Annotated in this window: 48 protein-coding genes (1 of these 48 only partly in view); 23 read left to right on the top strand and 25 right to left on the bottom strand. The window is 71.2% G+C overall.

Going from position 1 to position 57,671, the window contains the following annotated elements:
- A protein-coding gene (gyrB, locus tag AB0K07_RS01010; RefSeq protein ID WP_355242939.1) for a DNA topoisomerase (ATP-hydrolyzing) subunit B crosses the window boundary here: on the bottom strand, positions 1 to 1,711 show its 5' portion. It extends 236 nt beyond the left edge of the window; 1,711 of the gene's 1,947 nt are visible here — the first part of the coding sequence; the start codon lies at positions 1,709 to 1,711; its stop codon lies off the left edge, out of view.
- A gap of 522 nt (positions 1,712 to 2,233) precedes the next feature.
- Between gyrB and AB0K07_RS01005 the strand changes: the two genes are divergently transcribed.
- Positions 2,234 to 2,788 (top strand): hypothetical protein, encoded by a 555-nt coding sequence (locus AB0K07_RS01005; protein ID WP_363749977.1) that lies wholly within the window; start codon positions 2,234 to 2,236, stop codon positions 2,786 to 2,788.
- Here the strand turns inward: AB0K07_RS01005 and AB0K07_RS01000 are convergent.
- Complete coding sequence (locus AB0K07_RS01000; protein ID WP_363749975.1) at positions 2,773 to 3,276, bottom strand: MarR family transcriptional regulator; 504 nt, start codon at positions 3,274 to 3,276, stop codon at positions 2,773 to 2,775. The genes AB0K07_RS01005 and AB0K07_RS01000 overlap by 16 nt on opposite strands.
- A 121-nt stretch (positions 3,277 to 3,397) precedes the next feature.
- Between AB0K07_RS01000 and AB0K07_RS00995 the strand changes: the two genes are divergently transcribed.
- Positions 3,398 to 3,622, top strand: a complete 225-nt coding sequence (locus AB0K07_RS00995) for a hypothetical protein (protein ID WP_363749973.1) — start codon at positions 3,398 to 3,400, stop codon at positions 3,620 to 3,622.
- A 9-nt stretch (positions 3,623 to 3,631) separates the two neighbouring features.
- Here AB0K07_RS00995 and AB0K07_RS00990 read toward each other — a convergent pair whose 3' ends face one another.
- The 5 genes from AB0K07_RS00990 to dnaA form a co-directional block, all read right to left on the bottom strand.
- Entirely contained in the window at positions 3,632 to 4,240 is a 609-nt protein-coding gene (locus AB0K07_RS00990; protein WP_363749972.1) for a DciA family protein, read from the bottom strand.
- A complete protein-coding gene (gene recF, locus AB0K07_RS00985; protein WP_363749970.1) occupies positions 4,230 to 5,363 on the bottom strand; it encodes a DNA replication/repair protein RecF in 1,134 nt (377 codons plus the stop codon). The genes AB0K07_RS00990 and recF overlap by 11 nt, the downstream gene beginning before the upstream one ends.
- 16 nt (positions 5,364 to 5,379) lie before the next feature.
- Positions 5,380 to 6,252 carry a phosphogluconate dehydrogenase (NAD(+)-dependent, decarboxylating) gene (gene gnd, locus AB0K07_RS00980; protein WP_363749968.1) on the bottom strand — a complete coding sequence of 291 codons (873 nt, stop codon included), beginning with the start codon at positions 6,250 to 6,252 and terminating at the stop codon, positions 5,380 to 5,382.
- Positions 6,253 to 6,292: 40 nt separating this feature from the next.
- Positions 6,293 to 7,426 carry a DNA polymerase III subunit beta gene (dnaN, locus tag AB0K07_RS00975; RefSeq protein ID WP_363749967.1) on the bottom strand — a complete coding sequence of 378 codons (1,134 nt, stop codon included), beginning with the start codon at positions 7,424 to 7,426 and terminating at the stop codon, positions 6,293 to 6,295.
- A gap of 785 nt (positions 7,427 to 8,211) precedes the next feature.
- Positions 8,212 to 10,038: a chromosomal replication initiator protein DnaA gene (gene dnaA / locus AB0K07_RS00970; RefSeq protein WP_363749965.1), complete on the bottom strand. Its 1,827-nt coding sequence runs from the start codon at positions 10,036 to 10,038 to the stop codon at positions 8,212 to 8,214.
- A 630-nt stretch (positions 10,039 to 10,668) separates the two neighbouring features.
- Between dnaA and rpmH the strand changes: the two genes are divergently transcribed.
- From rpmH to AB0K07_RS00925, 9 genes are all read left to right on the top strand, one after another.
- On the top strand, positions 10,669 to 10,806 hold the full coding sequence (rpmH, locus tag AB0K07_RS00965; protein WP_007453904.1) for a 50S ribosomal protein L34: 138 nt from the start codon (positions 10,669 to 10,671) through the stop codon (positions 10,804 to 10,806).
- A gap of 33 nt (positions 10,807 to 10,839) precedes the next feature.
- The gene (rnpA, locus tag AB0K07_RS00960) at positions 10,840 to 11,256 is read left to right on the top strand and encodes a ribonuclease P protein component (protein WP_363749963.1); all 417 of its coding nucleotides are present in this window, start codon (positions 10,840 to 10,842) and stop codon (positions 11,254 to 11,256) included.
- Positions 11,253 to 11,543, top strand: a complete 291-nt coding sequence (gene yidD / locus AB0K07_RS00955; RefSeq protein ID WP_089018404.1) for a membrane protein insertion efficiency factor YidD — start codon at positions 11,253 to 11,255, stop codon at positions 11,541 to 11,543. The genes rnpA and yidD overlap by 4 nt, the downstream gene beginning before the upstream one ends.
- The gene (yidC, locus tag AB0K07_RS00950; RefSeq protein ID WP_363749961.1) at positions 11,540 to 12,523 is read left to right on the top strand and encodes a membrane protein insertase YidC; all 984 of its coding nucleotides are present in this window, start codon (positions 11,540 to 11,542) and stop codon (positions 12,521 to 12,523) included. Before yidD ends, yidC begins: the two co-directional genes overlap by 4 nt.
- A 224-nt stretch (positions 12,524 to 12,747) precedes the next feature.
- A complete protein-coding gene (locus AB0K07_RS00945; protein ID WP_363751362.1) occupies positions 12,748 to 13,398 on the top strand; it encodes a R3H domain-containing nucleic acid-binding protein in 651 nt (216 codons plus the stop codon).
- 157 nt (positions 13,399 to 13,555) lie between these two features.
- Complete coding sequence (rsmG, locus tag AB0K07_RS00940) at positions 13,556 to 14,266, top strand: 16S rRNA (guanine(527)-N(7))-methyltransferase RsmG (protein ID WP_363751360.1); 711 nt, start codon at positions 13,556 to 13,558, stop codon at positions 14,264 to 14,266.
- A gap of 257 nt (positions 14,267 to 14,523) precedes the next feature.
- Positions 14,524 to 15,828, top strand: a complete 1,305-nt coding sequence (locus tag AB0K07_RS00935) for a ParA family protein (RefSeq protein ID WP_363749959.1) — start codon at positions 14,524 to 14,526, stop codon at positions 15,826 to 15,828.
- A gap of 27 nt (positions 15,829 to 15,855) precedes the next feature.
- The gene (locus tag AB0K07_RS00930; RefSeq protein WP_363749957.1) at positions 15,856 to 16,869 is read left to right on the top strand and encodes a ParB/RepB/Spo0J family partition protein; all 1,014 of its coding nucleotides are present in this window, start codon (positions 15,856 to 15,858) and stop codon (positions 16,867 to 16,869) included.
- 1,909 nt (positions 16,870 to 18,778) lie between these two features.
- Complete coding sequence (locus AB0K07_RS00925) at positions 18,779 to 19,600, top strand: hypothetical protein (RefSeq protein WP_363751358.1); 822 nt, start codon at positions 18,779 to 18,781, stop codon at positions 19,598 to 19,600.
- Positions 19,601 to 19,834: 234 nt separating this feature from the next.
- Here AB0K07_RS00925 and AB0K07_RS00920 read toward each other — a convergent pair whose 3' ends face one another.
- On the bottom strand, positions 19,835 to 20,839 hold the full coding sequence (locus AB0K07_RS00920) for a D-alanine--D-alanine ligase (RefSeq protein WP_363749955.1): 1,005 nt from the start codon (positions 20,837 to 20,839) through the stop codon (positions 19,835 to 19,837).
- A gap of 7 nt (positions 20,840 to 20,846) precedes the next feature.
- A complete protein-coding gene (locus AB0K07_RS00915; RefSeq protein WP_363749953.1) occupies positions 20,847 to 22,160 on the bottom strand; it encodes a PLP-dependent aminotransferase family protein in 1,314 nt (437 codons plus the stop codon).
- Positions 22,161 to 22,456: 296 nt separating this feature from the next.
- Here AB0K07_RS00915 and AB0K07_RS00910 point away from each other — a divergent pair, with 296 nt between their 5' ends.
- Positions 22,457 to 23,122 (top strand): GNAT family N-acetyltransferase, encoded by a 666-nt coding sequence (locus tag AB0K07_RS00910; RefSeq protein ID WP_363749951.1) that lies wholly within the window; start codon positions 22,457 to 22,459, stop codon positions 23,120 to 23,122.
- Positions 23,123 to 23,154: 32 nt separating this feature from the next.
- On the opposite strand, the gene AB0K07_RS00905 is transcribed toward AB0K07_RS00910, so the two are convergent.
- The 7 genes from AB0K07_RS00905 to murJ form a co-directional block, all read right to left on the bottom strand.
- Entirely contained in the window at positions 23,155 to 24,321 is a 1,167-nt protein-coding gene (locus AB0K07_RS00905) for an N-acetylmuramoyl-L-alanine amidase (RefSeq protein ID WP_363749950.1), read from the bottom strand.
- Positions 24,322 to 24,491: 170 nt separating this feature from the next.
- Positions 24,492 to 24,815, bottom strand: coding sequence for a thioredoxin (trxA, locus tag AB0K07_RS00900; RefSeq protein WP_363749948.1), 324 nt, complete (start codon positions 24,813 to 24,815; stop codon positions 24,492 to 24,494).
- 31 nt (positions 24,816 to 24,846) lie between these two features.
- On the bottom strand, positions 24,847 to 25,797 hold the full coding sequence (gene trxB / locus AB0K07_RS00895; protein ID WP_363749946.1) for a thioredoxin-disulfide reductase: 951 nt from the start codon (positions 25,795 to 25,797) through the stop codon (positions 24,847 to 24,849).
- Between the two features lie 181 nt (positions 25,798 to 25,978).
- Positions 25,979 to 26,995 carry a hypothetical protein gene (locus AB0K07_RS00890; protein WP_363749944.1) on the bottom strand — a complete coding sequence of 339 codons (1,017 nt, stop codon included), beginning with the start codon at positions 26,993 to 26,995 and terminating at the stop codon, positions 25,979 to 25,981.
- The gene (gene sigM / locus AB0K07_RS00885) at positions 26,992 to 27,711 is read right to left on the bottom strand and encodes an RNA polymerase sigma factor SigM (RefSeq protein ID WP_363751357.1); all 720 of its coding nucleotides are present in this window, start codon (positions 27,709 to 27,711) and stop codon (positions 26,992 to 26,994) included. Before sigM ends, AB0K07_RS00890 begins: the two co-directional genes overlap by 4 nt.
- Before the next feature lie 43 nt (positions 27,712 to 27,754).
- The gene (locus tag AB0K07_RS00880) at positions 27,755 to 29,362 is read right to left on the bottom strand and encodes a protein kinase family protein (protein ID WP_363749942.1); all 1,608 of its coding nucleotides are present in this window, start codon (positions 29,360 to 29,362) and stop codon (positions 27,755 to 27,757) included.
- 442 nt (positions 29,363 to 29,804) lie between these two features.
- Positions 29,805 to 31,559, bottom strand: coding sequence for a murein biosynthesis integral membrane protein MurJ (murJ, locus tag AB0K07_RS00875; protein ID WP_363751356.1), 1,755 nt, complete (start codon positions 31,557 to 31,559; stop codon positions 29,805 to 29,807).
- 127 nt (positions 31,560 to 31,686) lie between these two features.
- On the opposite strand from murJ, the gene AB0K07_RS00870 reads away from it, so the two are divergent.
- Entirely contained in the window at positions 31,687 to 33,147 is a 1,461-nt protein-coding gene (locus tag AB0K07_RS00870) for a CCA tRNA nucleotidyltransferase (RefSeq protein WP_363749940.1), read from the top strand.
- Positions 33,148 to 33,498: 351 nt separating this feature from the next.
- A complete protein-coding gene (locus AB0K07_RS00865) occupies positions 33,499 to 35,412 on the top strand; it encodes a S8 family serine peptidase (RefSeq protein WP_363749938.1) in 1,914 nt (637 codons plus the stop codon).
- Positions 35,413 to 35,536: 124 nt separating this feature from the next.
- On the opposite strand, the gene AB0K07_RS00860 is transcribed toward AB0K07_RS00865, so the two are convergent.
- Genes AB0K07_RS00860 through AB0K07_RS00845 form a run of 4 tightly spaced genes read right to left on the bottom strand, consistent with a single transcriptional unit; the run spans position 35,537 to position 39,263 of the window.
- Positions 35,537 to 37,054 (bottom strand): SPFH domain-containing protein, encoded by a 1,518-nt coding sequence (locus tag AB0K07_RS00860; RefSeq protein WP_363749936.1) that lies wholly within the window; start codon positions 37,052 to 37,054, stop codon positions 35,537 to 35,539.
- A gap of 26 nt (positions 37,055 to 37,080) precedes the next feature.
- The gene (locus AB0K07_RS00855) at positions 37,081 to 37,602 is read right to left on the bottom strand and encodes a hypothetical protein (RefSeq protein ID WP_363749934.1); all 522 of its coding nucleotides are present in this window, start codon (positions 37,600 to 37,602) and stop codon (positions 37,081 to 37,083) included.
- 30 nt (positions 37,603 to 37,632) lie between these two features.
- Complete coding sequence (locus tag AB0K07_RS00850; RefSeq protein WP_363749933.1) at positions 37,633 to 38,745, bottom strand: hypothetical protein; 1,113 nt, start codon at positions 38,743 to 38,745, stop codon at positions 37,633 to 37,635.
- On the bottom strand, positions 38,742 to 39,263 hold the full coding sequence (locus AB0K07_RS00845; protein ID WP_363749931.1) for a SigE family RNA polymerase sigma factor: 522 nt from the start codon (positions 39,261 to 39,263) through the stop codon (positions 38,742 to 38,744). Before AB0K07_RS00845 ends, AB0K07_RS00850 begins: the two co-directional genes overlap by 4 nt.
- Before the next feature lie 101 nt (positions 39,264 to 39,364).
- Between AB0K07_RS00845 and AB0K07_RS00840 the strand changes: the two genes are divergently transcribed.
- Positions 39,365 to 39,844, top strand: coding sequence for a methylated-DNA--[protein]-cysteine S-methyltransferase (locus tag AB0K07_RS00840; RefSeq protein WP_363749929.1), 480 nt, complete (start codon positions 39,365 to 39,367; stop codon positions 39,842 to 39,844).
- A gap of 135 nt (positions 39,845 to 39,979) precedes the next feature.
- On the opposite strand, the gene AB0K07_RS00835 is transcribed toward AB0K07_RS00840, so the two are convergent.
- Together AB0K07_RS00835 and AB0K07_RS00830 are read right to left on the bottom strand one after the other, a co-directional pair.
- Positions 39,980 to 41,059 carry an inositol-3-phosphate synthase gene (locus AB0K07_RS00835; RefSeq protein ID WP_363749927.1) on the bottom strand — a complete coding sequence of 360 codons (1,080 nt, stop codon included), beginning with the start codon at positions 41,057 to 41,059 and terminating at the stop codon, positions 39,980 to 39,982.
- 23 nt (positions 41,060 to 41,082) lie between these two features.
- Positions 41,083 to 41,721, bottom strand: coding sequence for a PadR family transcriptional regulator (locus AB0K07_RS00830; protein WP_354967115.1), 639 nt, complete (start codon positions 41,719 to 41,721; stop codon positions 41,083 to 41,085).
- A gap of 175 nt (positions 41,722 to 41,896) precedes the next feature.
- On the opposite strand from AB0K07_RS00830, the gene AB0K07_RS00825 reads away from it, so the two are divergent.
- The 3 genes from AB0K07_RS00825 (at position 41,897) to AB0K07_RS00815 (ending at position 47,079) form a co-directional block, all read left to right on the top strand.
- Positions 41,897 to 42,346, top strand: a complete 450-nt coding sequence (locus tag AB0K07_RS00825) for a DUF5318 domain-containing protein (protein WP_363749925.1) — start codon at positions 41,897 to 41,899, stop codon at positions 42,344 to 42,346.
- 197 nt (positions 42,347 to 42,543) lie between these two features.
- Complete coding sequence (locus tag AB0K07_RS00820) at positions 42,544 to 45,456, top strand: transglycosylase domain-containing protein (protein WP_363749923.1); 2,913 nt, start codon at positions 42,544 to 42,546, stop codon at positions 45,454 to 45,456.
- A gap of 123 nt (positions 45,457 to 45,579) precedes the next feature.
- The gene (locus AB0K07_RS00815; RefSeq protein ID WP_363749921.1) at positions 45,580 to 47,079 is read left to right on the top strand and encodes a glycosyltransferase 87 family protein; all 1,500 of its coding nucleotides are present in this window, start codon (positions 45,580 to 45,582) and stop codon (positions 47,077 to 47,079) included.
- A 33-nt stretch (positions 47,080 to 47,112) separates the two neighbouring features.
- On the opposite strand, the gene AB0K07_RS00810 is transcribed toward AB0K07_RS00815, so the two are convergent.
- Positions 47,113 to 49,377 (bottom strand): hypothetical protein, encoded by a 2,265-nt coding sequence (locus tag AB0K07_RS00810; RefSeq protein ID WP_363749919.1) that lies wholly within the window; start codon positions 49,375 to 49,377, stop codon positions 47,113 to 47,115.
- Positions 49,374 to 50,165, bottom strand: a complete 792-nt coding sequence (locus tag AB0K07_RS00805) for a deoxyribonuclease IV (protein WP_363749917.1) — start codon at positions 50,163 to 50,165, stop codon at positions 49,374 to 49,376. Before AB0K07_RS00805 ends, AB0K07_RS00810 begins: the two co-directional genes overlap by 4 nt.
- 637 nt (positions 50,166 to 50,802) lie before the next feature.
- On the opposite strand from AB0K07_RS00805, the gene rpsF reads away from it, so the two are divergent.
- From rpsF to rplI, 4 genes are all read left to right on the top strand, one after another.
- Positions 50,803 to 51,093, top strand: a complete 291-nt coding sequence (gene rpsF, locus AB0K07_RS00800) for a 30S ribosomal protein S6 (RefSeq protein WP_007073791.1) — start codon at positions 50,803 to 50,805, stop codon at positions 51,091 to 51,093.
- Positions 51,094 to 51,171: 78 nt separating this feature from the next.
- Positions 51,172 to 51,711, top strand: coding sequence for a single-stranded DNA-binding protein (locus AB0K07_RS00795; RefSeq protein ID WP_172899022.1), 540 nt, complete (start codon positions 51,172 to 51,174; stop codon positions 51,709 to 51,711).
- A gap of 41 nt (positions 51,712 to 51,752) precedes the next feature.
- Complete coding sequence (gene rpsR / locus AB0K07_RS00790; RefSeq protein ID WP_013289355.1) at positions 51,753 to 51,992, top strand: 30S ribosomal protein S18; 240 nt, start codon at positions 51,753 to 51,755, stop codon at positions 51,990 to 51,992.
- 14 nt (positions 51,993 to 52,006) lie between these two features.
- Positions 52,007 to 52,453, top strand: coding sequence for a 50S ribosomal protein L9 (gene rplI / locus AB0K07_RS00785; RefSeq protein WP_089018430.1), 447 nt, complete (start codon positions 52,007 to 52,009; stop codon positions 52,451 to 52,453).
- A gap of 81 nt (positions 52,454 to 52,534) precedes the next feature.
- Here the strand turns inward: rplI and AB0K07_RS00780 are convergent, their stop codons facing one another.
- A complete protein-coding gene (locus AB0K07_RS00780; RefSeq protein ID WP_363749916.1) occupies positions 52,535 to 54,094 on the bottom strand; it encodes a hypothetical protein in 1,560 nt (519 codons plus the stop codon).
- Between the two features lie 383 nt (positions 54,095 to 54,477).
- On the opposite strand from AB0K07_RS00780, the gene AB0K07_RS00775 reads away from it, so the two are divergent.
- Complete coding sequence (locus AB0K07_RS00775) at positions 54,478 to 57,171, top strand: replicative DNA helicase (RefSeq protein ID WP_363749914.1); 2,694 nt, start codon at positions 54,478 to 54,480, stop codon at positions 57,169 to 57,171.
- The last annotated feature ends 500 nt before the right edge of the window (positions 57,172 to 57,671 follow it).

Below are 57,671 nucleotides of genomic sequence, written 5' to 3'. Positions count from 1 at the left end.
TCTGCTGGCGCAGCGCGATCAGCCCGTCCCGCTCACGGTCGGAGTAGGCGTACTGCGCGTCGTCGCCCTTCTTGTTCCACTTGATCTTGTACAGCGGTGGCGCGGCCAGGTAGACGTGGCCCAGCTCGACCAGCGGACGCATGAAGCGGAACAGCAGGGTGAGCAGCAGCGTCTGGATGTGCTGGCCGTCGACGTCCGCGTCGGCCATCAGCACCACCTTGTGGTACCGCAGCTTCTCCATGTCGAAATCGTCGTGGATGCCGGTGCCCAGCGCGGTGATCAGCGCCTGGACCTCGTTGTTCTTCAGCACCCGGTCGATCCGGGCCTTCTCCACGTTGAGGATCTTGCCGCGGATCGGCAGGATCGCCTGGGTCCGCGGGTCCCGGCCCTGCTTGGCCGAACCACCGGCCGAGTCGCCCTCGACGATGAACACCTCGGACTCGCGCGGGTCGGTGGACTGGCAGTCGGCCAGCTTGCCCGGCATCGAACCGGACTCCAGCAGCGACTTGCGCCGGGCCAGCTTGCGCGCCTGCTGCGCGGCGATCCGGGCCCGGGCCGCCTGGGACGCCTTCTGGATGATCGTCTTGGCCTCGGCCGGGTTGCGGTCGAACCAGTCGACAAGCCGGTCGTTGCAGACCCGCTGCACGAAGCTCTTCACCGGGGTGTTGCCCAGCTTGGTCTTGGTCTGGCCCTCGAACTGCGGGTTGGTCAGCTTGACCGAGATGATCGCGGCCAAGCCCTCGCGGATGTCCTCGCCGGAGAGCTTCTCGTCGCCCTTGAGTAGCTTCTTGTCGGTGCCGTACCGGTTGACCACGCTGGTCAGCGCGGACCGGAAGCCCTCCTCGTGGGTGCCGCCCTCGTGCGTGTTGATGTTGTTGGCGAAGGTGTAGACCGACTCGCCGTACGACTCGTTCCACTGCATGGCGATCTCGAGGGACATGCCCTCCTCCTCGGCCTCGAACTCGACCACCGTCTTGTGCATCGGGTTCTTGGAGGCGTTGAGGTGTCGGACGAAGTCGGCGATACCGCCGTCGTAGCGGAAGGTGACCTCGCGGGTCTTGCCGTCCTCGTCCTCAGGGACCCGCTCGTCGAGCAGGTGGATGGTGATGCCCCGGTTGAGGAAGGCCATCTCCTGCAGGCGTCGGTAGATGGTCTGGAAGTCGAAGTCGATCGTCTCGAAGACGTCCGGGTCGGGCCAGAAGGAGACCGCAGAGCCGGTGCGGTCGGTGGTCTCGCCCTTCTCCAGCGTGGATGGCTTGGAGTGGGTGTACTGCTGCCGCCAGACGAAGCCAGACTTGTGGATCACCACTGCCATCTTCGTCGACAGCGCGTTCACCACGGAGACGCCGACGCCATGCAGGCCGCCGGAGACCGCGTACGCCTTGCCGTCGAACTTGCCACCCGCGTGCAGCACGGTCAGCGCGACCTCGACGCCCGGCTTCTTGAGCTTCGGGTGGAGGTCGACCGGGAAGCCACGGCCGTTGTCGGTGACCTGGACCCCACCGTCGGCGAGCAGTACCACGTCGATGGTGTCGCAGTAGCCGGCCATCGCCTCGTCCACCGCGTTGTCGACGACCTCCCAGACGAGGTGGTGCAGACCGCGCTCGCCGGTGGACCCGATGTACATACCGGGCCGCTTGCGAACCGCCTCCAGCCCCTCGAGAACGGTGATCGACTCTGCGCCGTACTCCTGCTTGTCCTGCGCTGCCACCCTCGGCCACTTTCTCGCGTCGTTCGCGCCGCAGGGGCGCGTCGGGCGCGGGTTCGGCGGACAGGACGCGACGTCGGCGCGCGGACCGGTGCCGGAGACCTCCGGACAGCGGGTCGAACGCGCCGGTCGCCGCGGTTGCCCGCGGATCGCGATCGGCTCGACCCGAAGTGGAGAATGATCCTGGGGCCACCGGCCCCGTCCCTCGCTCCGCACCGGGTCTTCGTCTCACCGTCAATCCTACTGTGCGTGGAGGACAGAACCACCACTCGGCACCCTCAACGAGGCGGCTGAGATGTCCGTAGCCGGCAGAACCCCATTACCCGCGACTCCCCCCACACGCCAGGCTCCGATCGGACGCGCCGCCCCCGAACGGGTTGACCCGCGCCCGGGCGGGTCGGGGGTCGCGGCCGGACCGCCCGTGCCGTACGTTTGCGGCGCCCCGGAAGCGGCCTTGATCTTTACCGGCCAGAACCGGGACGATCGACCCGATCGACCCGACACGTGCTCTTTAAGAGGTGACAGATGGGGCTGGACAACGTCGCGGTGCACTGGCCGCGGACCGGCCGCTTCTACGATCCGGTCGCGCCGGCCGAGTTCGTCGACTTCGGCGAGATCGTCGACGTGCCGCGGATCTCCGCGCCGACGGCGGCGCTCGCCGAGCTGATCGCGAAGACCGGCACCGTCCGGGCGACCGCGTACACCGAACTGGTGGATCTCCTGCTCGGCCTGCAAGGTGTGTTGTACGCCACAGACGCCGCGGCCGAGGACGAGGACCCGGTGATCGACCCGGACGGCTGTGCGTGGATCGCCGGTGGCATCGAACGGTTCGTCGCCGGCCACCGCGCACACGGCGAGGCGGTCACGTTCGAGTCGGTGAGCACCGTGCTGCGCTCGCTGCTCGGTGACGGACGGCTGGCCGAGCAGCAGCTGCGCTGGCTGGAGAGCCGGCTGGACGCGCTGCGCGACGAGAGCGGCGACCCGCCGCAGTGGAACTTCACCTGCGCCGAGCTGGGCGTGCTGGCGGCGTTCTACCGGCGCTGCGCCGAGCGCGGCTTCGCCGTCTACGCCGACGCCTGACCGGCCGGCCCGGGGTCGGCGACGATCTGCTCGCCGCCCCCGGGGCGGTTGGCCGCGGCGATCACCTGGGTCAGCACCGCGTGCAGGTGTTGCAGGTCCTCGACCGGCAACCCGAGCCGCTGCACGATCGCGGCCGGAATCTGCTCGGCCCGGCTGCGCAGCGCCGCCCCGCTGGCGGTGAGGGTGACCGCGAGGCTGCGCTCGTCGGCCGTGTCGCGCTCGCGGCGCAGGTAGCCGGCGGCTTCGAGCCGCTTCAGCAGGGGCGACAGCGTGCCCGGGTCGAGCTGCAACAGCCGGCTGAGGTCACGGCCGGACAGCGGCGCGTGCTGCCAGAGCGCCAGCATGACCAGATACTGCGGATGGGTCAGCCCCATCGGCTCCAGCAACGGCCGGTAGACGGCCACCACGCTGCGCGCCGCCACGGACAGGGCGAAGCAGACCTGTTGCTCCAGCGCCAACGGGTCGACGCCCTCCGGTCGTTCGCTCATCGGTTGCCCTCCCCAGACACAGTGGCTATCGTACCGATCATTGGTACACCAACTGTTGGTGCACCAATGCTCTGTTCGGGGTGATCGGGCGGAGCGACGGCGCGCAGGAAGAGGCGGGCAGATGAGCGACGACGGCTCGGCCACCAGGTCCCCCGGCGAGGGCGGCCGCTTCATGCGTTGGGCGTTCCGGCACCTGGCCGGCCCGCCAGAGGTCGAGGGCGCGGTGCAGGGCGGCTCGGCCGAGGCCCGCGAGCTGTGGAAGCGCGACCTGGCCGAGCGCAAGCGCTACACCCGCGAACAGCGCGAACGGAAGCGGGCCGCCAAGGAGGCCGACCGCCGGAGCTGAGGCGCCCGCTCAGCCGTAGGTGTCCCGCGGCCCCCGACCGCGCACCCGGCGCGGCCCCTTCTGCCAGGACGGCGCGGCCGGGCCGTGGATGTGCAGCTTCCGCACCACGTTGTGGCCGACCTCCTGGGCGATCTGCTTGAGCAGCGAGCCGGCCAGCAGCCGCAGCTGGGTCGCCCAGGCAGTCGAGCGGGCCTCCACGGTCAGCTCACCGTTCTCCAGCTTGACCGGCCGGCTGTGCTGGGCGACCTCCGCGCCCACCACCCGCTCCCAGGCGCCGAAGACCGTGGCCTCGGCCGCCGGCTGCTGCCAGCCACGCGCCTTGACCAACCGGTTCAGCACGGCGCTGAGCGGCTGCGGATCGCGCGGGTCGGGGCCCGGGCCGGAGTAGCCGCGCAGCCGCCGCCCCGAGCCGCCGTCGCCACTCCCGCCACCGCCGGGGGTACGCCGGGCGCGGGCCGCCGCCTGCCGCCGGGACAGCGCCGCGTCGAGCACCGCCCGCGCCAGCTCCGGTCCGCTGGCGGCGGCCGGCTGTCCGCCGCCGGCCGCTTCCGACCCCGGGGTACGCGGCGTCGCGGCATCGCCGGCGTCGGGTTGGTTGGGTCGTGGCTCATCCGACACGGCGTACCGTCCCCTCGCCGACCTGGTAGCGGGTGCCCCGCAGAGCGGCCGGCACGTCGTCGTCCACCGCGCAGGTGACCAGCAGTTGGCTCGCGCCGCCCACCAGCTCCGCCAGCCGCTCCCGGCGCCCGGTGTCCAGCTCGGCGAAGACGTCGTCGAGCACCAGCACCGGCTCGATGCCGTCGGCGCGCAGCAGGTCGTACCCGGCCAGGCGCAGCGCGAGCGCGAACGACCAGGACTCGCCGTGGCTCGCGTACCCCTTGGCGGGCAGCGGACCGAGCGTCAACGCCAGCTCGTCGCGGTGCGGGCCGACCAGGGTGGTGCCCCGTTCGATCTCGGCGGAGCGGGACGCCGCGAGCGCGGCGGTGAGCGCGGCGGCCAGCACGGCACGGTCGGTGGTCGGCTCGGCCAGCTCGATCGAGGGCCGGTAGGCGATGCCCGCGGCGCCACGCCCGGCCGCCACCGCGTCGTACGCCTTGGAGACGTGCGGGGTGAGCGCGGCGACCAGCTCCAGCCGGCCGGCGAGCAGCTCCGCGCCGTGCTGGGCCAGGTGGGTGTCCCAGACGGCGAGCGTGCCGAGGTCGCTACCCCGCGACCCACCGGTCTTGCGGGCCAGGTACGCGGTACGCAGCAGGGCGTTGCGCTGCTTGACCACCCGCTCGTAGTCGGCACGCACGCCGGCGTACCGGGGCTGCCGGTTGACGAGCAGGTCGTCCAGGTAGCGACGGCGCTCGGCCGGGTCGCCCCGGACCAGCTCCAGATCCTCCGGGGCGAAGAGCACCAGCCGCAGGGCGCCCAGCACGTCCCGGGCCCGACGCGCCGGGGAACGGCCCAGCCGGGCCCGGTTGGCCTTGCCGGGCACGATCTCCAACTCGACCAGGAGTTCACGGCCGTCGTGCACGACCGCGCAGCGGATCACCGCCGAGGTCGCACCCATCCGGACCAGTGGCGCGTCCGTGGCGACCCGGTGCGAGTCCAGGGTCGCCACGTAGCCCAGCGCCTCGACGAGGTTCGTCTTGCCGACGCCGTTGGCGCCGGTCAGGACGTTCGCCCCCGGCTGGAGGTCGACGGCCACCCGCTCGTACGAGCGGAAGTCGACCAGTTCCAGCCGGTGGACGTACACAGGGTGTGGATACCGCTCAGCGCTTGTGGACGGCGTGGCCGCCGAACTGCTGACGCAGCGCGGCGACGGCCTTCATGGCGGGCGAGTCGTCCTGCCGGGACGCGAACCGGGCGAACAGCGAGGCGGTGATGACGTTCAGCGGCACGGCCAGCCGGACCGCCTCGTCGACCGTCCACCGGCCCTCGCCGGTGTCCTCGGTGTAGCCGCTCAGCTCGGCCAGCTCCGGGTCCTCGTCGAGCGCGCGGTCCAGCAGGTCGAGCAACCAGGAGCGGACCACGGTGCCCTCACGCCAGGACTTGAACACCCCCGGCACGTTGGTCACCAGCTCGGAGGCCGCCAGCAGCTCGTAGCCCTCGGCGTAGGCGTGCATCAGGCCGTACTCGATGCCGTTGTGCACCATCTTCGAGTAGTGCCCGGCGCCGACCGGCCCGGCGTGCACGAAGCCGAACTCGCCCTCGGGCTTGAGCGCCTCGAAGATCGGCATCAGCCGGTCGACGTGCTCCTGAGCGCCGCCGACCATCAGCGCGTAGCCGTTCTGCCGGCCCCAGACGCCGCCGGAGACGCCGACGTCCAGGTAGCCGATGCCGCGCTCGTTCAGACGCTCGGCCCGCGGGGCGTCGTCGCTGAACCGGGAGTTGCCGCCGTCGATGATGATGTCGCCCTCACCCAGCACCGCGGCGAGCTCGTCGATGGTCGCGTCGGTGACACCGGCGGGCACCATGACCCAGACCGCCCGCGGCGACTCGAGCTTCTCCGCCAGCCCCGCGAGGGTCGCGACGTCACTCAACTGCGCGTTGTGATCGAAGCCGACCACCTCGTGGCCGGCTGCCCGCAACCGCTCCCGCATGTTGCCGCCCATACGGCCGAGTCCTACCAGGCCGAGCTGCATGTGTTCCTACCTCCGTGGATCTGGGTATCGGTGCGCGCGATCAGCGGGACACGCGGATCGGCATGATGAGGTACCGGTACCCCGGAATGACCTCGCCATCCTCGCCGGCGGGCGAGATGACCGCAGGCTTGAAGGCGTCGACGAACGAGAGCATGGCGGTTTGGGAGCCCAGGTTGGCCAAGCCGTCGATGAGGTACTGCGGGTTGAACCCGATGGTCAGCGCGTCGCCGGTGAAGGTGGCCTCCATCGCCTCGCTGGCCCGCGCCTCCTCGGAGCCGCCGGCCTCGACCACCAGCCCGTCGGCGCTGAAGCTGAGCAGCACCGGGGTGGTCCGCTCGGCGACCAGCGCGACCCGCTTGACCACCTCGATCAGGGTGCTGACCGACACCCGGGCCTCGGCGTTGTGGGTGGCCGGGAAGAGCGAGCGCACCGGCGGGTAGTTGGCCCCGTCGAGCAGCCGGCTGGTGGTGCGCCGGGTGCCGCCGGCGAGGCCGACCATGCCCTCGCCCGCCGCGCCCTGGGCGAGGGCGAGGGTGACCTCGCCGCCCAGTGGGCCGAGCGCCTTGGCGGTGTCGTTCAGGGTGCGGGCCGGCACCAGAGCGTTGATGCTCACGTCGGGGTCGTCCGGCCGCCACTGGATCTCGCGCAGCGCCAGCCGGTAGCGGTCGGTGGCGAGCATCGACAGGGTGCTGCCGGAGAGCTCGACGCGGACGCCGGTCATCATCGGCAGCGTCTCGTCGCGGCCCGCGGCGATGGCCACCTGGGAAACGGCGGTGGCGAACGCGGCGGCGTCGACCGTGCCGGCGCTCTGCGGCATCTCGGGCAGCGCGGGGTAGTCCTCCACCGGCATGGTGGGCAGGGTGAACCGGGCGCTGCCGCAGACCAGCTCGAGGTGGGCGCCGACCGCGGCGATGTCCACCGGCTTGGCCGGCAGTGCCTTGGTGATCTCGGCGAGCAGGCGGCCGGAGACCAGCGCGGCGCCGTCGGCGTCGCCCTGCACCTCGACGGTGACCTGGCTGGAGACCTCGTAGTCGAACCCGGAAACCCGCAGGTTGCCGTCGGTGACGCGGAGCATCACCCCGGCCAGCACCGGTACGGACGGCCGGCTCGGCAGGCTCTTCGCGGTCCAGGCCACGGCCTCAGCGAGCGCGTCGCGCTCCACTCGGAACTTCATCAATGCCTCCGCGTCGACGTCAGCGACAACTCTCTCATGCCGACCGCTGCCTACCGTCCCGCCCAACCGTGCGGGTACCCATCGCACTTTAGGGCGCGGGGGCATCGGCTGTGCGCCCGGCCCCGTGGATCGTGTCGATGCTGACCGGCTGGTCCGGCAGCGTTCGGCCCGATCCACAGAAAGTCCAACGGTGATGATTGGTTTTTGTTCTCTTAGAAGAGATAACCCATCGTCTTCATCGCACCTGTGCAAACTGTGGAGAACTTGGGTCCGCGCAGCTCAGACAGGTTATCCACCGGTGATTTGGCTGTGGAGAACCGGGGGTACAACTTCCTTGTGTGTCCACAGCCCGGCGACGGCGGTCGGTTGTCCACCGTTGTCCACCGGTTGTCCACCGGTAATCCACCGACTTTCTCCCCAAGCCTGTGGATCGCCAAGAAGATCACCATTGGCGTCATCCCCAGAACCTTCAACAGGTCGTACACAGGGCGATGATCACCGGTGGACAACCACACCGTTGTCCCCAGGCATCCACAGCGTCGTACACAGGGTTTCTCCACAGCCTGTGGGTAACTGGCGGAGGACGGACCGTAGTTATCCACCGACGGTGGATAGCGAGCTGTGGACAACGAGTGAGGATCGAAGCGGTCACGGCGTCGATGCTGTGGTCTGCACCATGTCGAGGGTCAAGCCACAGACCCTCCGGGGCCGAAAAAGAACGCCCGACCGGATGTCCGGTCGGGCGTGTCCCGTCGCTGTGCGCCGTGGCGATGGCGTCGTACGCCTCAGGTGTTCTGCTTGATCCGGTTGGTCAGCTCGGCGATCTGGTTGTAGAGCGAGCGCCGCTCGGCCATCTGCTGGCGGATCTTGCGGTCGGCGTGCATGACAGTGGTGTGGTCCCGGCCACCGAAGGCCTGCCCGATCCGGGGCAGCGACAACTCGGTCAACTCCCGGCACAGGTACATGGCCACCTGGCGGGCGTTGACCAGCACCCGGGAACGGGACTGACCCCGCAGGTCCTCCAGGCTCACCCCGAAGTAGTCAGCCGTGGAGACCATGATCTGGTCCGCCGTGATCTCCGGGCCCGCGCCGTCCGGGATGAAGTCCCGCAGGACCTCCTCGGCCAGCGACAGCTCGACGGTCGACCGGGTCAGGCTCGCGAACGCGGTCACCCGGATCAGCGCGCCCTCCAGCTCCCGGATCGAGTTCGACACCCGGGAGGCGATGAACTCCAGGACGTCCGGTGGGGCGTAGAGCCGCTCCTGCGCCGCCTTCTTCTGCAGGATCGCGATCCGCGTCTCCAGATCCGGCGGCTGGATGTCGGCGAGCAGGCCCCACTCGAACCGGGTCCGCAGTCGGTCCTCCAGCGTGGCCAGCTGCTTCGGCGACCGGTCCGACGTGATCACGATCTGCTTGTTGGCGTTGTGCAGCGTGTTGAAGGTGTGGAAGAACTCCTCCTGGGTGCGCTCGCGGTTCTCCAGGAACTGGATGTCGTCGATCAGCAGGATGTCGACGTCGCGGTAGCGCCGCTGGAACGCGCTGGTCTTGTCGTCCCGGAGCGAGTTGATGAAGTCGTTGGTGAACTCCTCGGTCGATACGTACCGCACCGAGCGGGCGTTGCCGAGCGTCGTGGCGTAGTGGCCGATGGCATGCAGCAGGTGCGTCTTGCCCAGCCCCGAGCTGCCGTAGATGAACAGCGGGTTGTACGCCTTCGCCGGTGACTCGGCCACCGCCACGCTCGCCGCATGGGCGAACCGGTTGGACGAGCCGATGACGAACGTCTCGAACATGTACTTCGGGTTGAGCCGGTTGCCGCCGGTGTCGGCGCCGGGCAGCCGGCGGTCGTCGCGGCCCCCGGTCCGATGGTCCACACCACTGCGTCCCGGCCCGCTGTCCGTTCCGCTGTCCCGGGGCAGCGCACGGATCACGTGCTGGTCCCGTGGCGACGCCGCGTCCTCTCGGTAGCGGGGCTCGTAGGGCCGGGTGTCCGGGCCCGGGTCCAGGCGGGCGGCCTGCTCGTCGTAGCCGCGCCGGTCCGGCGCCGGCCGGGGCGTCCGCAGCGGCTCCACGAACGCGGCGCTGAACAACGCCTCCTGCCCGTCGCGGCTGGCCGGAATCAGCCCCGAGCGGTGCCCGTCGGCGGTCGGGGCGAGCGGCGGACCGGACGGGGCCGGTGGCGCGGCCGGCTCGGGCGCGCGCGCCGGGTGCTGCTGTTCGGGGATGAGCGCGTCGGCCGCCGGCCGGGTGGAATGTTCGTCGTCGAGCGAGCCGGCGGGCGGGCCGTCGGCGTCGATCGAGCCCGGCTCCGGGGTGCTGCGGTAGACGGTGCCCGCCGGGCGGCCCGTGGTGTCCTCGGCCACCCGCACGGTGACCGCGACCTGGATCGGCCGGCCGAGCCGCCGGGTGAGCGCCTCGGTGATCGCCGGGCGTAGCCGTGACTCGATCACGTCGCGGGTGAACGCGTCCGGGACGGAGAGCAACGCGGTGTCCTCGACGATCGCCCGCAACCGGGTCAGTCGGAGGTATGCCCGCTGCTGGGCGGAGATGATCTCGTCGGCGAGCTCGTCGGTCGCCGCTAACCACACCGCGGCAAGGTCGGTCGTACCGGCCACCGTCGTGCCACCCCCTCGCCTCTGCTCCCGGCCGCCGCTGTGTGCCAGCCGGCCGTCCCGGGCCCGCCGCGTTCGCGGGTGGAACATCACCCACCCGGACGGTTGACCAGTGGTCTTCCACAGGTTATCCACAGCCTGTGTACCGACCGAATCTGGCCGCCCGCCGGACGCGGGTGGGACCTGCCCCTGCCTGAACGGGCGCTGAAGCGGGTTCACCGTGCCGAACGATTCACTACCGTGTCCGGTCTTGCTGCGCGCGACGACCGGAGCCCGAAGACGCTCACCGCAATCGGGCACGGTAACAGCGTTGTCCCTGCGCCATCAACCGGCGACGCGGCGGGCTCGTTGTCGGCATCAGCGAAAACCGCCCCTTCGGTCCCGGGCGCGCCCCGATCTCCGCCGCCGCGAGGTGTTTGACGGTCATTGCACCCCTGCGTAGGCTGGAGCGGCTGCTCTCTCGCCCTCTGCTAGGGTGATGGGTGCTTGCTGTCCGCGGTCGCATCCCCGCATCGCCGAGGTCCCGCTCCGCCGGGCAGCACCGATCGGTGGCCACCGTCGCGGTGGCCTGGACCACCCCACGACCCCGGCGATCCCGTCGCCCGGGGCGCGTACGAAAACGGAGAGCCTGACGTGAGCAAGCGCACCTACCAGCCGAACAACCGCCGGCGCGCGAAGACCCACGGCTTCCGGCTGCGCATGCGCACCCGTGCCGGCCGTGCCATCCTCTCGAGCCGCCGCGCCAAGGGTCGCACCACCCTGTCGGCCTGAGCCGTCGGGCCGGTCCGGGGGACGTGGGCAGTCGTGCTGGCCGCCGCACAGCGACTGCGGCGTAGCACTGACTTCGCCGCAGCGGTCCGCGGTGGCCGACGCGCCGGACGAGGCGCCGTCGTGGTCCACCTGACCGTGCCGGCGACCGCCGACCCCAGCACACCGACCTCGCCGGAGCCGGCGCGGGACGCCGGTGCGGAGCAGCCCTCCGCGCCGACCCGCGCCGGCTTCGTCGTGTCCAAGGCCGTCGGCAACGCGGTGGTCCGCAACCGGGTCCGGCGTCGGCTTCGGGCCCTGGTCCGGGAGCGGCTGGCGGCGCTGCCCGCCGGCAGCACCGTCGTCGTCCGAGCGCTCCCCGCCGCGGCCGAGGCGTCCTACCCCCGGCTGGCCGCCGACCTGGACGCCGCCCTCGCGGCCGCCCGGTCGCCCCGTGCGCGGAGGGCCCGATGAGTACGGAGCCCACCGCCCCCCGGCCCACAACCGGTGCCAGGGTGCTGATCGCGCCCATCATCGCGTACCGTCGGTGGATAAGTCCGGCACTGCCGGCCCGCTGTCGGTTCTACCCGTCGTGCAGTGCGTACGCCCAGGAGGCGGTAGCCCGGCACGGCGCGCTCCGGGGAGCCGCGCTGGCGGTCCGGCGGCTGTTGCGCTGCCACCCCTTCCACCCTGGTGGACATGACCCGGTGCCGGAGCCGGGCGGTCGCCGTCGTGCCGATGTGACTGGAGCACCGAATTGAGTCTCGACTGGATCTACTTCGCGATTTCGTGGATCCTGCTGACCTGGCACTCTGCCTGGGACGCCATCGGGGTGCCCGTCAACGCGGTGATCGGCACCAACTTCGCCTGGATCCTGGCCATCGTCTTCCTGGTTGTCACGGTCCGGGTGATTCTGTTCCCGGTCTTCGTCAAGCAGATCAAGTCGCAGCGGGCGATGCAGGCGCTCCAGCCCAAGGTCAAGGAGCTGCAGGAGAAGCACAAGGGTGACCGGGAGACGCTCCAGAAAGAGATGATGGAGCTCTACCGGAAGGAAAAGGCCAACCCGCTGATGGGCTGCCTTCCGATGTTCCTCCAGATCCCCGTCTTCCTCGGCCTCTTCCACGTGCTGCGCCGGCTCGACCCGGCCAAGCAGAGCAAGACCCTCTACGGCTGGACGGCCGACCAGTTCGAGAGCGCCTCGCAGGCGAAGCTCTTCACCGCCCCGATCGCCGGCAAGTTCGGCTCCACGGCCGACGAGCTGGCCCGCCTCGGCGCCAACGGCACCACCGTCAAGATCATCGCCGGCATCCTGGTCCTGGTGATGATCGCCACCACCTACCTGACCAGCCGTCAGATGATCCTCAAGACCGGCTGGGCCGAGGACCCGCAGCAGCGGATGATCCAGCGGCTGATGCTCTACGGCATCCCCGCGTCGCTCTTGATCTCCGGCGCGATCTTCCCCATCGGCGTGATCATCTACTGGGTCACCAACAACCTCTTCACCCTCGGCCAGCAGCAGTGGGTGCTGCGCAAGTTCCCGCCGCCGGTGACCGCCACCAAGGCCGCCACCCCCGCCACCCGTAACCCGGTGCAGCCCGCCAAGTCGGGTGGCCTGTTCGGGCGCGGCAAGTCGGCCCCGCCGGCGCCGGTCAAGGCGACCGCGCCCAAGGTGGCCGGGCCGAAGCCGGGTGCCAAGCCGGTGAACCCGAAGAAGAGCCGTCCCGCCAAGCGGCAGGGCTGACCCCTGGGCCGTCGTCGGGTGACCGGCGACGGCCCGTTCCGCACCGCGCAGCCGCCGTACGGCCGGCGCCGGACGGAACCGACCGCGCGTGACGCGGCCACGGGCGACACTGCCCGTACAGACGTGCCCGTGGGCACCGGCGACCTCCCGCCGGCCCCGGGAAACCAGCGGACCCGACGGTCCGGCCGAGCGAGTACGGAGATGAGACCGTGACCGAGACCAGCATCCCCCGCGCCGAGCAGTCCCTGGACGAGGAGGAGACCGCGCCGCTCGCGGTGGACGACAGCACCGAGGCCGACGACACGGAGGCCGACGACACCGAGGCCGGCGACGACACCGAGGCCGGCGACGACACGGAGGCCGGCGACGACACCGAGGCCACCGCCGGCGGCCGGGAGAAGAAGGCCGCAGGCGAGGGCGAACTGTTCCGGCAGAGCGAGATCGCGGCGGACTACGTCGAAGGGCTGCTCGACATCCTCGACTACGACGGCGACATCGACGAGCTGGTCGCCGGTGGTCGTCCGGTGGTCGAGGTGGTCGGTGCCCGGCTGCAGAACCTCGTCGGCCAGCGCGGCGCCACCCTGGAGGCCCTCCAGGAGCTGACCCGGCTCGCCGTCTTCCGGCAGACCGGCACGCCGAGCCGCCTGCTGCTCGACGTCGGCGGCTACCGGGCGAACCGCCGCAAGGAGCTCGCCGCGGTCGCCAAGAACGCCGTCGAGACGGTCAAGGAGTACGGCGAGGCCGTCCGGCTGGAGCCGATGTCCGCGTTCGAGCGCAAGTGCGTCCACGACGTGGTCAACGCCATGTCCGGTGTGGTGAGCGAGTCCGAGGGCGTCGAGCCGAGTCGGCGCATCGTCGTACGGCCGGCGGACTGACCGGGTGACCCACGACGACACCACGGCTGACGCCGTGACCGGCCCGGGCGGCACGCCGCCCGGGCCGTCCGCTGTCCGGCCCGACACCCCGGGCGCCGACACCGATCCGGCGCGGGACGGCGCGGACGACGGTGCGCCGTCCCCGGCCGACGCGGCGTTGCCGCCGGAACTGGCTCCGGCCGCCCTGACCCTCCTCGGCGACCGGCTGGACGTGGCCGCCGCGTACGCCGAGCTGCTGGCCACCGACGGGGTGATCCGCGGTCTGATCGGCCCCCGGGAGGCGCCCCGGATCTGGGACCGGCACCTGCTTAACTGCGCCGCGGTCGCCGAGCGGATCCCCGCTGACGCGACCGTGCTCGACGTCGGCTCCGGCGCCGGTCTGCCCGGTCTGGTTCTCGCCATCGCGCGTCCCGACCTGACGGTGACCCTGATCGAGCCGCTCGCCCGCCGGACGTCGTTCCTGATCGAGGTGGTCGAGCGACTCGGCCTGACCAGATCGGTCCGGGTGTTCCGGGGTCGAGCCGATGAGGCGGCCAGCGGATCCAGTGGCCGGGAACCGATCAGCGGGGATGTGGTGACGGCTCGCGCCGTCGCGCCCCTGGACCGACTGGCGGCGTGGAGCCTGCCACTGGCGGTGCGCGGCGGGCGGCTGCTGGCGCTCAAGGGTGCGTCCGCCGCCGAGGAGATCAACGAGCACGCCGAGGTGGTGGCGCGGCTCGGCGGCGGGGAGCCGACCGTGCATTTCTGCGGCGTCGGGGTGATCGATCCACCCACCACGGTGGTGGAGATCGTCCGCGAGCGGATGGTCGGCCAGCCCCGTCCGGCTGCCAGCAAACGCTCCCGGGCCGGGCGGCCACGCCGCCGTTGACGCTTGGCGCCATCGGGCGTCCGGCCGGTGGGTTGTCTCGTTGTACCCGTACGGATGGAACGAGGGGATGAGAACCCGACGTGGACCGGCCACGCCCGTCCGCCGTAGGCTGACCGCGCGTCGATAGTGTGGAGCGGGCGACGGACGTCGCGGGCCTCCGACCGCTCCCGAGGAGCCGTACGCTCCGAGGTGCGGGCGTGGGTGCGGCAAGTTGACCGGGGCGCGGACCGACCATCCGAAGCGGGTAGGGATGACAGGTGCATGACGACGGCAGGTACGACGATCCACGCGTGACCGGGTCAACCAGCGACCCCGTTTCACGTGAAACCGACTACCCGAGCTGGTCGCCCGGCGCCTCGGGGCCGGCAGACAGCGATCCGCTGGTGTTGCGCGACGAGCCCGCCGGCCAGCCGGCCGGCCCGGACACCACGGAACCGGCGGTTGTTCGCCGGGCACCGGATGCGGCGACCCGACCGGTCAACGCGGCCGACGTACGGGCGACCTCGGGTCGACGGAACACGGTCGCGGCGGTCCGCTTCGAGTCGGCGGTGCCGCACCAACCAACCGCGGCGGCGGCTCCGGACGCCGCACCGGTCGCCGATGCACCGGTCGCTTCGGCCGAGTCACTGGCAGCCGTCGCGGCAGACCCCACGTACGTTTCACGTGAAACCCCGACGCGCGAAGAGGATGACCCACCCTTGGCTATGGAGGCGATGCGCGCCGTGCAGATCCTGAATCCCAGTGGCGAGGTGACCATGCCTCGGCCGCACCGGACCCGGGTCATGTGCGTCGCGAACCAGAAGGGCGGCGTGGGTAAGACCACGACCACGGTCAACCTTGCGGTGGCGCTCGCGCTGCACGGCAACCGGGTGCTCGTGGTGGACCTCGACCCGCAGGGCAACGCCTCGACCGGCCTCAACGTCCCGCACCACACCGGCATACCCGACGTGTACGACTGCCTGATCAACAGCGTGCCGCTCGCCGAGGTGGCGCAGGCGGTCGAGGGCATCCCCAACCTGTGGTGCGTACCCGCGACGATCGACCTGGCCGGCGCGGAGATCGAGCTGGTGTCCGTGGTGGCGCGGGAGTCGCGCCTCGACCGGGCCATCGCCGCCTACCCGGGGCAGTTCGACTACGTCTTCATCGACTGCCCGCCCTCCCTCGGTCTGCTCACGGTCAACGCCCTGGTCGCCGCGCAGGAGGTGCTGATCCCGATCCAGTGCGAGTACTACGCCCTGGAGGGGCTCAACCAGCTGATCAACAACATCAACCTGGTGCGGCAACACCTCAACCCCAAGCTCGACGTCTCGACCATCCTGCTGACCATGTACGACCGCCGTACCCGTCTGGCGGACGCGGTCGAGCAGGACGTCCGGAACCACTTCGGCGACAAGGTTCTCCAGGCGGTCATCCCCCGCAACGTCCGGGTCTCCGAGGCACCCAGCTACGGCCAGTCGGTGATGACCTACGATCCCGGTTCGCGGGGCGCCACGAGCTACTTCGAGGCCGCCCAGGAGATCGCCGAGCGGGGCGTCAAGGAGCCGGTGGGCCGGAATGCGTAGTGCGGACGATTCGCTGGGAGGCGTGGCATGAAGAACCGTCCTCGGGGCGGTCTGGGTCGGGGCCTGGGCGCGCTCATCCCGACCGGGCCGGTGCCGGGTGCAGCTGGCACCCTGACGGCCGAGCCGGAGAACGGGCACGTGGAGGATGAGTCGGTCCCGGCCGTTGCGGCGGTGCCCGCCAGCGCGCCGACCCACGAGCCGGAGCCAACGCTCAGCCCGGTGCCGGGAGCCCGGTTCGCCGAGATCCCGGTCGACGCGATCGTGCCGAACCCCAAGCAGCCCCGGCAGGTCTTCGACGAGGAGGCGCTGGAGGAGCTGAAAATCTCCATCCAGGAGGTCGGCTTCCTCCAGCCCATCGTCGTCCGGCAGCTCGACGACGAGAAGTACGAGCTGGTGATGGGCGAGCGGCGGTGGCGGGCCGCCCAGGCGGTCGGGCGGGAGAACATCCCGGCGATCGTCCGCGACACCCGCGACGACGCCATGCTCCGGGACGCGCTGCTGGAGAACATCCACCGGGCCAACCTGAACCCGCTGGAAGAGGCCGCCGCGTACCAGCAGTTGCTGGAGGAGTTCGGTGCCACCCACGAGGAGTTGGCCCGCCGGATCGGCCGCAGCCGACCGCAGATCTCCAACACCATTCGGCTGCTGAACCTGCCGGCGCAGGTGCAGCGCCGGGTGGCCGCCGGCATCCTGTCCGCGGGCCACGCCCGTGCCCTGCTGAGCCTCGACGAGTCGGAGGCGCAGGAGCAGTTGGCGCTGCGAATCGTGGCGGAGGGGCTGTCGGTCCGCGCGACCGAGGAGATCGTGGCCCTGACGCTGAACGACGGGCCGGCGAAGGGTCAGGCCGCGAAGCGGCGACCGAAGCCACACGCGCCCGCCCTGACCGACCTCGCCGATCGGCTGTCCGATCGGTTCGACACCCGGGTGAAGGTCGACATCGGCCGGAGCAAGGGCAAGATCACTATCGAGTTCGCGACGGTGGACGACCTGGAGCGGATCGTCGGCATCATCGGAGTGCAGCAGGAGGAGTCCGGGGACTGATCGCCCCTTCGCCTGCGGCCGCGCTTCCCCTCGGGGTGCGCGGCCGCTCTGCATCCGGGCACACCGGTTTCACGTGAAACAAGCGCGGCGCTGTGCGATGCGGGGTGCGGGTCCGGAGGGGTCTGATGCCGGCCGAGGTCGCCGGGCTCCCGGCCGGCGTTCTGACCTCCGCCCGTGAACGGCGCCCCGTCTGGCTGGCCGCCGGGCGAGTCCGCCGTTTCACGTGAAACGGCGGTGGAGTCGGTGGCGATAGTCGACGACTGGGCCGGTGCGCTGGATCAGCCGACGATGACAAGAGAACGCCTCTTGCGCCCGCCCAGGGGCCCGCTGCGGCCTCGCGCGCCTCGCCGGGTGGTCGTGGCTGGCTGGCCCGCTTCACGGCCGGTTTGGGGCTCCTGCTGGCGGCCTACTCCTCGGTCGACTGCGGAAGTGGGCTTCTTGACACTCGGTGGGGTCGACGAATCGTGTGCGCTGTGTCTGCGCGCGTTTCTCGGACGGCCCATACCCACGGGTGGGTCGGACTCCGGGAGCCCTGAACCGGCGGCTTGGCGGGTTGCCCGGCGCGGATGGCGGTACCTCGGGCGCCGTGCCCGTGGGCCCCGCTTCCATGCGTCCCGCGCCTGTGCGGCCCGCGCGCCTGTGCGGCCCGCGCGCCCGCGCGCCCGTGCACCCGTTCGTTGGTCCGTGCGCTCCGCGTCCGTGCGGCCCCGTTCGTCCGTGCATCCGGTGCGCCCCGCGCCAGTGCCTCCGTGCGTCCCCGCGCCCTTGTGTCCGTCGCGCGTACCCGCGCCTAAAGTCCTGACTGCGTCCGCGCGCCCCGCGTCCCTGCGCCCCGCGTTCGTGCGCTCGTTCGTGCGCCCGCCCTCCTGGCCCATGCGTGCCTGGCGCCTGTGTCACGCCGTCTGCCCACACCGCGCCCTGCTCCCGCCGGCGCCTCACGCTGGCCTCTGCGCCGTGACTCGGTCGTCGCGTCGTCGTCGTCATCGCGCGGGCCGGTCCGCGCTGCGGTGTCGAGCGCTGTGCCTGGCACCGCCGACCGGGCTGGGCTCCGCTAGGCCGTGCGCCGCAGGGCTCCCGCCGACTAGGCCCACCTTGCGCGTTCGTGCGGCCCCCGGCTCAGCGCCTCCGTCTCGCGCCCGTGCGTCGTCCCGGCGTCCCGCTGGCCTGTGGCCAACCGGTCCCGCCCGCCACGCGCCCAGGCCCTGCACGGCGAACCCTTGCCCTGCTGCGTGCCATGCCACCCAGGCAGCCACGGAAGAGCCAAGATCCGAGCAACTTCAGGGATGTTGCGGCCTCAGGCTCTGGGGAGACACCAATATCCCGGAAACTGCTGCCTTCCCGGTCGGCGGAGCCGGCGAGCACGCCCTCGGCACCGTCCCGAGCCGCAGCGTCGGCGCGGTCCCGGCCGGGGCTGGCGGACCATGCGCGTGCAACGAACGACCTGTCAAAAAGTTATCCACACCGGTTGTCCACAGGTACCCCCGGTTTCACGTGAAACACCGCGTGAAAGCGGGTGCCAGCCTGTGGATGACGGCCCGTGTTCACGATCTCGGCAGCCTGTGGATATCCCTCCGGCCGCGCCTCGATGACCCCGATAAGGATCGACGATCAGCGCTGATCGGTCAGGTCTGGAGGGATCAAACTGGTAGGGACAGCGGTGCCAGACTCGGTTAGGGTCAGCGTCGTGCACGACACCCCTCCCTCAGTCCCGGACTTCACCCAGTGGCCCTCGTTTCCCTTCGAGGGTGACCTCCGCGTGAAACAGCTCGACGATCCGGTCCCGGTCGAACCGCCACGCAAGGGCGAGGGCCTCCGGGAATGCACCGCCTGCAACGCACCCGACGACGCCTACATCTGGGTGGGAGAGCGGTGGCGGGTACGCGCCATGGATCGGCCAACCGGCCTGCCCATGGTGCTGATCCTGGAGTCGCGGACCCACCTCGACCTGGGTGACCTGCCGAACCTGCTCGCCGCCGAGCTGGGCGTGATGACCGTACGTCTGGAGCGGGCCATCCGGTCGCTCGACGGCGTCGCACGGGTGCACGTCAACCGGTGGGGCGATGGCTCCGCTCATCTGCACATGTGGTTCCTCGCCCGGCCGTACGGACGGCTTCAGCTGCGGGGCACCTTCCTGTCGCTGTGGGACTCGATCCTGCCGCCGATCTCCGAGGCGCAGTGGCGGGAGAACCTGGCGCTCGTCGCCGCCTGGCTCGCCGAGTTCGGCGGCCGGCCGCTCGCCGAGCCGCCCCGCATCCAGTGGCAGGCGCCGTCCAGCCTGCTGGCCCAGTCCGCCGCTGCGGACGCCGCCGCGGCTGCGGCTGAGGCCGTCTCGGTCATCGAGGCTGCGGAGGAAATTCCGGAGCCAGCGCCCGACGCCGACCACGACGCCGACGCCGACCACGACGCCGACGCCGACCACGACGCCGACGCCGACCACGACGCCGACGCCAACGGCGACGGCGGCGCGGACACGGACAGCGGCGCGGACACCGTGACGGGGCCTTCTGCCGCCCCCACCGGTCCGGCAACCGGAACCACCACCTCCGCGGGCACCAGCCCAGCCACCGAGATCACCAACTCAGCCACCAAGCCCGCTGCCGAGCCAGCGCCCGATCCGGCGGACGCCACCACCGGTCCGGCGGGCGCCGCTGGCGGTACCACCACGGTGGCTACGGCCGGCACCGCACCCACCGGCAGCAGCACATCCGAGGACACCCCCAGCGCCCGCTGACAGTCGACACGATCATGAGGTTGGCAGCGGCCCGACGCCCGCCAACCTCATGATCGACCGACCGGCAGCAGCGCACGGAGAGCCGGCTAGCGGCATCGAATGGAAGCCGGGCCGGCCGGCAGTAGCGCACGGAAGCCGGCGTAGCGGCACGGAATGAAAGCTAGGCCGATCGGCAGCAGCGCACGGAAGCCGGCCCACCGGCACGGCACTGAAGCCGGGCCGGTGGTGCGGAGATCAGGACGTGGCGTGGCGGGCGGCGGCCCGGGTGACCAGGGAGCCGAGGAGTCGACCGAAGTCCAGGCCGGCCGCCTGGACGGCGAGCGGGAGCAGGGACGTCTCGGTCATGCCGGGTGAGACGTTGACCTCCAGCACGTGCGGCTGGCCGGCGGCGTCGACGATCACGTCGACGCGGGAGAGGTCACGCAGGCCGAGCGCGGTGTGGGCGGCGAGGGCCACGTCAGCCACCCTGGCGGCCACCTCCGGCTCGAGCCGGGCCGGGGCGTGCCACGTGGTCCGTCCGGCGGTGTAGCGGGCGGCGTAGTCGTAGACACCGTTGCGCGGCACGATCTCCACCGGTGGCAGCGCCTGCGGGCCGTCGCCGAGGTCGACGACGGAGACCGCCACGTCCATGCCGGGTACGTACCGCTCGACGAGCGCCGTGGAGTCGTACGCGAAACAACCGACCATCGCGGCCGGCAGCGACGCGGCGTCCCGGACCACGGCTGCGCCCAGCCCCGAGCCGCCCTGGGCCGGCTTGACCATCAGAGGAAGGCCGAGCCGCTCGGCGATCCGGTCGAGCACGGCCACCGCACCCAGCTCGGAGAAGCGGTCGTGGGGCAGCGCCACCCAGTCCGGTGTCGGGATGCCGGCCTCGCGGAGCACCGCCTTGGCCGAGGGCTTGTCCCAGGCGAGCCGGGAGGCGCGGGCGTCGCAGCCGACGTATGGGATGTCGCACAGGTCCAGGACCCCGCGCAGCGAGCCGTCCTCGCCGGTGGCGCCGTGCAGTGCGATCACCACGGCGTCCGGCGGGTCGACGGTCAGCGCCGGCAGCAGGGCCACGTCGGCGTCGCGCAGCTCGGCTTCCACCCCGACGGCGCGCAGTGCGTCGAGGACCCGGCGACCGGAGCGCAGCGACACGTCCCGCTCGTAGGAGAGCCCGCCGGCGAGTACCAGCACGCGCAGGTCGGCCGCGACGGCGGAATTGGTCACGTGGAAGCGCTCGGCAGCGGTCGTACCCATGCCGGCATCATGCCAAGTCGGGTCCCGGCACGTCGGAGCCGGCCCGGCCGCGTCGCCCGGCGGCGCCTCCCGCAGTGCCGAAGACCCGGCGCATCGCGATCTCCTGCTCCATCACGCCGGCCAGCCGACGGACGCCCTCGCGGATCCGCTCCGGCGGCGGGAAGCTGAAGTTCAGTCGCATCGTGTCGGTGCCGGTGCCGTCGGCGTAGAAGCCGGTGCCGGGCACGTAGGCGACCCGTGCGGCGACGGCGCGCGGCATCATGGCCTTCGAGTCGAGCCCGTCGGGCAGGGTGGCCCAGACGAAGAGGCCGCCGGCCGGGGTGGTCCAGCTGGTGCCCTCGGGCATCAGGTCGGCCAGCGCGTCGAGCATGGCGTCGCGGCGCTCCCGGTAGACCTCGCGGTAGACCTTGAGCTGCTGGCGCCACGGCATGGTGCCCAGGTAGGTGGCGACCGCGGCCTGGGCGTAGCCACTGGGGCAGAGGATCTGCGCCTCGCTGGCGATGACCAGCTTGTCGCGGACCGCGTGCGGCGCCAGGATCCAGCCGACCCGCAGGCCGGGGGCGAAGGTCTTGGAGAACGTGCTGAGGTAGAAGACCCCCTCGCGGCGGCGGGCCCGCAACGGCGCCGGCGCCTCGCCCTCGAACCCCAACTGGCCGTACGGGTCGTCCTCGACCACGAGCAGGCCGGCGCGCTCGCAGATGTCGAGCACCCGCTCCCGGCGCTCCTCGCTGAGCGTCACGCCGGTCGGGTTCTGGTAGGTGGGGATGGTGTAGAGGAACTTGACCCGACGACCGGCCCGGGCCAGGTCGTCGATGGCCGTCTCCAGCGCCTCCGGGATCAGCCCGTCGGCGTCCATCGGTACGTGCACCACCTGCGCCTGGGCGGCCTGAAACACCCCGAGCGCGCCGACGTACGTCGGCCCCTCGGCGAGCACCACGTCACCCGGGTCGAGGAAGAGCCGGGCCACCAGGTCGAGCGCCTGCTGCCCGCCCACGGTGACCACCACGTCCTCCGGGGAGGCCCCACAGCTGGCGTCGATCCCGGAGAGGGTCATCACCTCGCAGATCCGCTCGCGCAGTTCGAGGGTGCCCTGACCGATGCCGTACTGGAGGGTGGTCACGCCGTGCTCGGAGCCGAGCCGGCCGAGCATCTCGCCGACCGCGTCGAGCGGCAGGGCGGCGATGTACGGGGCTCCGCCGGCGAGCGAGACGACCTCCGGTCGACTGGCCACCGCGAAGAGTGCTCGGATCTCGGAGGCGGTCATCCCGCGTACCCGCCGGGCGTACCGGTCGGTGTAGTCGTCGAGTGTCGTGCCGGTCATGACCTCACCTCGATCGCTGCTCGGGTGGCTCCCGCCCCGGGTACCCCGCACGCTGGCGACCATGGCGGCGGGGACACCGATTGTCGATCCTAGTCCGCCGGAGCCACGGCGCTGGCCTGTGGCGGCGGACCGTCCACATCCCGGACCCGGCCGCCGGCGTCCCCCGGTGTGGTGGTGATCTGCGCGTCCCCTCCCGTACGGTCGATCGGCGGCGTACGATCGCTCGTCGGGGGCAGGAAGGCGGCGCTGTCGTTCCGTGCCGGTCTCACCACCGAGCCTATTGTGGGGATGCGCCAATGTCGCGACGTCTGGTCAGCCTGACCCTCGACACGTTGGAAGACCTTCCTCGCCCGTGCCGGCAGTGCGTCTACTGGGAGCTGGACCCGGTCTCCGCCGACCGCGCCTGCGCCGCTGGCGACCCGGGCCTGGAGAAGGAGGCGTGGGTCTCGCAGACGCTGCTGGAGTGGGGCTCGTGCGGCAAGCTCGCGTACGTCGACGGGATGCCGGCGGGCTTCGTGATGTACGCGCCGCCCGCGTACGTGCCGCGCTCCATGGCGTTCCCCACCTCGCCGGTCTCCGCCGACGCGGCGCTGTTGATGACCGCCAACGTGGTCGCCGCGTTCTCCGGCGGTGGGCTGGGCCGGATGCTCGTGCAGGGCGTCGCCCGGGATCTGACCAAGCGGGGGATCAAGGCGATCGAGGCATTCGGCGACGCGAAGTTCGGCGATGCCGACGACCCGGCGGGCGGCTGCGTGGCACCGGCCGATTTCTTCCTCTCCGTCGGGTTCAAGACGGTCCGTCCGCATCCGCGGTTCCCCCGCCTGCGGCTGGAGCTGCGCACCGCGCTGAGCTGGAAGTCCGACGTCGAGTACGCGCTGGAGAAGCTGCTCGGCTCGATGAGCCCGGAGACGCTGCTCCGTCCGGTCCGCCCCGCCCCGGCCACCCGCTCCACCAGCGGCTGAGCGGAAGACGCGCGGAGCGCCCCAGAGATGGCTCAGTCGACCACCGTCCCTGCCGTCACCACCGCCCGCAGTTCGCTGACGTCGATCGAGCCGGTCGGCACGTCCCGCTCGATCGGGAAGTACATCCGCTGCACCGCGGCCACGATCGCCTCCACCACCCGGTCCCGGAACCGGGGGTCGATCAGCCGGGCACGGTCCGCCGGCGAGGTGAGGTAGCCGACCTCCACCCGGACCGCCGGCATCCGGGTCAGCCGCAGCAGGTCCCACGCCTTGGCGTGGGTACGGCAGTCCCGCAACCCGGTGCGGGCGACGATCTCCCGCTGCACCAGCCCGGCCAGCCGCTCACCGGTCGCCGAGGTCACGCCGTTGTTGGTGCCGTAGTGGTACGTCGCCACGCCCTCGGCCTCCGGGTTGGCGTGCCCGTCCACGTGCAGCGAAATGAACACGTCGGCGCCGAGTGAGTTGGCCAGCAGCGCGCGGTCGGTGTCCGGCAGGCAACTGTCGGGTGCCGGGCCTCGGGTGAGCTGCACCCGCACCCCGGACGCGGCGAGGCGCCCCTCCAGCCGGCTGGCCAGGTCGTGCATCAGGTCCGCCTCCGTCCAGCGCAGCGACCCTTCCGGCACCACCACCCCCGGGTCGGTCCCTCCGTGGCCCGGGTCGATGACCACCGTCTTACCGACCAACGCCGGCCCGGACTGCCGGATCGCGTCGGACTCGCGCAGCCACTGCGGGCGGCCACCGACGACCTTGCGGCCGATCCGGCGCAGCGCGTTCATGGTGTGCGGGCCGCAGGAGCCGTCCGGGGTCAGCCCGACCTCGCGCTGGAACTGGGCCACCGCCCGGGAGGTCCGGATGCCGTAGATGGCGTCCGCCCGGCCCACGTCGTACCCCATCTCCAGCAGTCGCTCCTGGAGCGACCGGACGTCCTCGCCGGTGAGCGGATCCGGTACCGCGTGGTAGAGGGTGCGGGCGCCGAGCCGCCAGCGGGCGGCGTCCAGGGCCCCCCAGGTCTCCCTCCCGACCCGGCCGTCCACGCTGAGCCCGCGGGACTGCTGGAACGCGCGGACCGCTCGCTCGGTGTCGAGATCGAACTCGTCGAGGTGTGGGTCGGCGGCGGAGGCGAGCAGGTCGAGGCCGGTGAGGATGGTACGGATCTCCGTGACTGCGGGTCCCCGGTCACCGGGTCGGATCGGACGCACGCACGACCCCCTCTGCACGACGCTGGCTGGCCGGGCGGCCCCGGCTTGAGGCTATGCGTTCCGGGGCTGCGAGGTGGCTCGGGCCGGAAAAACGGGCGGGGTGGGGGCCCGGAAGACACCGAACCCCGCACCCGGCGACCGGGTACGGGGTTCGGTGGTGTTGCTACTGGTCAGAGTGCCGATTCGATGAGCCGGACCAGCTCACCCTTCGGCTTGGCGCCAGCGATCGACTGCACCGGCTGGCCGTTCTTGAAGACGGTGAGCGTCGGCACGGACATCACCCGGTAGGCCCGGGCGGTCTCCGGGTTCTCGTCGATGTTGAGCTTGACGATGCTGACCTGGTCACCCATCTCGCGGGCGATCTCCTCGAGCAGCGGCGACACCTTGCGGCAGGGCCCGCACCACTCGGCCCAGAAGTCCACCAGCACCGGCTTGTCGGCCTGCAGCACGTCAGCGACGAAGCTCTTGTCGGTGACCGCCTTGGTTGTTCCCACTATGCCCCTCCTCCGGGATGTGTTCGGTATGTCAGCTGAGCGTCGCGATGAACCGCTCGGCGTCGAGCGCGGCGGCACAGCCCGTGCCGGCCGCGGTGATCGCCTGACGGTAGGTGTGGTCGACCACGTCACCGGCGGCGAAGACGCCGGGCAGGCTGGTGCGGGTGCTGGGGGCCTGGACCTTCACGTAGCCCTCGTCGTCCAGCTCGACCTGGTCGCGGAAGAGTTCGCTGCGGGGGTCGTGACCGATGGCCACGAAAACACCGGTCACGTCCATCACCTTGGTCTCGCCGGTGTGCACGTTGCGGACCCGTACGCCGGTGACCTTGCCGTCGGCGCCCAGGACCTCCTCGACGGTGCTGTTCCACTCGACCTTGATCTTCTCGTTGTTCATCGCCCGGTCAGCCATGATCTTGCTGGCCCGGAACGAGTCGCGTCGGTGGATGATCGTGACCGAGTCGGCGAAGCGGGTGAGGAAGCTGGCCTCCTCCATCGCCGAGTCGCCGCCGCCGACGACCACGATGTGCTGGTTGCGGAAGAAGAACCCGTCACAGGTGGCGCACGAGGAGACGCCGTGGCCGAGGTACTCCTGCTCGCCGGGCACACCCAGCGGGCGCCAGGCCGAACCGGTGGACAGGATGACGGCGCGGGCCCGGTAGGCGGTCTCGCCGACCCAGACGGTGCTCACCGCGCCGGAGCCCGCGTCGCCGGTGTCGACCAGCTCGACCCGGGTCACGTCGTCGGTGAGGAACTCGGCGCCGAACCGCTCGGCCTGCTTGCGCATGTTGTCCATCAGCTCGGGGCCGAGGATGCCGTCGGCGAAGCCGGGGAAGTTTTCCACCTCGGTCGTGGTCATCAACGCGCCGCCCGACTGCACGCCCTCAATGATCAGCGGCTTCAGGTTGGCGCGTGCCGCGTAGACGGCCGCGGTGTAACCGGCCGGCCCGGAGCCGATGATGATCAGGTTGCGGACCTCGTCCACTGCCGTCTCCCGAGTTGTGTGTGTCGGCGTCGGCGCGCGCACCGATGCCGATCCGAGTGCCGACGCCTGGAGGGTGCCGGCAGGTGACTTCCAGAACGTCATCGTACGAACCGGGGATTCCCGAGCCGGACATCCGGTGGGTCAGGTCACGCCGATGCTCAGCGCGCCGGTGACCGCAGATTCACCCTACCCGCGCCGAATACCGGCTGTCCGAGCCGGACCCGGGGACACCGCACTCCGGGCCGCTCACCCAGGCATAGCGCGCCCCGGTCGCGTCGGTGAACCGGATGACCAGCGCCTGCTCGCCCCGGAACTCCGCGTAGTCGATCACCTCGACGACCAGCGGGGCCGATCCATGCTCCGCCGCCACCTCTGCCAGGCAGGTGGTCAGCGCGGCCTCGTCGCTCAGCCGGGCCAGCTGGTCCTGCCCGTCCGGCGACGGTCGCCGGTGGCTCTCGGCGTCCACGCCGGGCTGCCCTGCGGGGCCGCTGCTGTCCTCCTCCCGAAGGGGGGACGGCCCGCCCGCCGCCTTGCCGAGGCTCTGGGGTGTGTAGTCCGTACCGCTGCGGAGGGACGGCCCGGTGGTGCGGACCGCCCCGGCTGCCGCCGCGCCCTCAGGGGCGCTGGCCGGCTGGTCCATGGCGCTGGTGCCGGCGGTGTCCGAGGCGTTCATGGAGAGCTGATTGAGGCCGAGGCCGACCGCGACGACGGCGACCGCCGCGACGGCCACCGGAGCGGCACGCCGGGTCCACCTGCGCCGGCGGCGACCCGGACCGGTCCGGGTGCCGTGCCCCGGCTCGGCCGGGGACGAGCCGGTGGGCCGCCGACCGGGGCCACTTCCGCCCTGGGCCGGCACGACCGGCGTCGCGATGCCGGCTTCCGGCTCGACGCCCGGCGTGCTGTCGGTGGTGTCCGCGTCGGTCGGGGTGTCGCTCGGCACCGGATCCGCGGCGGCCAGCGCGGCGGCGAGTCGGTCGAAGACCGCCGACGGCAGCTCCGGGGAGGGCTCGGCCCACCGGGCCAGGTCGGCGCGGACCTCCGTCACCGCGGCGGCCAGCAGCGCGTACGCCTCGCCCCAGGCCGGGTCCGTGTCGACCAGCCGAGCGACCTGCGCCTGCTGCGGTGTGCCGTCCAACGCCCCGCCGAGGTAGTCAGCGAGCAGGTCGTCGTCGACCTCCCTGAACCCCTCGGTTGTCACGTGTCCTCCTGATTGGCGTCCCGCCGGTACCGGCCCGACCCCGATCCGACGCCCTCGGCCGGGCGTGGGTTCCCCGGCGTGACGTCGGGCACGTCCGCGACCGGTCCGGATGGCTCCGGGCGGACCGGCGGTGCCGCCGCACCGGTTGCCGGCCGCAGATGCCCGAGCAGCACCGCCAGCCGGGCCCGACCCCGGGCGCACCGGCTCTTCACGGTCCCCTCGGCGACACCGAGGATGCGCGCCACCTCGGCGACCGGGTAGCCCTGCACGTCCACCAGCACCAGGGCGGCGCGTTGCTCGACGGGCAGCGCGGCGAGCGCCTCGCGGACCACCAGTGCGGTGTCGTGGTCCTGCGCCGGTGCGGCCGGCTCCACCCCTCCGATGCCCGAGCCGTGCCCGGCGCGGTTGCCGTCGGGCAGCGGAACGGTGGGGTGTGCCTGCCGGCGTCGGATCCGGTCCAGGCAGGCGTTCACCACGATGCGGTGCAGCCAGGTGGTGACGGCGGAGTCGCCCCGGAACCGGCCGGCCGCCCGGTGCGCCGACAACAGCGCGTCCTGGAGGGCGTCGGCGGCCTCCTCGCGGTCACCGAGCGTCCGCAGAGCGACCGCCCAGAGCCGGTCCCGGTGCCTGTGGAACAGCACCGCGAAGGCGTCCCGGTCCCCGGAGACGTGGGCGCGCAGCAGCTCCAGGTCGGTTGCGGCGTCGCGCCCGTCCATCACCACGTCCAGGGGATGCGGTGCCTGCTGTCTGGTGACCGGCTCACGACCCCTGGACCGTGATCTCCTGCACCCCCAGCTTGAAGCCACCCTCGGCCGGAGGCAGTTCGGTGATCCAGAACAGCAGGTACTGGTATTTCCGGTCCGCGTCGAAGCCGTTGAACGTCATCGTGGTGCCGTCATGGTCCTCGAACGGCTGCCCGATGGCGGTCTTGTAGTTCGCGACCACCTGCTTGTCGCCGTTGGAGGTCGACGGCGGGTTGACGGTGCCGGCGAGAAGTTGGGCGGACGCGTTGGTTGCGGAGAGCACCGCCTGCACCGACTTGACGTTGTGCGGCTCGCCGAGATCGAGCCAGACGCCCATGCCCTTCTTGAGGTTGCCGAAGTTGGGACGGTCCTTGTAGGTGTCCGTCTCCCAGCCCTTGTCCTCGTCACCATCAATGATCTTGTCGGCGTCGCCGAGCTCGTTACGCTGCCTGCTGTCCGGGTCGATGATCCGGACGTCCTTCACGGCCAGCTTGCGCGCCGTGGCGGCGGCCGGGGTGGCCTCGCCTGCCGGGGCGCTGGAGGTGGGAGCGGCCCCCGCGTTGTTCTGCGGATCCTTGTCGTTGTCACCGAGCGCGCTGATCCCGATCAGCAGGCCGACCAGCGCCACCGCCAGCAGACCGGCGATGCCCACGGCGACCTTCCGACCGCCGGCCGCGGCCAGCGGGGACGGCTCGTCCTCGGTGTCGGCGGTGAACCGCAGCGGCCCGCTGTTGTCCAGGTAGTGCTCCTCCTCCGCCGGCACGTCGAGCCGTGCCAGTTCGGCGGCGAGCACGTCCGAGGAGGGTGGTGCGATCTCGGCGTCGAGCAGGTCCATGGTCAGGTCGTCCAGGTACGCGGGCACACCGGCCCGCACCTGGCGGGGCGCCGCGATGCCGCCGCTGGCGTCCCGGACCGCGTCCGGGATGGCGGCCCGGCCGTGGCCGGCGGTGGCGCCGTGCAGCGGTGCCTCGGCGTGCGGCCAGTAGCCGGTCAGGGCGAAGTAGAGGATCCCGCCGACCGCCCGGATGTCGTTCTCCTGGCTGTCCGCGCCGTCGGTGCGCGCGTCTGCCAGGACCACCCGGCCCTCGTCACTGATCATCACGGTGCCGGGGTGCACGTTGCCGTGCACCATCCCGGTGGCGTGGACCGCGGCGAGCGCGCTGGCGACGGCGTTGCCGATCGCGGTGGCCCGGGCCGGGTCCAGGGGGCCCTCGGTCGCCAGGTCGCGCAGCGACTGCCCGTCCACCCACTCGCGCACCACGTACGCCCGCTCGGCCTCGTCGATCGCGTCGTAGACGCCGACCAGGTTGGGGTGGATGACCCGGCTGGCCGCGACGGCCGCCTGAAGCATCTCGGTGGCGGAGTCGCCACCCGGGTAGCGCAGCACCACCGCGACGGGGCGGCGCAGGATGACGTCAACCCCGCGCCAGACCAGCCGACCCGCGCTGTCGTTGTTGATGTGCTCGACCAGCTCGTATCGCTCGGCGAGAATTTCACCGGCCGTGGGAGCACCGAAGGTCATGACCGGAGGAGCGCTCTCGTCCGCCTCCTGACCCTCGCCGACCTGGGTCACCCGTCCTCCCTCGGTGATCGTGTCGATCGATGGACCCGAACTGCTGGGCATGTGGCTTCCCGCTCTGCCGTCGAAGGAACCGGCCGACCGGTGTCGACGCGCAGCGTCGGCGCCTGCCGTACCCGTCGAGAGCGACCTTACCCGGGTTGCCCGTCTCCCCGACATGTCATCTTCCCGCCGTACCCGGCGGGGTGCCGGGTGTCGGGGAACTCGTCCGGTTACGACCGTTGTCAGCCACGTTGCTGGCACATGTACTAGCCAATCTACGGCTTCACCGCAAGTGACTGACGCCGGGGCCGGGCCGTTCTGGCGCTCCCGCCAGCGGCCGTGTTCCCGCCGATCGGACCGGCACGCTCAGCCGTACGGTTGGTTATCCACAGGAGATTCGGTCGCTGACCGGCGAATCGCTGAGTTATCCACAGGTGCGTCCCCAGCCTGGTGATCCCCGGTCACAGTCCGTGCAGGTACGACTTTCGTGCGCGGATGCTGGCGTTCAGCGACCGAGGCGGCGGCGGACCATGCCCACCACCTCGGTGATCTCACCGATCCGCAGCACCATGGCCAGCCCCAGGTAGGTCCCGCCGATCACCACACCGCCGATCACCAGTTGGACGACGGCCTGCGTCCAACTCGGCGTGTCGCCGCCGGGCAGCAGGTTGACCACCAGCAGACCGACCAGCGCGGCGCCGAGCGCGGCCACCAGGACCCGGCCCAGGGTGCGCATGATGCCGCCCAGCCCGATCCGGCCGACCCGCGGACGGAGCAGCCAGGCGGAGCCGATCGCCGCGGCCAGGTACGAGACGGCGTTGCCGATCATCATCCCGGCCGCCGCGAAGTGGGCGGCGAACGCGGCGAAGAGCACGATCTGCACGCCGATCCGCAGCGCCACCACCGGAATGTTGATCAGCGCCGGGGTGCGGGTGTCCGGCAGGGCGTAGAAGGCGAAGGTGAAGAGCTGGCTGATCGCGAACGGCACCAGGGCGAGCGCGGCCAGCAGCAGCACGAGCGAGGTGTCGGCGGCGTTCTCGTCGCTGAACGCGCCGTAGCGGAACAGCACCACCGCCAGCGGGGTGGCCAACACGGCGTAGCAGACGGCGATCGGAGCGAGCACCGCGGAGACCGTCCGGGTGCCCCGGGACAGGTCGGCGGCGACGTCGGCGTAGCGGCCGTCGGCGGCGGCGGCGCTCATCCGCGGCATCAGCGCCGTGATGATCGAGACGGCGATGATGCCGTGCGCCATCATCAGCAGCAGGAAGACGTTGTTGTAGATCAGGGCGCCGGCGTCCCCGTCGCCCGCCCGGTTGAGCAGGTTGAACAGCACGATCAGACCGACCTGGCTGACCGCCACGTAGCAGAACATCCAGCCGCCGAGCCGGCCCAGCTCACGCAGGCCGAGCGCGCGGAAGTCGAACCGGAGCTTCCACTGGAAGCCCACCCTGCGCAGCGCCGGCAGCAGGCCGGCGGCCTGGATCGCGACACCGAGCAGGGTGCCACCGCTGATCAGGAGGATCCGGCCGGGGGTCATCTGGTCCGGCCGGACGATCTCCGCACCGAAGATCGCGATGTAGAGGCCGGCGGTGGCGATCACCACGATGTTGTTGAGGATCGGCGCCCACATCGGGGCGGCGAAGTGCCCCCGGGTGTTGAGCACCGCGCTGATCAGCGCGCTGAGGCCGGTGAAGAAGATCATCGGCAACATCAGGTACGACAGGCTGGTGACCAGCTCCTGGTAGTCCGTCCCGCGGTTGTCACTGGTGTAGAGACTGGTCAGGAGCGACGCGGCGGCCACCGCGACCAGCGCGGCCGCGGCGAGGGTGACCACCGCCAGGGTGAGCAGCCGCTGGGCGTACGCCTGACCACCGTCGGCGTCGGCCTTGCGCCGGCGCACCAGCACCGGGATCAGCACGCTGGTGAGGATGCCGCCGAGCAGGAACTCATAGACCATCCCCGGCAGGATCTGCGCGGTCGTGTACGCGTCACCGACCAGCGCGCCACCCAGCGCGGCGGTCAGCACCAGCGTCCGCAGAAAGCCCGTACCCCGGCTGACCAGGCTGCCGATCGCCATCACCGCGCTGTTGGTCGCGGCGCTCGCCTCCGCCACCTGCTCCTGAGGCGGCGCGGTCGACTCCATGGCCGGCTGGTTCAGCGGCTCGGCGGAGATGAAGGTGGCACCGTCCCCCGGCGGCACGCCGGCTCCCGCACCGCCGCCCTGCGCGGCGTTCGCGCTGCGGTAGAGCCCGCCGCTCATCTCCAGCCTCCCAGGGGGTACGTCGAGCCGGGCGCCGACCCGCACGTCACAGACCATAGTCAACCGGTACCCGTTACCCGCGCCCGGCGGCGGGGATGCGAAGGAGGCCCGATAGGCTGGCGATCCCATGTCCGAAGCTTCCGCTCCCCACGCCGCCGACCGCCGCGAACTCACCGCAGCGCAGCGCAACGCCGTCGCCGAACTGCTCCGGGTCTCCCCGGTCGCCGACGAGTTGGGCCGCCGGTTCGTGCGCGCCGGTCACGAGTTGCACCTGGTGGGCGGTTCGGTACGGGACGCGCTGCTCGGCCGTCTCGGGGACGACCTGGACTTCTGCACCGACGCGCATCCCGACGAGACGCTGCGGATCATCAAGGGCTGGGCCGAGTCGATCTGGGAGACCGGCCGGGAGTTCGGCACCATCGGTGCCCAGCGCGACGGCCTCCGGCTGGAGATCACCACCTTCCGCGCCGAGTCGTACGACCAGGTCACCCGCAACCCGGTGGTCGTCTACGGCACCAACCTGACCGAGGACCTGAGGCGGCGCGACTTCACCATCAACGCGATGGCGGTCAGCCTGCCGGAGCACCGGTTCACCGACCCGCACGGCGGGCTGGACGACCTCTCGGCCAAGGTCATCCGTACTCCCGCGGATCCCCGCGAGTCGTTCGGCGACGACCCGCTGCGGATGCTGCGGGCCGCCCGGTTCGCCGCCCAGCTGCGCTTCGCCGTGCACCCGGACGTGCACGCGGCGATGAGCCGGATGGCCGCCGACCTGGACCGGATCACCGCCGAGCGGATCCGCGACGAGTTCACCAAGCTGCTCTGCGGCGCAGACCCGATCACCGGTCTGCGGCTGCTGGTCGACACGGGCCTGGCCGAACGGTTCCTGCCGGAGCTGACCGGGCTCAAGCTGGAGATCGACGAGCACGCCCAGCACAAGGACGTCTACGAGCACACGCTGACGGTCGTCGAGAACGCGGTCTCCTTTGAGGAGGACGGCTGCGACTTCATCCTGCGGATGGCCGCCCTCATGCACGACGTGGGCAAGCCGGCGACCAAGGCGGTCGGCCCCGACGGTCGGGTCAGCTTCCACCACCACGAGGTGGTCGGCGCCCGGCTGACCAAGGCCCGGATGAAGGCGCTGCGCTACCCCAAGGAGATCACCGCGAAGGTGACCGCGCTGGTCGCGCTGCACCTGCGCTTCTACGGGTACGGCCGGGGCGAGTGGACCGACTCGGCGGTACGCCGCTACGTCGCCGACGCCGGTGACCTGCTACCTCGCCTGCACAAGCTGACCCGCTCGGACTGCACCACCCGCAACCGCCGTAAGGCCGCCCAGCTCGGGGCGGACTACGACGCCCTGGAGGACCGGATCGCCCGGATCGCGGCCGAGGAGGACCTGGCCCGGGTCCGCCCCGATCTGGACGGCAACGCGATCATGGAGCTGCTCGGCGTACCGCCGGGGCCGGTCGTGGGGCGGGCCTGGAAGCACCTCAAGGAGCAGCGCCTCGAGCACGGCCCGCTGGACCGCGACGCCGCCGAGGCGGAGCTGCTGCGCTGGGCGCGCGCCGAGGGCATCCTCGACTGAGATCGGTTGGCCCGTCGACCCGCCGTCGACGCGGCGCCGAAAGCTGTCTGGTCGACGACGAAACGCGCTCGGATCGACCGAATGGCTGAGGTGTACTGCTTCGATCGTCGTCCATGATGTCTTGGCGTCCGTCGGCTGCCGGTGCACTGACACCGCCGCCGACCCCACCGCCCGTCCGGCCGTCCGGATCGGACGGGCGACGACCAACGGGGAGATCACCTAGTGAAACGCCGTGGCGTGATACGCCGCTCGGCGGTGGCGGGCCTTGCTCTCGTCTCCGCAACTGTCATCGTCAGCGTCGGCACCGGTGGTGCCGCATCGGCTGACCCGACCCCCAGCCAGCGACCCCAGGTGCGGGGCGCGGGCACCCACGACGCGGTACCGGACCGGTACATCGTGGTCCTCAAAGACAAGAAGGCCACCCCGAAGGAGGTCAAGGCGAAGGCGTCCGCGCTCGCTGCGGCCAACGGTGGCACGGTCCGTCGGGTCTTCTCCAGCGCTCTGCACGGCTATTCGGCTGCCATGAACCGGCGGCAGGCGGAGCGGCTGGCCGCCGACCCTGCGGTGGCCTATGTGGAGCAGGTCCAGGTCGCCTCGGCCAGCGGCACCCAGACCAACCCTCCGTCCTGGGGCCTCGACCGGATCGACCAGAGCGGTGCGAAGCGCGACAACAGCTACACGTACCCGTCGACGGCCCAGAATGTCACCGCGTACGTCCTGGACACCGGCATCGACATCGCACACCAGGACTTCGGTGGACGGGCCAGGTACGGCTGGGACGCCGTCGACCAGGACGACGTGGCCCAGGACTGCGAGGGGCACGGCACCCACGTCGCCGGCACGATCGGCGGCACCACCTTCGGTGTGGCGAAGGGTGTCCAGCTCGTCGGCGTCCGTGTCCTGGACTGTGAGGGCAGCGGCACCTCCGAGCAGATCATCTCGGGCATCGACTGGGTCACCGCCAACGCGGTGAAGCCGGCGGTGGCCAACATGAGCCTCGGGTTCGGTGGCACCAACCAGGCGGTCAACGACGCCGTCAGCCGCTCGATCGGCACCGGCATCAGCTACGCGGTGGCCGCGGGCAACAGCATGCAGGACGCCTGTGGCGTCTCGCCGGCCAACGTACCGGCGGCGATCACGGTGGGGGCCACCGACAAGATCGACTTCCGGGCCTGGTTCTCGAACTACGGCAGCTGCGTCGACACCTTCGCCCCCGGCGTGAGCATCGTCTCCGCTGCCGCTGGCAGCACCAACGGCACGCTGTCGATCAGCGGCACGTCCATGGCCTCGCCCCACGTGGCGGGTGCCGCGGCGCTGCTGCTCCAGGCCAACCCGACCTGGACCCCGCAGCGGGTCCGCGACCAGATCGTCACCACTGGTGTCGCTGGCGCGGTGCACGACCCGGCGGGGGCGACCGACCGACTGCTCAACGTGCGCAGCACCTCGCCGGCGCGCAGCTCGCACGGCCTGCGGGCTCGCTCCAACGGCAAGTTCGTCTCCGCCGACGGCGCGGGCAGCAAGCCGTTGGTCGCCATCGGGCCGGCGTTCGGTGCCTGGGAGAAGTACGACATCGTCGACGCCGGCAGCGGACTGGTCGGGCTCCGGGCCAAGGTCAACGGCAAGTTCGTCTCCGCCACTGGCGCGGGCAGCAAGCCGCTGGTGGCCGAGGGTCCGGCGGTCGGCCTGTGGGAGCAGTTCCAGCTCATCAACAACACCGACGGCACGGTGAGCCTCAAGGCGAAGGTCAACGGAAAGTACGTCTCCGCCCCGAGCAACGGTGCGGCGCTGGTCGCGAGCGCGGCGGCCATCGGCACCTGGGAGAAGTTCGGCGTCGAGGCGCCGGCCCCGGTGGTCAGCATCAAGTCGGTGGCGAGCGGCAAGTACGCCTCCGCAGAAGGTGCCGGCAGCCAGCCGCTGAGGCCGGTGTCGAGCTCGGTCAGCACCTGGGAGAAGTTCGAGGTCGTCAACCTGTCGGACGGGTTCTACGGCATCCGGGCGCTGGTCAACGGCAAGTACGTCTCCGCGGAAGGTGCCGGCAGCAAGCCGTTGCGGGCCAGCGGCCCGGCGATCGGCGACTGGGAGGTCTTCGACTTCCTCGACTACAACGCTGACGGGTCGATCTACCTGCGCGCCTACATCGACGGGCAGGCGGTCAGCGCCGGCAGCGCCGGCACCGGCCAGCTCATCTCCAACCGGACCATCGACTGGTTCGACCCGAACCTGGGTCTCGGCATCGGCGAGAAGTTCGTCCTCGAGGTCGCCTGATCCAGCCCGCTCCACCCGGCGCCCGCCGGCACCCCTCCCTCGGGAGACGGTGCCGGCGGGCGCCGGCCGTTGCGGGTCATCCGGTGCCGGCCGGACCCCTGACGGTCCGGCCGGTCCCTCGGGCTCAGCGGGAGACGGCGCTACCGTCCACCGTGCCGGCGGCCGGCACGGCGGCGTCGGTCCGTCCGGCGCCGAGTCGGGAGAGCAGGCCGGCCAGGTCGATCCCGGTCAGGTCGCTGCCGAGTTGCAGCCCCTGGGCCACGTTGCCGGCCACGGACCTGGTCAGCGACGACGCGCCGTCGGTGGAGATGACGGTCATCTTGTCGATCGCCCCGATGGGTGCGCTGGCGGCCTCCACGACCTGCGGGAGCACCTTGACCAGCAGGTCCAGCACCGCAGCCTCCCCGTACGCGGCGAACGCCTCGGCCTTGCGCGCCATCGCGTCGGCCTCGGCCTGACCCTTCGCCAGGATGGCCGCCGCCTCGGCCTGACCCTCCCGCTCGACCGCCTCGGCGATCGCGGAGCGCCGGCGCTGCTCGGCCTCACCCTCCTTGGCACCCTCGATGGCGTTCGCCTCGGCGAGCGCGGCGCGGCGGGCCCGCTCGCCCTCACCGGTGAGCCGGGCCTGCTCGGCGGAGGCCTGCGCGGCGGCGATGACCGACTGCCGCTGCGCGTCCGCGTGCAGCACCGCCGCGTTGCGGGCCGCCTCGGCCTCCTGCTCCACCTTGTACCGGGCGGCGTCGGCCGGCTTGCGGACCTCGGTGTCCAGCTGGCGCTGCTTGAGTTCGGCGTTGCGCTCGGCCACCTTCTGCTGCTCGGAGAGGATCGCCTGGTCCCGCTCGGCCTGGGCGAGCGGCCCTGCCGCCGCGGACTTCGCCTTCGCCGCGTCGATCTCCGCCTGGATGCCGGCCTGCTTGAGGGCGAGGTTCCGGTTCGCCTCGGCGATGGCCTCCTCGGCGAGCAGCCGCTCCTGCTCGGCCTGCTGCCGGGCCCGCGCCTCGGCGATCGCCGCGTCCTTGAGCACCCGGGCGGCCTCGGGCCGACCCAGGTCCTGGAGGTAGGAGCCCTCGGCCAGGATGTCCTGGAGCTGGAACGTGTCCAGCACCAGACCCTGGTTGGTCATCGAGTGCTCGGCCTCCTCCGCCACGGCGCTGGCGAACGCCGCCCGGTCCCGGATCACCTCCTCGACGGTGAGCCGACCGACGATCGAACGCAGCGCGCCGGCCAGCACCTCCCGGGTGAAGTTGTCGATCTCGTCCTGCTGGTGCAGGAACCGCTGGGCGGCGGCCCGGATCGCGTCCTCGGTGCCGCCGACCTTCACGATCGCCACGCCGTGCAGGTCGGTGCGGATGCCCTGCTTGCTCACCGCGCCCCGGATGCCGACGTCGATCCGCCGGCTGGACAGGTCGAGCGACTGGAGCTTCTGCACCACCGGCAGCACGAAGACCGAGGCGCCCAGCACCACCTTCTGGCCGGACATGTCGGTCGACCGACCACCGTCGGCCGTCTGCGTGGTGCGGCCCTTGCGGCCGGTCACGATGAACGCCTCGTTCGGCCCGGCCACCTTGATCCGGGAGAGCACGAAGAACACCAGGACGAGCACGAGGAGAACCGCGCCGCCGATGGCGATTAACAGGGGCATGGAGGAGTCCTGTCTGCGAGGAGGATTCAGTAGGTCTCGACGTGCACGCTGGTCTCGCTGAGCGCCTGCACGACGAAGACCTGGGCGCCGACCGGGATCGGCTGGTCGGCGCGGGCGTTGAGCTTGACCGGCTGGCCGGCGACTCGCACCCGGACCTCGCCGTAGCCGTCGACCGGCACCGGGGTGACCACCAAGCCGAGCGCGCCGACCAGGTCGTCCCGGGTGGGGGTGGGGTCGGTGCGCATGTTCCGCGCCGCCCGGCTCAGCCGGGACGCCAACCAGCCGGTGGGCACGGCGGCGAGCAGGCCGCCGGCCGCCGCGCCCGCGATCATGCCGGGGGTACGCGCACCGAGCAGCTCGTTGACGATGGCTCCGCCGAACCCGAACGCCCCGGCGAACCCGGCGACCGTCTCGATCGAGATCGGCCCGTCCACGTCGGCGTGCCCGAACTGGAGCAGCTCGGTGCCGAGCAGGGCGAGCGCCAGCACCCCGACGCCCGCCCCCCCGATGATCAGAAAGATGAGCGTCCCCGTGGCCACGACCTGCACGGTATCGATGTCACGCAACGTCTCGGCGGGTCAGCGTGGGGCGATGACGATCTCCCGGTCCACCAGCTCGGTGGGGAGCGGCTGGCGCTCCAGCTCCCGCCCGGCCGGGTCGGCGAGGACGAAGTCGCGGTCCCCGGCCGAGCGCCGGTAGAGCAGCAGGTCGGCCGAGACCCAGACGGCGTCCTCGCTCGGCAGGGCCCGGACCACCCGGCCGGTGCCTACCTCGACCAGCAGCGGACCTGTCTGCCCCCGCACCACCACCAGCCCGCCGTCCGGCGACCAGGACCACGGCCCGGCGGGGTCGCCCGGCATCGCCAGGAACCGGGTGGGGCGACCGTCGTCGGCGGAGAAGAGCTGCACCCCGCGGCGGGCGTGCCGCACCGACTCCGAGCGCGGGGCGCCGGGGTCGGTCTGCTGGAGCACCACCTCCCGGCCGCCCCGGATCCAGGTGAAGAAGCAGTAGTCGGTGCAGAAGTATCGGTCGGTGTCCACCGGGAAGATCCGGAAGTCACCGCCGACGTTCAGGACGCCGAAATGCATCCCGCCCTCGTCCTTGTCGGTGATGGTCAGCACCAGCCGGCGTCCGTCCGGCGACCACTGCGGAGTCATGATTGGGCGGCCGGTCCGGAACCAGCGGGTCCGACCGGTCGCCATGTCGATCAGGCCGGTCTGCTGCGGTCGGGCCTCATCACCCACCGCCGTGACCGTGCCGGTCGGCGATGGCCAGAACTGGTCGTACTGCACTGCCGACACGTACCGGTTGCGACTGCGGTCCAGCACGTCGCCGGTCTGGAACTCGCGCTGGCCGAGCACCGCGGTGACCACCCATCCGCCAGGCAGACTCAGCGGCGCCGCCCGCCAGTCGCCAGCCGGCGTGGGCCGCACGGGCACCGGTGCGGTCGGCGTCGGGGGCGCGGGCTCCGGCGCGCCGATCGGGGACGGCGCGGTGGCGCGCAGCCACAGGTACGGCCCGGTCAGCGCCGCGACGGCGAACAGCGCCACCGCCGCGGTGGCAGCCCGCCGCCGGCCCCGCAGCCGGCGGCCCCGACGCAGCGCCGGACCGGCCAGGTCGGGCACCGCCCGGGCCTCGCCGGCGAGCTGGCGTACGGCGGCCCGCAGCTCGTCTTCGGCGACTTCGCTCATCGGTGCACCTCCGGTCGGCTGGCGAGATCGTCGAACGGCGGCACGAGTTGCCGCAGCTTGGCCAGCGCCTTGGACGCCTGGCTGCCGACCGTGCCGGACCGGCAGCCGAGCACGGCGGCGGTTTGCTCGACGCTGAGATCCTCCAGGTAGCGCAGGGTCAGTACGGCCCGCTGTCGGGGCGGCAGCATCAGCAGGGCGTCGCGCAACAGCAGCCGCAGGTCCGTCTCCTGCCCGCTGTCCCGGTCCGCGGCCCGCTCCGGCAGCACGGCCACCGGCACCTCCGGGCGGCGGGAGCGGCGCCGCCAGCCGGAGACCTGATCGTGGTAGAGAATCCGCCGGATGTACGGCTCGGCGTCGCCGCGGATACGGGGCCAGCGGGCGTACGCCTTGGCCAGGGCGTTCTGCAACAGGTCTTCCGCGCTGTGCTGGTTGCCGGTGAGGGCGTACGCGACCCGCAGCAGGGCGTCACCCCGCTCGTTGACGAACGTGGTGAACTCCCCGTCGGTCACCTCAGTCACCGTCCACCTCCGGTACCACAGACGCCGGCAAGCGCCGGAACTTTGCCTCACCGGGCTCACCGGCGTCGACCAGGGCGGCCCGGGTCGGCGACAATGGGCCGATGCGTTGGACCGTGCTCGACTCACCGATCGGCGAGTTCTCCGTGGCCAGCGACGGCGCGAGCGTCTGCGGCACCCATTTCGGTCGGGTCGAGGCAGCGGTCGACGAGCCCGACCACGCGTTGTCCCGGCAGGCCATCGCCGAGCTGCGGGCGTACTTCTCCGGCGAGCTGACCGGGTTCACCGTCCCGGTGTCGGTCCCGCGCGGATCGGAGTTCGAGCGGGCGGTGTGGCGGGAGATGACTCTGATCCCGTACGGCGAGACGCTGACGTACGGCGAGGTCGCACGCCGCGTCGGTGACCCAGGGGCGGCCCGGGCGGTGGGCGTGGCCTGCAACCGCAACCCGATCCCGGTCATCGTGCCGTGCCACCGCATCGTCGGTGCCGGTGGTCGACTGGTCGGGTTCGGCGGTGGCCTGCCCCGCAAGGTGCATCTGCTGGAGTTGGAGGCCCGGGTTGCCCTGCAACGCGCCTGGTCCTGAACCCATCGATCAGGACGGCGCGGGCAGGCAGCCGCCGTCGGCGATGGCGGCCGTGACCCCCTTCCTGGCGTGCCCCGACGCGGCGAGAGCCGGGCCCGTACGGGCCCGGCTCTCGACATGTCGCTGATCAGCGCGTCAGCGCTCGACCTCACCGGCGATGAACTCCTCCACGGCCTGGTGGGCGTCGTGGTCGGCGTACTGCACCGGCGGGGACTTCATGAAGTACGACGACGCCGACAGGATCGGGCCGCCGATCTTCCGGTCCAGCGCGATCTTCGCGGCGCGGACCGCGTCGATGATGACGCCGGCCGAGTTCGGCGAGTCCCACACCTCGAGCTTGAGCTCGGCGTTGAGCGGGGTGTCGCCGAACGAGCGGCCCTCCAGGCGGATGTACGCCCACTTGCGGTCGTCCAGCCACGGCACGTGGTCCGACGGGCCGATGTGCACGTCGCTCTTGCTCATCTCGTGCGGGATCTGCGAGGTGACCGACTGGGTCTTCGAGATCTTCTTCGAGACCAGCCGCTTGCGCTCCAGCATGTTCATGAAGTCCATGTTGCCGCCGAAGTTGAGCTGGTACGTGCGCAGCAGCTCGACACCGCGGTCCTCGAAGAGCTTCGCGAGCGCGCGGTGCACGATGGTGGCGCCGACCTGGCTCTTGATGTCGTCACCGACGATCGGCAGGCCGGCGTCGGTGAACTTCTGGGCCCACTCCGGGTCCGAGGCGATGAAGACCGGCAGGGCGTTGACGAACGCGCAGCCGGCGTCGATCGCGGCCTGGGCGTAGTACTTGGCGGCCTGCTCGGAGCCGACCGGGAGGTAGCAGACCACGACGTCGACCTGTGCGTCGCGCAGTGCCTGCGCCACGTCGACGGGGGTGGCGTCGGACTCCTCGACGATCTCGCGGTAGTACTGGCCCAGACCGTCGAAGGTCGGACCGCGCTGCACGCTGACGCCGGTCGGCGGCACGTCGCAGAGCTTGATGGTGTTGTTCTCGCTGGCGACGATCGCCTCCGCGAGGTCCATGCCCACCTTCTTGGCGTCCACGTCGAATGCCGCGACGAACTCCACGGCGTTGACGTGGTAGTCGCCGAAGGCGACGTGCATGAGACCCGGGACGCGGTCGTTCGGGTCGGCATTCCGGTAGTACTCGACGCCCTGAACAAGGGACGAGGCGCAGTTACCCACACCGACGATGGCGACGCGGACGGAGCCCATAGCGTCTGCCTCCTTCTTTTCTGTCACGGCCGCTCTTTCCTGGTCTCTCCAGGCGGAGGCGGGCTGTTGTCTTCTCGTCGGCCACCGGCCGTCCCGATGTGCGGGACCGTCGGGGCTCGGCCGGAGCGCTCGTTGGCGATGAGCTCCTCCAGCCAGCGGACCTCGCGCTCACAGGCGTCAAGGCCGTGGCGCTGCAGTTCCAGGGTGTAAGCGTCGAGGCGCTCGGCCGCCCGGCCCAGCACGTCGCGAAGCCCTTCGCGACGTTCCTCGATCTTGCGGCGGCGACCCTCCAGGATGCGCAGTCGGGTCGCCTGGTCGGTCCGGGCGAAGAACGCGAAGTGCACTCCGAAGCCCGTGTCGTCGTACGTCTCGGGCCCGGCCTGTGCGATCAGCTGGGCGAACCGTTCCTTGCCTTCCGCGGTGATTTTGTAGACCACCCGACCTCGTCGGCTGGTCAGCGCGGGAACCTCCTCGGCGGTGGCGGGCGTCTCGGCGGCTTCGGTGATCCATCCCGCCGCCTGCAACCTGCGCAGGGTCGGGTAGAGCGAGCCGTAGCTGATCGCCGCCCGGATCGCGCCGAGTTTGGCGGTCAGCTCCTTGCGCAGCTCATAGCCGTGCATCGGAGACTCCTGCAGGAGACCGAGGATGGCGAATTCAAGCACTGCGCCACCCTCTCTTTACCCCCGGCGCGGAGTGGTAACCGCCACGATGTATCGGACCGATACATCGCACGTTAGCGGGTCGCCGGGGTCAGGGCAAACCCTCGTTCCGAGATGCCGCCGTCACGGATCGTGACCGTGGTCGCCTGGTCGGTCCGGACCGCGTACCCTTCTCCGCATGCGTACGCAGCGCCAGGTCGTCGACTACTCGCTCCAGAAGCGAGCAGTGCTGCGTGAGCTCCTGGCGGGCCGGGTCGGCACGTACGACGTCTGCGACGCGTCGCCGTACCTGAAGAACGCTGCCCGGTTCCACGGCGAGCCGACCGATCGGCGCTGTCCCATCTGCCGCAGTGAGAACCTGACGCTCGTCCACTACATTTACGGGGACGAGCTCAAGCAGTCCGCCGGCCAGGCACGGACACTGGCCGAGCTTCCCGTACTGGCGATGACGCTGCGTGAGTTCCAGGTCTTCGTGGTGGAGGTGTGCCTCGGCTGTGACTGGAACCATCTGGTTGAGCAGTACCTGCTCGGCCGGGACGGTCTCACCGGCGACGGCGACGGCACCAGCGAGCAGGACGCGGCGGGCGCAGGTGGCGCCGGCCGGCGGAGGCGAGAGGCGCAACGGTGATCTCAGCTGGTTGGACCGGCCCCGGGGCCGCAGACATGACCCGGGACGGCCGACCGCTCGTTGGTCTGATTGGCCCGATTGATACTGCAATGACCCCGGTGAACCGGCACCCCCGTGCCGGCGTCCCGAGTGAAGCAACTCACGGCAACCCGGTGGCGGCGCAGTCGCGCCCCACCGCGACCGGCAGGGTGTGAGGAATGAACTCGTACGGCGATCCCAGTTCTGCGCGCGGGCGGGCCCAGTACCCGGGCCCGGACGGCGATCCCGGACCGGGCGCGGACGACGCGTACCGCCGACCCGGCGGTGACTCCGGTGGAAGCGGATGGTCGGCCTCGGCGTCGCCCGGTCGGGCCTCGGTGACACCGCGGGCCGCCGGTGGGCGGGCTTCGGTCGGTGGCTCGGCCGCGGTTCCGCCGCGCGGTGGTGCGGCCGCCGGATCCGCCTCGGTGGGTTCGGCCGCGGCGGGCCGGGCCGGGCGGGCCTCGGTGCCGGTGTCCCCGGCACCCGGCGTGGCCGCCGGCCGTGCTGGCGCGGGCCGGGCCTCGGTGCCCGTGTCCCCGGCGCCGGGCGCACCGGCCGGTCGGGCCACGGTCGGCGCCGCGTCCGTCGGCGCCGCCTCGGCGGGCCGGGCCAGTGTCGGGTCGGCATCCGTTGGCGGCCGGGCCGCGGTCGCCAGGGCGAGCGTCTCACCGGTCTCCGGCGGGCCGGGTGGTCCCGGCGGACCTGGCGGGCCGAACGGTCCTGGTCGCGGTGGTCGGGGTGGTCGCGGTTCGGGTGACCCGGTCGCGGCGGCCCGGGCGAAGAAGCGCAAGAGGATCAACCTGCTGATCGCCGGGTTCGCGGTCTTCATCATGCTCGCCGGCGTCGGCGTGGTCGGCTTCACCTACTACTCGACCAACGTGGTGCTGCCCGACGAGATCACCCCACCGCAGGCGACCACCCTGTACGCGTTCGACAACAAGACCCCGATCGCCAAGGTGGGCGATCAGAACCGCACCCTGGTCACCATCGACCAGATCCCGCAGCACGTGCAGGACGCCGTCGCGGCGGCGGAGGACCGGAACTTCTACCGGCACTCGGGTGTGGACTACAAGGGCATCGCGCGGGCCGGCTGGAACAACCTCTCCGGCGGCGACAAGCAGGGTGCGTCCACCATCACCCAGCAGTACGCGCGCAACGCCTACGACAACCTGAAGGACGACACCTACGCCCGGAAGGTGAAGGAGGCGATCCTCGCCTCCAAGCTCAACGACGAGTACACCAAGCCGCAGATCATGCAGCACTACCTCAACGTGATCTACTTCGGCCGGGGCGCCTACGGCATCGAGGCGGCGGCGCAGACCTACTTCGGCAAGTCGGTGAGCGCGCTCAAGCCCGACGAGGGCGCCGTGCTCGCCGCCCTGATCAAGCAGCCGGAGCCGAGCGCCACCCACCAGGGGTACGACCCGGCGGTCAACCCGACCGCCGCCCAGGATCGCTGGAACTACGTGATCGAGGGCATGGTCAAGGAGGGTTGGCTGGGTGCGCCCGGCAAGCCGGAGCGGCCGGTCGCGTACCCGAAGAACGTCAAGGCCCCGAAGAAGGGTGGCATCGGAGTCGACTTCGGCGTCGACACGCCGTACGGCAACGTCATCAACTACGTCCGGGAAGAGATGCGGGACAGGGGCATCTGCGTCGACAAGGAGACGCAGGTGACCGACACCAAGCCGCTCTGCTCCCAGGCGCTGATGGCCGGCGGTTACCGGATCCGCACCACCATCGACACCAAGATCCAGCAGGCGGCGGTCGAGACGGCCCAGCGCAAGTCCAAGGGCTCCGAGTTGGCGGACCAGCCGACCAACCTGATGGCCGCGGTGGTCGCGATCGACCCGAAGAACGGTCGCGTGCTCGCCTACTACGGCGGTGACAACGGCACCGGCACCGACTACGCCGGCAAGAACACCGACTCCACCGGGGCGATCAGCGGCGGCCACTCGCCCGGCTCGAGCTTCAAGATCTACACCCTGGCGGCCGCGCTCAAGGCCGGCAAGGCGCTCGAGTCCCGGTGGAAGGGCAAGGCATTCACGCCGGAGGGCACCAAGTTCAAGGTCAGCAACGCCGGCGTCGACAACCCGTCCTGCGGCAACTCGTGCACGCTCCGGGTGTCCACGCTCAAGTCGCTGAACGTGCCGTTCTACCACGTCACGGAGGAGATCGGCGCGGACAAGGTCGTCGAGATGGCCAAGCAGGCCGGCGTCACCACCATGTGGCGCACCGACACCAACCCGGCGAAGGCGTACGACCTGACGAAGTCCGACCCGAAGGACATCACGCCGGAGCCGTTCTTCAACGTGGTCGGCTACGGCCAGTACCCGATCACCGTGCTGGACCACGCCAACGGTGTGGCCACCTTCGCCAACGGCGGCGTCTACAACAAGGCGCACTTCCTCTACTCGGTGGAGAAGCAGAACCCGAACACCGGCAAGTGGGAAAAGGTGGCCAAGGGCAGCGAGAAACTCGACTCCCAGCCGCGCATCGAGAAGGACGTGGTGGCCGACGTGACGTCGGTGCTGAAGGACTACCCGGCCGCGGTCAACCACCGCCTCGAGGACGGTCGCAAGGCCGCCTCCAAGACCGGCACCTGGGAACTCAAGGGCGACAGCTCCGACAACGGTGATGCCTGGATGATCGGCTACACGCCGCAGTTGGCCACGGCGGTCTGGGTGGGCAACGTGGGGGCCCGGAAGCCACTGATCCTCAAGGACAAGCGCAAGGTCAGCGGCGGCAACCTCCCGGGCGACATCTGGGAGCGGTTCATGGACGAGGCGCTGAAGGGCAAGGACAAGCTCGAATTCCCGGCAGCGGCGAACATCGGCGACCCGGAGTCCGGCAACGGCGAGGCGGCACCGCCGCCCCCGCCGCCGCCGGGGGGTCTGCCCGGGCAGCCGGGCCAGCCGGGCCAGCCGGGCCAGGGTGCGCCTCCCTGTGACCCGCTCACCAACCCGTTCTGCCCGCGTACCGACGGCAACAACGGCGGTAACAACCCGAACGATCCTGGCCGGCCCGGCAACGGCAACGGCGGCAACGGCGGTGGGCTGCTACCCGGCCTGCCACCGAGCAACCGGGACTGACCCGCACCGCTGAACGCCGCCGCCGGCCGGACGAACTGTCCGGCCGGCGGCGGCGTTTTCCGTACGCCGATCCGCGCGCCGGGACGGGACGTGCACCCCGGTCGTACGGCAGGATGCCTCTTCATGAGCACCCAGTCGACGCCCGGCATCGACGACGCCGGAACCACCGACCACCCGTCCCGCTCCGACGGGTTCGTCCGCGGCATCTCCGGCGTGATCGGCGGGCCCCTGGGCGACCACGCGACGGCACTGGACCGGCCGGCCGGCGGGGAGCGCCGGTTCTGGACCGCCGTCCGGATCGTGCTGGCGCTGGCGTGCCTCACGCTCGCCCTGCACTGGGTGCAGAAGTCGCCGTGCCAGGACGGCGCCTGGCAGAACAACGTCCAGTACACCCGGTTCTGCTACACCGACGTGCTCGCCCTCTACTACGCCGAGGGGCTCAACGAGGGCAAGGTGCCCTACCGCGACCACCCCGTCGAGTACCCCGTGCTCACGGGCTACTTCATGGGGGCGCTGGGCCTGCCGGTGCACGCCCTCGGCGACGGTGACCCGAGCATCAACCAGGCCCAGTGGTTCTACAACCTCAACGCGCTGGTCCTGGGCGCACTCGCGGTGGCCACCGTGGCGGTGATCCTGGCGCTGCGCCGCCGACGACCCTGGGACGCGGCGCTGTTCGCGCTCGCCCCAGCGCTGCTGCTCACCGCCACCGTCAACTGGGACCTGCTCGCCATCGGCCTGGCCGCGTTCGGCCTGCTGGCCTGGGCCCGGAAACGACCGGCGTTGGCCGGCGTGCTGCTCGGCCTCGCCGGCGCGGCGAAGCTCTGGCCGCTGTTCATCCTCGGCCCGATCCTGGTGCTGGCGCTGCGCGCCGCCCGCATACGCGCCGCGCTCATCGCGGTCGGCAGCGCGGTCGCCGCCCTGGTGCTGGTGAACCTGCCGCCCGCTCTGGCGTACCGGGAGAACTGGGACCGGTTCTTCGAACTGAACAGCACCCGGCCCATCGACTGGGGCACGCTCTGGTACATCGGGCGCTACCTCGACGGCAAGGTCGGCGGCGACCCCACCCGCCTCGGCCCGTTCGAGTGGCTGAACGTCAACATCCCCACCCTCAACACCCTCTCGTACGCCCTGTTTGGCCTGGCCTGCCTCGGCGTGGCCGTCCTGGCGCTGCGGGCGCCGCGCCGACCGCGGCTGGCCCAGCTCGCCTTCCTGGTCGTCGCCGCGTTCCTCATCTTCAGCAAGGTCTGGTCCCAGCAGTTCGTGCTCTGGCTACTGCCACTGGTGGTGCTGGCCCGCCCGAAGTGGGGTGCCATCCTGGCCTGGCAGCTCGCCGAGGTCTGCTACTTCGTCGCCTTCTACGGGGAGCTGCTCGGCGCGGCGACCAGCCGGCCGGTCTTCCCGGAGGGCGTGTTCGTGCTGGCCGCCACGTTGCGGCTCACCACGGTGGTGGTGCTCTGCGTGCTGATCGTCCGGGAGATCCTGCACCCGGAACGGGACGCCGTGCGGGCCACCTATCCGGACGACCCGGACGGCGGCGTGCTCGACGGCGCGCCCGACAGCCCCTGGCTGGACCGCTGGCGCCGCCCGGCGAACAAACCCGCACCAGAGCCCGCCACCACCTGATCCGCGAACCCGCCCCGTCAGTAGCCAGCCACGTCAGAGCCGATAGACCACCGCGCCGTCGACCTCCTGTCGGCTGATGCCGAGGAGGTCGACCGGCGCGTCGATGCTGATCTCCCACGGCGTGCCGGCGACCTGCCCGCGCAGCAGCACCACCGTGCGGACGCCGAGCGTGCGCAGGTAGTCGACGCTGGTCTGGTCGGGGAACGACTGGGTGACCCGGCGGACGTCGTCGAGCTGACGCGGGGTGAAGCCGCTGCCACCGTTCACCACGTCCGGGAACCCGCCCGTGGACCAGAGCATCACGTGCTGGTCCAGGCTCTGGTTGCTGGGCAGCACCAGCAGCGGCCCCTCCACGGTCCGCAACGCTGCCGGTTGGGTCGGCACCACCGGATGCGGGGTGACGTTCAGGCCCTCGACGGTGACCAGCAGCAGCGGCAGCAGGGTGGCCAGGCGCAGCCACGGCCCCGGCCAGGACGGGATCCGCTGCGCGGCCAGCTCGCGGACCCGTTCGGTGAGGGCGGTGACCGCGCCCGCGGCCAGCAGGGCGAGCAGCAGCGTGGTCCAGAGCATCAACCGCCCGGGGGTACGCAGCGCGTTCCAGCCCGGCGCGTGCTCGAAGAGCGGGACGTAGGTGAAGGTGCCGTCGAAGAAGCGGGTGCCCATCGCGAAGGCCATGGTCACCAGCACCCCGGCGAGGAGCAGCAGCCGGTGGCGTAGCCGCCAGACCGAGAAAAGCAGCCCACCGGCGGCCAGCGCGTAGAGCACGAAGCCCGGCAGCAGGGTCATCTCCGGGTGCCACGGCAACGCCGCGCGGGCACCCTCGTGCAGCCCGCCCCAGATCCGCGACTCGGCGGGCGCGGTCACGAAACCGGACGCCGGCGGGGAGAAGATGCTGATGTCGCCGATCGTGCGCTCGGCGTACGGGTGCAGCTCGGTCACCTGGAAGTACGGGATCGCCATCAGCAGACCCACCCCGGCGAAGAGCAGCCCGCCGACCACGTCGGCGACGAGCAGCCGGCGGCCGAACGGCAGGGCCTGGCCGGTCCGCAGCCGCCGCGCGTAGAACAGGACGGCGGCTACCAGCACCGCGCCGGCCAGGAAGTACGCGAACGGCAGGCCGATGCCGAAACCGAGGCTGAGCTGCCAGGCCGCCACCAGCCAGCCGGCGTACACCCAGCCGTCGTGCCGACGCTCGGGCCGGTACCCGTGCCGCAGCGACCAGCCGTGCCCACGCGCCAGCATGGCCAGCGCCAGCGGGATCCCGCCGTTGGAGAGCACGTGCAGGTGCCCGGCCTGGGCCAGCAACCACGGCGCATAGGTGTAGGCGACACCGGCGACCGCCGCGCCGATCCGGCCCGCGCCGAGTTGCCGGGCCAGCGCGTACGCCCCGAGCGTGGCGAGCGCGTGCGCCAGCACGAACATGATGTTGTAGCGCAGCACCGCGTCCTCGGGGCCGCTGCCCAGCATCCCGGCCGGGGCGTAGCCGAGCAGGGTGTCGGAGAACGCGAAGCTCCACAGCTCGGGGAAGAACGTGTTGGACTGCCACAGGCGCGCCGGCTCGGTCAGCAGGATGTGCCCCGACCAGGCCATCTGCCATGCCTGCAGGCTCGGGTCCCAGTAGTCCTGCGGGAGGGTGTAGCGCGGGTAGCGCAGCGTGGGCCAGGTCATCAGCACGGCCAGCGCCAGCGCACCGAGGCTCGCGAGGGTCCACTCGTGGATCAGGAGCCGGCCCACGGCGCGCGCCGCCCGGCTGAATCGGGAGGGCACCGGCTCCGGCGCGGAGGCGAAAGCATCCCAGCGCTCGGATCCCGCCGACTTCACCTCACCATCGGTCTTGGTCGAGCTGTCGGCGTCGCTGGCCTTCTCGCCCCTGGTCGTGTCGCCGCCCTCGGCCGAATCGTCCTCGGCCGCGTCGGCCTTGCCCACGCTGTCCCTGGCCCGGCCGCCCTCGGCCGCGCCGTCCCTGCTCGCGCCGTCCGTGACCGCGCCGTCCATGACCGCGCTGCCCGCGGCTGTGCTCGGCTTGGGGCTGTCGTTCTTCGTGGCGTCGGGCTTCGGGTCGCCGTTCGTGGGGGTGGCGGCTTTCGTACCGTCGGCCGTGCGGGCGCTGGTCGTCGTGCCGTCGCCCCTGGCCGGGCGGTCCGTGCCGGCAGCGGCGGGCGTGGTGTCGGAGGCCGTGGCGGCGGTGCGTGCCGCCGGGGTGGGGGTGCCCGCGGCGGTCGGAGTCGCCGGTCGGATCGTGGCGTCCCCCGCGGAGGTGGGCCGGGCGCTCCCGGTCCCGGACTGGCCGGTCGTCATGCTGCGGTGCTCTCCGTCCCGAGCTGCTCGCGGAGGAAGTCGATGTCGGCGGCCTGGCCGGCGACGCCTCCCGGAGTCTCCACGACCACCGGCGCCCCGGCCGCCCGGATCACCGCGACGACAAGCTCCGGGTCGATCGTCCCGCCGCCGAGGTTGTCGTGCCGGTCCTGGCCGGAGTTGAACCCGCCCTTCGAGTTGTTGGCGTGTACCAGGTCGATCCGCCCGGTGATCGCCTTGACCCGGTCGACCAGGCCGAGCAGCTCCTCGCCGCCGGCGTACGCGTGGCAGGTGTCCAGGCAGAAGCCGACCTCGTGGTCGCCGATGGCGTCCCAGAGGCGGGCCAGCGCGTCCAGCCGGCGGGCGCACGCGTTGTCGCCGCCGGCGGTGTTCTCGATCAGGACGGGGACGCCGAAGCCGCCGGAGTCGGCGGCGTACGCGAACGTCTTGCGCCAGTTGTCGAAGCCGACGGCCAGGTCGTCCCCGGCGTTGACGTGCCCGCCGTGGACGATGAGGCCCTTGGCGCCGATCGCGGCGGCCGCGTTCGCGTGCCCGAGCAGCAACTTGCGGCTGGGGATCCGGATGCGGTTGTTCAGGGTGGCCACGTTGATGACGTACGGCGCGTGCACGTAGAGGTCGACCTCGGCGGCGCGCAGCCGTTCGGCGTCCTCCCGGGGCTTGGGCGCCTTCCACCCCTGCGGGTCGGAGAGGAAGAACTGCACGGTGTCGGCGGACCGGGCGGCCGCCTCCGCCAGCGGGTCGGTGGAATCGACGTGGGCTCCGATACGCATGCGAGCGAGCCTACGTCGCGACCCCGACGGGTGGGGCGACGGCCGGGGCGGTGTCGCCGTCAGCGGCGTCACCGAACGGACCGACAGTCGTTGATGGGATTGAGCCGGCGGCCAGCGTCCGGTGCCGTCGGTGGCGAACGCCGGGTACGGCAACCGTGGGTCGACGGACCGACAGCGAGGCCAGCCCCGACGCGCGGCCCGGCGCGGCGGGGCTGGCCCCCTCGGCAAAGCAGATCCGGCCCGATGAAGAATCTCGGAAATTTGTGCCTTTTCCCCCGACAAGGTACAAGACCCGTTGTATCGTCAGATAACAACACGATAAAGCTCCGCGGGGCGTCCCCGGTCCAACCTCATCGGTGTGGTCGTTCCTCCCCAGGTCCCACCCAAGGAATGCGGACGGGACGCCCCGCGGCCTCGTTGACGGGGGTCCACCACCGGCCGGTGACGGTCGGGCGGTGGGCCCCCGTCGGCACGTCCGCGCGTTGGGCCCACCACCACGGGCATGATCGTCCGGACCGGGTATCCTGGTCCGGTTGTCCGCGTCCGGCCGGGTTCCCCCGGTACGTGCGGGCAGCGACGCACGACCTCCTGCCACGGAAGGACCGTGGCCGCTTAGCCCACAGGAGGTGAGCACGTCTTGCGTCATTACGAGATCATGGTGATCCTCGACCCCAGCCTCGAGGAACGCACCGTCGCCCCGTCGCTCGACACGTACCTGAACGTGATCCGGACCGCGGGTGGCTCGGTTGAGAAGACCGACGTGTGGGGCCGCCGGCGCCTCGCGTACGAGATCAACAAAAAGGCCGAGGGCATCTACGCCGTCGTCGACCTGCAGGCCACGCCTGCCGCGGTGGCCGAGCTGGACCGTCAGCTCCGGCTCAACGAGTCCGTGCTGCGCACCAAGGTCATCCGGCCGGAGATGCGCTAAGCATTCAACCCGGTTCGCCCGGATCAGCCTCCGCGGCTCTGTCATACGGCTCTGCGAGCCTGTACGACGAGACGCTGAGTGCGCGAGGAGATGGTCATGGCAGGAGACACCACCATCACGGTCATCGGCAACCTGACCGATGACCCCGAGTTGCGGTTCACCCCCTCCGGGGCGGCGGTCGCCAAGTTCCGAGTCGCCTCGACGCCCCGATTCATGGACAAGGCGTCGGGCGAGTGGAAGGACGGCGAGCCGCTGTTCCTCGCTTGCACCGTGTGGCGGCAGGCCGCCGAGCACGTCGCCGAGTCGCTGCAGCGCGGCGCTCGGGTGATCGTGTCGGGCCGGCTCCGTCAGCGGTCCTACGAGACCCGCGAGGGTGAGAAGCGCACTGTCATCGAGCTCGAGGTCGACGAGATCGGCCCGTCGCTGCGCTACGCCACGGCGAAGGTGCAGAAGATGTCCCGCTCCGGCGGTGGCGGTGGCGGCTTCGGTGGCGGTAGCGGTGGCGGTGGTGGCCAGGGTGGCGGCGGAGGCAACTTCGACGACCCCTGGGCTTCGGCCGCACCCTCTCCCGCGCGTGCCGGTTCGGGCGGCAACTTCGACGAGGAGCCCCCGTTCTAATGGCGCCGAGCGCCCGCGATCGCAAACCAGGAGCACGAGCAATGGCCAAGGCTGCGGCACTTCGCAAGCCGAAGAAGAAGGTGAACCCGCTCGACAAGGACGGGATCACCTACATCGATTACAAGGACACCGCGCTGCTGCGCAAGTTCATCTCCGACCGCGGCAAGATCCGCGCTCGGCGGGTGACCGGCGTGACCTCGCAGCAGCAGCGGCAGATCGCCCGTGCGGTCAAGAACGCCCGTGAGATGGCGCTCCTGCCGTACACGGCCACCACCCGCTGAGAGGAGGCACCGATATGAAGATCATCCTGACTCAGGAAGTGTCCGGCCTCGGTGCCCCGGGCGACATCGTCGAGGTCAAGGACGGCTTCGGCCGTAACTACCTGCTGCCGCAGGGCTTCGCGATCGCCTGGACCAAGGGCGCGGAAAAGCAGGTCACGGTCATCAAGCGGGCCCGCTCGGCCCGTGAGATCCGCGACCTCGACCACGCGAACGAGGTCAAGGGTCAGCTCGAGGGTCTCAAGGTCAACCTGAAGGCCCGCGCCGGCGACGGCGGTCGGCTCTTCGGCTCGGTCACTTCGGCCGAGATCGTCGACGCCGTCAAGGCCTCCGGCGGCCCGGTCCTCGACCGGCGCCGGCTGGAGGTGCCCGGTCACATCAAGTCGACCGGCACCTACCCGGTGAAGATCAAGCTGCACCCCGAGGTGACCGCGTCGTTCAACCTGAACGTCGTTCAGGGCTGACGCCAGCGACACCACGACGAGGGCCCGTACCGAGCGATCGGTGCGGGCCCTCGTGCGTACCGGCGTCGGGCCCGCGCCCGGTCAGCCGATCGGCTGACCGGTCACCGCGCTGATCAGCACCGTGGAGAGGCCCCCGCCCACCACCGCCGCAGCGAGCGCGATGGTGGCGGAACGCCACGTGGTGCCGACCCGGCGCAGCAGCGCCGCCACCACCAGACTGCTCACCAGTGCCAGCCCGAAACGGGGCGAGCCGGCGAGCAACGCCGCCAACGCACGCGACCGGGGCGAGTCACACCCACCCCCGCTGATGTCGGTGACGCACCCCGCCGGCGCCTGACTGTCCAGAGTCAGCAGCCAGACGAAGACCAGCACCGCCGGCACCAGGTAACAGGCGGCGGTGTACAGCAGCGGCCGGACGGACCCACCGGGATCCGGGTCGAGCAGGTCGTCCTCCAGGCGTCGGGCCCAGCCGCCCGTCGCCACGGACTCGACCCGCCGACGTACGGACGCCGTCCCGACCTGGGCCTGGTCCACCCGACGCCGTTGCACACCACCCTGCGGTACCGGCGCACCGCGCGGCGCGGGTGCGGTCCGCGGACGCGGGGCCGTGTACCCGACCACCGGCGACCGGGGCGCCGACGTCGGCGGATCCATCCAGCGGGGATCGTCACCGGCCAGCCGGGTGCCCGACCAGAACCGGTCGTCCCGGCTCGGCCAACCCTCCGACGCCGCCGACCGGTCGGAGCGGGGCGGCACCGTCCGGTCCCACTGGTCGTCCTCGATCGCGGACCGCTCCCACTGGCCCGTGCGGTCGGACCGTTCCCAACCACCGATGCTCTCCGCCTGCGCCCACTGGCCACTCAGGTCCGTGGCGTCCGCATCGGCCACCGGCGGCCACGCCTGCACGCCCGAGGCGTCCCAGGGGTCCACCGCAGGCGCGTACGACGGGTCAGGCTCGGACGCCCGTTCGGCACCGCGCTCCCACGGGTCGACCGCCGGGCGGGCCCAGGACTCCTCCGCCGCACGGCGGCTGCGCCGGCTCGGCCGGTCCGCGTCCCGACGGGGCGCCGGCTCGGCCGGGGCGGGCTCCAGGTCACCGCCGGACCAGATCACCTGCGGACGGCCCGCGGGCGCACGGCGGGGACGGCGGTCCGGGACCGCGCCCGAGACCGGCTCCTCCTCCGCCGAGTTGGCGCGCCGGCGCCCCGCGTACCCCTGATCCTGTGGACGGTCGAGCGTCCACTCCCCGGTGTGGTCCGAGTCGGGCGCAGGCCCGATCGCCGGTCGCTCCCGCCAACTCGTCTCGCTGACCCGCCGGCGGGCGCTCGTCGTCTCGCTGGCCCGCCAGCCTGCCCCGGAACTCGGCAGCTCGGGCTCGGCCTCGTCGTCGTCATCCGGCGCGGCGTGGCGGCCACCGCCGTCAGCGTGCCGGACCCCCGACTCCAGAGCCCAACGGGGCAGGTAGGCGTCGACCGGCTCGTCCTGCCCCCGGTCCAGTGCACGCCGACGACTGGAGGTGCGATAGCGCGCGTCCTCGTCGTACGGATCGACCGGAAGGGACGGCATGCGCTCACCCCACGAGGCGGTCGGCTGGCGCTCGCGCGGGCTGCCCTCCCCGCGTCCCCAGTCCCGGTAACTCACGGCCGGAGTGTGACCCTTCTGAACCGAAAGCGTAATCCGCTGTCCAGGTGTAGCCGTTCGCTGGAGATAGTACGGGACGATCGTGTCACAGGCCCGACCGAAATATTCTCCTCCACAGGCTGGGGATCGCATATCCGCAGGTCAGCGAGGTATGGCGAGGAATTCCCCAACCGTTGTCCACAGGCTGTGCACACGCTGCGCACATGCTCGTCCACCGACATCCACAGGTTGTCCCGAGGCTCGTCCACCGGCGCTGTTGAGTCGCTGACCTCGGGGTCCGTATGGTTGGCCCCCGACCGCCGGCGCGATGGCCCCCGATCGACCGGCCCGGTCGGACGGAACTGTCGTACCCGGGCGATAGAGCTGGGATCGGATCCGGCGCAGTGGAGGGGGGACCCGTGTCGGTCACCGACGACATGCGGGCGGAGCCGCGCTCCGGCGGCCAGCCGCCTGCGCAGCGCGACGGCCAGTTCGACAAGACACCGCCCCAGGATGTCGCAGCCGAGCAGTGCGTCCTCGGCGGCATGCTGCTCTCCAAGGACGCCATCGCCGACGTCGTCGAGATCCTCAAGACCAACGACTTCTACCGGCCCGTGCACGCCACCATCTTCGACATCATCCTGGACATCTACGGCCGGGGTGAGCCGGCCGACTCGATCACCGTGGCCGCGGCCCTCGCCGACTCCGGCGACCTGGTACGCGTCGGCGGCGCCCCCTACCTGCACACCCTCATCGCCAGCGTGCCCACCGCCGCGAACGCCGCCTACTACGCGCGGATCGTCAGCGAGCGGGCGGTGCTGCGCCGGCTGGTCGAGGCCGGCACCAAGATCGTGCAGTTGGGCTACGGCACCGCGAGCGGCGGCAGCCGCGACGTCGACGACGTCGTGGACCTCGCCCAGCAGGCCGTCTACGACGTCACCGAACGCAGGGTCAGCGAGGACTTCGCCGTCCTGGCCGACATGTTGCAGCCCACGCTGGACGAGATCGAAGCCGTGGGTGCGCAGGGCGGGATGATGACCGGCGTCCCGACCGGCTTCACCGACCTGGACCGGCTGCTCAACGGCCTGCACGCGGGTCAGCTCATCATCGTTGCCGGCAGGCCCGGTCTGGGCAAATCGACCGCAAGTATGGATTTTGCCCGAAATGCCGCTATCCGCGCCAACCAGGCGGCAGCCATTTTCTCGCTGGAAATGAGCAAGGTCGAGATCGTCATGCGGCTGCTCTCCGCCGAGGCGCGGGTGCCGCTGCACGTGCTGCGCAGCGGGCAGCTCTCCGACGACGACTGGACCAAGCTGGCCCGGTGCATGGGCGAGATCAGCGAGGCGCCTTTGTTCGTCGACGACACGCCGAGCATGAACCTGATGGAGATCCGGGCCAAGGCCCGTCGGCTCAAGCAGCGGCACGACCTCAAGATGATCGTGGTCGACTACCTCCAGCTGATGACCTCGCCCAAGCGGACCGAGAGCCGGCAGCAGGAGGTCGCGGACCTCTCCCGTGGCCTCAAGCTGCTGGCCAAGGAGGTCGAGTGCCCGGTGATCGCGGTTAGCCAGCTGAACCGTGGCCCCGAGCAGCGCACCGACAAGCGCCCCCAGCTGTCCGACCTCCGTGAATCAGGTTGCCTCACCGCGGATACCCGAGTGGTGCGTGCCGATGACAACACCGAGATCACTCTCGGTGAGTTGTTGGCCAACAGCGCCAAGGACATTCCAGTCTGGTCGCTGGACGAAAGCCTGCGCTACACCCCCCGCACCATGACCCACGTCTTTCCGAGCGGGCATCGCGAGGTGTTCCGGCTGACCCTCGCGTCGGGCAAGCAGGTCGACGCAACCGCGAACCATCCGTTCCTCGCGTTCACCGGGTGGGTGCCTCTCGGCGAGCTCGCGGTGGGAGATCGCATCGCCACGCCACGCCATCTACCGCCCCCGATGGCCATCCGGCCGTGGGCCGACGCGGAGGTCGTGATGTTGGCGCACCTGCTCGGCGACGGATCTTTCGTGCGGCACCAACCGATCCGGTATGCGAGCCGTGACGAGCTGAATCTGCAGGCAGTGTCGGAAGCGGCGAAGCACTTCGGGATCTCGGCCGTCCGCGACGACCACGAGGCCGCGAGGGTGACCACCCTTCGGCTCCCCGCGCCCTATCGGCTGGCGCGTGGTCGGCGTAACCCGATCGCGGCGTGGCTGGACGACCTGGGCCTCTTCGGCTTGAGATCGCATGAGAAGTTCCTCCCCTCGACCGTCTTCAGCCTGCCCAAGGAGCAGATCACCACCTTCTTGCGGCACCTCTGGGCCACGGACGGCTCGGTGACCGTCAACAGCTCAGGTCGCGGTGGGCGTGTCTATTTCGCGTCCACGAGCCGCCGAATGCTCGAGGACATTTCTCGGCTACTCCTCAGGTACGGCATCACGGCCCGGCTGAAGGTCGTACCGGTGACGGGACACCGCCCGCAGTACACGCTCGACATCTCCGGTCGGGATGACCAGCTGAGGTTCCTGCGCGAGATCGGCGTCCATGGGCAGCGTTCAGAGGGCTGCGCTGCTCTGCTCGCCGCGCTGGAGTTGACCCAGAGCAATACCAATGTCGACACCGTGCCCCGCGAGGTGTGGACCAGGGTGAAGGAGATCCTGGTCGAGCAGAGGATGACCCACCGTGAGTTCGCGAAGTCACTTGGCACCCAGTTTTGCGGCAGTACCCTCTGGAAGCACGCGCCCAGCCGCTCCCGGCTGGCGGCGGTTGCCTCCGTCCTCGACGCAGCCGACCTGGACCTGCACGCCACCAACGACATCTTCTGGGACTCGATCGTGTCCATCGAGTCGATCGGTGAGCAAGAGGTGTTCGACGCGACCGTGCTCGGGAAGCACAACTTCATCGCCAACGGCATCGCCACCCACAACTCGATCGAGCAGGACGCCGACGTGGTCATCCTGCTGCACCGCGACGACTACTACGACAAGGAGTCGCCGCGTGCTGGGGAGGCGGATTTCATAATTGCCAAGCATCGGAATGGGCCGACTGACACGGTGACCGTCGCGGCCCAGTTGCATCTCTCTCGATTCGTGGACATGGCGATCGTATGACAAGTGCGGCTTTTCGTCTGTCGCCCCCACAAATCGAGGATGTCCTCCGACGGGCGAAAACAGGCGAGAGCCTCACGCGCATCGCCGAGTCTTACGGTGTCAGCAGGCAGGCGATCCGCGGCCTACTGCGACGGCGAGGGGTGCCGGCGCGGGCGGTGGGGAAGTTGACCGATCCGGAACGATCGGAGGCCGTGCGCCAGTACTCCGAAGGGCTGTCCCTGACCGAGGTGGCGAAGAACTTCGGACTCACGGAGCCGGGAATGCGCGGCTTGTTGGTTCGCCGCGGTGTGGTCCTTCGACGGACCGTTCACACGCTTCGCCACGACGCGTTCGACCTGCTCACTCCGGAAGCCTGCTACTGGCTCGGGTTTCTCTTCGCGGACGGGTGCGTGGCGTATCGCCCCGGTCATCTCCCGCAGATCTCCGTAGGACTCGCCCAGCGGGACCGCGACCATCTTGTCTCGCTGCGAACTTTCCTGGGATCGAGCAGCAGCATTTCC

Source organism: Micromonospora sp. NPDC049301 (assembly GCF_040678715.1).
Classification (GTDB): Bacteria; Actinomycetota; Actinomycetes; order Mycobacteriales; family Micromonosporaceae; genus Micromonospora.
Note: the sequence above shows the minus strand (reverse complement) of the source record. Positions and strands in the feature narration are given on the sequence as shown.

Coding starts and splice junctions, on each gene's coding strand:
- AB0K07_RS01005 (WP_363749977.1), top strand. CDS start 2,234: ATGGGGCTGGACAACGTCGCGGTGCACTGGCCGCGGACCGGCCGCTTC.
- AB0K07_RS00925 (WP_363751358.1), top strand. CDS start 18,779: ATGGTGCTGATCCTGGAGTCGCGGACCCACCTCGACCTGGGTGACCTG.
- AB0K07_RS00820 (WP_363749923.1), top strand. CDS start 42,544: ATGAACTCGTACGGCGATCCCAGTTCTGCGCGCGGGCGGGCCCAGTAC.
- AB0K07_RS00870 (WP_363749940.1), top strand. CDS start 31,687: ATGTCCGAAGCTTCCGCTCCCCACGCCGCCGACCGCCGCGAACTCACC.
- murJ (WP_363751356.1), bottom strand. CDS start 31,559: ATGAGCGGCGGGCTCTACCGCAGCGCGAACGCCGCGCAGGGCGGCGGT.
- sigM (WP_363751357.1), bottom strand. CDS start 27,711: ATGGACGGGCGCGACGCCGCAACCGACCTGGAGCTGCTGCGCGCCCAC.
- AB0K07_RS00860 (WP_363749936.1), bottom strand. CDS start 37,054: ATGCCCCTGTTAATCGCCATCGGCGGCGCGGTTCTCCTCGTGCTCGTC.
- AB0K07_RS00910 (WP_363749951.1), top strand. CDS start 22,457: ATGTCGCGACGTCTGGTCAGCCTGACCCTCGACACGTTGGAAGACCTT.
- AB0K07_RS00825 (WP_363749925.1), top strand. CDS start 41,897: ATGCGTACGCAGCGCCAGGTCGTCGACTACTCGCTCCAGAAGCGAGCA.
- AB0K07_RS00850 (WP_363749933.1), bottom strand. CDS start 38,745: ATGAGCGAAGTCGCCGAAGACGAGCTGCGGGCCGCCGTACGCCAGCTC.
- AB0K07_RS01000 (WP_363749975.1), bottom strand. CDS start 3,276: ATGAGCGAACGACCGGAGGGCGTCGACCCGTTGGCGCTGGAGCAACAG.
- AB0K07_RS00835 (WP_363749927.1), bottom strand. CDS start 41,059: ATGGGCTCCGTCCGCGTCGCCATCGTCGGTGTGGGTAACTGCGCCTCG.
- rplI (WP_089018430.1), top strand. CDS start 52,007: ATGAAGATCATCCTGACTCAGGAAGTGTCCGGCCTCGGTGCCCCGGGC.
- gnd (WP_363749968.1), bottom strand. CDS start 6,252: ATGCAGCTCGGCCTGGTAGGACTCGGCCGTATGGGCGGCAACATGCGG.
- AB0K07_RS00815 (WP_363749921.1), top strand. CDS start 45,580: ATGAGCACCCAGTCGACGCCCGGCATCGACGACGCCGGAACCACCGAC.
- yidD (WP_089018404.1), top strand. CDS start 11,253: ATGAGTACGGAGCCCACCGCCCCCCGGCCCACAACCGGTGCCAGGGTG.
- rpsR (WP_013289355.1), top strand. CDS start 51,753: ATGGCCAAGGCTGCGGCACTTCGCAAGCCGAAGAAGAAGGTGAACCCG.
- AB0K07_RS00810 (WP_363749919.1), bottom strand. CDS start 49,377: ATGACGACCGGCCAGTCCGGGACCGGGAGCGCCCGGCCCACCTCCGCG.
- AB0K07_RS00880 (WP_363749942.1), bottom strand. CDS start 29,362: ATGCCCAGCAGTTCGGGTCCATCGATCGACACGATCACCGAGGGAGGA.
- AB0K07_RS00930 (WP_363749957.1), top strand. CDS start 15,856: ATGAAGAACCGTCCTCGGGGCGGTCTGGGTCGGGGCCTGGGCGCGCTC.
- dnaN (WP_363749967.1), bottom strand. CDS start 7,426: ATGAAGTTCCGAGTGGAGCGCGACGCGCTCGCTGAGGCCGTGGCCTGG.
- AB0K07_RS00920 (WP_363749955.1), bottom strand. CDS start 20,839: ATGGGTACGACCGCTGCCGAGCGCTTCCACGTGACCAATTCCGCCGTC.
- AB0K07_RS00995 (WP_363749973.1), top strand. CDS start 3,398: ATGAGCGACGACGGCTCGGCCACCAGGTCCCCCGGCGAGGGCGGCCGC.
- AB0K07_RS00805 (WP_363749917.1), bottom strand. CDS start 50,165: ATGCGTATCGGAGCCCACGTCGATTCCACCGACCCGCTGGCGGAGGCG.
- AB0K07_RS00915 (WP_363749953.1), bottom strand. CDS start 22,160: ATGACCGGCACGACACTCGACGACTACACCGACCGGTACGCCCGGCGG.
- AB0K07_RS00840 (WP_363749929.1), top strand. CDS start 39,365: ATGCGTTGGACCGTGCTCGACTCACCGATCGGCGAGTTCTCCGTGGCC.